This is a genomic window from Vibrio sp. 1078-1, from assembly GCF_033340475.1.
Map to the genome: position 1 here is coordinate 115,343 of NZ_JAWOWM010000009.1, position 57,671 is coordinate 173,013.

The 57,671-nt window shown below is 45.1% G+C and carries 52 protein-coding genes (2 of these 52 running past the window's edge); 31 read left to right on the forward strand and 21 right to left on the reverse strand.

Annotated elements, in window-relative coordinates; all coding sequences use genetic code 11:
- A protein-coding gene (purL, locus tag R7190_RS16935) for a phosphoribosylformylglycinamidine synthase (RefSeq protein ID WP_186584443.1) crosses the window boundary here: on the forward strand, window positions 1-1,965 show its 3' portion. The gene continues 1,929 nt to the left of window position 1, outside the view; only the last 1,965 of its 3,894 coding nucleotides appear in the window; its start codon lies off the left edge, out of view; the stop codon is at window positions 1,963-1,965.
- 295 nt (window positions 1,966-2,260) lie between these two features.
- A complete protein-coding gene (locus R7190_RS16940) occupies window positions 2,261-2,569 on the forward strand; it encodes a DUF3622 domain-containing protein (protein WP_025998700.1) in 309 nt (102 codons plus the stop codon).
- 90 nt (window positions 2,570-2,659) lie between these two features.
- On the opposite strand, the gene R7190_RS16945 is transcribed toward R7190_RS16940, so the two are convergent.
- From R7190_RS16945 to R7190_RS16955, 3 genes are all read right to left on the reverse strand, one after another.
- Window positions 2,660-3,100, reverse strand: coding sequence for a hypothetical protein (locus tag R7190_RS16945; protein ID WP_005381599.1), 441 nt, complete (start codon window positions 3,098-3,100; stop codon window positions 2,660-2,662).
- Window positions 3,101-3,218: 118 nt separating this feature from the next.
- Window positions 3,219-5,405: a TonB-dependent receptor domain-containing protein gene (locus R7190_RS16950; RefSeq protein ID WP_104975924.1), complete on the reverse strand. Its 2,187-nt coding sequence runs from the start codon at window positions 5,403-5,405 to the stop codon at window positions 3,219-3,221.
- Window positions 5,406-5,668: 263 nt separating this feature from the next.
- On the reverse strand, window positions 5,669-6,736 hold the full coding sequence (locus R7190_RS16955; RefSeq protein ID WP_054576939.1) for a succinylglutamate desuccinylase/aspartoacylase family protein: 1,068 nt from the start codon (window positions 6,734-6,736) through the stop codon (window positions 5,669-5,671).
- A 330-nt stretch (window positions 6,737-7,066) separates the two neighbouring features.
- Between R7190_RS16955 and R7190_RS16960 the strand changes: the two genes are divergently transcribed.
- Window positions 7,067-7,606 (forward strand): DUF3332 domain-containing protein, encoded by a 540-nt coding sequence (locus R7190_RS16960; protein WP_005381596.1) that lies wholly within the window; start codon window positions 7,067-7,069, stop codon window positions 7,604-7,606.
- 64 nt (window positions 7,607-7,670) lie between these two features.
- On the opposite strand, the gene R7190_RS16965 is transcribed toward R7190_RS16960, so the two are convergent.
- Window positions 7,671-9,143, reverse strand: coding sequence for an aminoacyl-histidine dipeptidase (locus tag R7190_RS16965; RefSeq protein ID WP_053350265.1), 1,473 nt, complete (start codon window positions 9,141-9,143; stop codon window positions 7,671-7,673).
- Window positions 9,144-10,167: 1,024 nt separating this feature from the next.
- Here R7190_RS16965 and R7190_RS16970 point away from each other — a divergent pair.
- From R7190_RS16970 to pgpA, 14 genes are all read left to right on the forward strand, one after another.
- Window positions 10,168-11,457 carry an NCS2 family permease gene (locus R7190_RS16970; protein ID WP_005381592.1) on the forward strand — a complete coding sequence of 430 codons (1,290 nt, stop codon included), beginning with the start codon at window positions 10,168-10,170 and terminating at the stop codon, window positions 11,455-11,457.
- Window positions 11,458-11,720: 263 nt separating this feature from the next.
- On the forward strand, window positions 11,721-12,185 hold the full coding sequence (tet(34), locus tag R7190_RS16975; RefSeq protein ID WP_005381590.1) for an oxytetracycline resistance phosphoribosyltransferase domain-containing protein Tet(34): 465 nt from the start codon (window positions 11,721-11,723) through the stop codon (window positions 12,183-12,185).
- Between the two features lie 91 nt (window positions 12,186-12,276).
- Window positions 12,277-13,524 (forward strand): esterase FrsA, encoded by a 1,248-nt coding sequence (gene frsA, locus R7190_RS16980; RefSeq protein WP_186584441.1) that lies wholly within the window; start codon window positions 12,277-12,279, stop codon window positions 13,522-13,524.
- 115 nt (window positions 13,525-13,639) lie between these two features.
- A complete protein-coding gene (crl, locus tag R7190_RS16985; protein ID WP_186584440.1) occupies window positions 13,640-14,029 on the forward strand; it encodes a sigma factor-binding protein Crl in 390 nt (129 codons plus the stop codon).
- A 121-nt stretch (window positions 14,030-14,150) separates the two neighbouring features.
- Entirely contained in the window at window positions 14,151-15,290 is a 1,140-nt protein-coding gene (proB, locus tag R7190_RS16990) for a glutamate 5-kinase (RefSeq protein ID WP_017820604.1), read from the forward strand.
- A gap of 17 nt (window positions 15,291-15,307) precedes the next feature.
- Window positions 15,308-16,558: a glutamate-5-semialdehyde dehydrogenase gene (locus R7190_RS16995; protein ID WP_186584439.1), complete on the forward strand. Its 1,251-nt coding sequence runs from the start codon at window positions 15,308-15,310 to the stop codon at window positions 16,556-16,558.
- Between the two features lie 206 nt (window positions 16,559-16,764).
- The gene (gene nrdR, locus R7190_RS17000) at window positions 16,765-17,214 is read left to right on the forward strand and encodes a transcriptional regulator NrdR (RefSeq protein ID WP_005381578.1); all 450 of its coding nucleotides are present in this window, start codon (window positions 16,765-16,767) and stop codon (window positions 17,212-17,214) included.
- 7 nt (window positions 17,215-17,221) lie between these two features.
- Window positions 17,222-18,349 (forward strand): bifunctional diaminohydroxyphosphoribosylaminopyrimidine deaminase/5-amino-6-(5-phosphoribosylamino)uracil reductase RibD, encoded by a 1,128-nt coding sequence (ribD, locus tag R7190_RS17005; protein ID WP_017635684.1) that lies wholly within the window; start codon window positions 17,222-17,224, stop codon window positions 18,347-18,349.
- Window positions 18,350-18,357: 8 nt separating this feature from the next.
- Entirely contained in the window at window positions 18,358-19,011 is a 654-nt protein-coding gene (locus R7190_RS17010) for a riboflavin synthase (RefSeq protein WP_005381574.1), read from the forward strand.
- A gap of 173 nt (window positions 19,012-19,184) precedes the next feature.
- A complete protein-coding gene (gene ribBA, locus R7190_RS17015; RefSeq protein ID WP_005381573.1) occupies window positions 19,185-20,294 on the forward strand; it encodes a bifunctional 3,4-dihydroxy-2-butanone-4-phosphate synthase/GTP cyclohydrolase II in 1,110 nt (369 codons plus the stop codon).
- Window positions 20,295-20,463: 169 nt separating this feature from the next.
- Window positions 20,464-20,934 (forward strand): 6,7-dimethyl-8-ribityllumazine synthase, encoded by a 471-nt coding sequence (gene ribE / locus R7190_RS17020; protein WP_005381572.1) that lies wholly within the window; start codon window positions 20,464-20,466, stop codon window positions 20,932-20,934.
- The gene (gene nusB, locus R7190_RS17025) at window positions 20,934-21,401 is read left to right on the forward strand and encodes a transcription antitermination factor NusB (protein ID WP_005381571.1); all 468 of its coding nucleotides are present in this window, start codon (window positions 20,934-20,936) and stop codon (window positions 21,399-21,401) included. Before ribE ends, nusB begins: the two co-directional genes overlap by 1 nt.
- A gap of 78 nt (window positions 21,402-21,479) precedes the next feature.
- Window positions 21,480-22,445: a thiamine-phosphate kinase gene (gene thiL, locus R7190_RS17030; RefSeq protein ID WP_005381570.1), complete on the forward strand. Its 966-nt coding sequence runs from the start codon at window positions 21,480-21,482 to the stop codon at window positions 22,443-22,445.
- A 91-nt stretch (window positions 22,446-22,536) separates the two neighbouring features.
- On the forward strand, window positions 22,537-23,043 hold the full coding sequence (gene pgpA, locus R7190_RS17035; RefSeq protein WP_186584438.1) for a phosphatidylglycerophosphatase A: 507 nt from the start codon (window positions 22,537-22,539) through the stop codon (window positions 23,041-23,043).
- A gap of 58 nt (window positions 23,044-23,101) precedes the next feature.
- Here pgpA and dxs read toward each other — a convergent pair whose 3' ends face one another.
- The 3 genes from dxs to xseB are packed head-to-tail and all read right to left on the reverse strand — an operon-like array spanning window position 23,102 to window position 26,136.
- Window positions 23,102-24,967, reverse strand: a complete 1,866-nt coding sequence (dxs, locus tag R7190_RS17040; protein WP_005381568.1) for a 1-deoxy-D-xylulose-5-phosphate synthase — start codon at window positions 24,965-24,967, stop codon at window positions 23,102-23,104.
- 20 nt (window positions 24,968-24,987) lie between these two features.
- On the reverse strand, window positions 24,988-25,872 hold the full coding sequence (gene ispA / locus R7190_RS17045) for a (2E,6E)-farnesyl diphosphate synthase (protein ID WP_005383621.1): 885 nt from the start codon (window positions 25,870-25,872) through the stop codon (window positions 24,988-24,990).
- Window positions 25,873-25,893: 21 nt separating this feature from the next.
- The gene (gene xseB, locus R7190_RS17050; protein WP_005381566.1) at window positions 25,894-26,136 is read right to left on the reverse strand and encodes an exodeoxyribonuclease VII small subunit; all 243 of its coding nucleotides are present in this window, start codon (window positions 26,134-26,136) and stop codon (window positions 25,894-25,896) included.
- A gap of 263 nt (window positions 26,137-26,399) precedes the next feature.
- On the opposite strand from xseB, the gene pomA reads away from it, so the two are divergent.
- From pomA to rlmM, 7 genes are all read left to right on the forward strand, one after another.
- A complete protein-coding gene (gene pomA, locus R7190_RS17055) occupies window positions 26,400-27,161 on the forward strand; it encodes a flagellar motor protein PomA (RefSeq protein ID WP_005381564.1) in 762 nt (253 codons plus the stop codon).
- 14 nt (window positions 27,162-27,175) lie between these two features.
- Window positions 27,176-28,123: a flagellar motor protein MotB gene (locus R7190_RS17060; RefSeq protein WP_042521210.1), complete on the forward strand. Its 948-nt coding sequence runs from the start codon at window positions 27,176-27,178 to the stop codon at window positions 28,121-28,123.
- A gap of 211 nt (window positions 28,124-28,334) precedes the next feature.
- Entirely contained in the window at window positions 28,335-29,783 is a 1,449-nt protein-coding gene (gene thiI, locus R7190_RS17065) for a tRNA uracil 4-sulfurtransferase ThiI (RefSeq protein WP_318137585.1), read from the forward strand.
- A 510-nt stretch (window positions 29,784-30,293) separates the two neighbouring features.
- The gene (locus tag R7190_RS17070) at window positions 30,294-31,214 is read left to right on the forward strand and encodes a transcriptional regulator GcvA (protein ID WP_005383616.1); all 921 of its coding nucleotides are present in this window, start codon (window positions 30,294-30,296) and stop codon (window positions 31,212-31,214) included.
- Window positions 31,195-31,818, forward strand: a complete 624-nt coding sequence (locus R7190_RS17075; RefSeq protein ID WP_085569905.1) for an alpha/beta fold hydrolase — start codon at window positions 31,195-31,197, stop codon at window positions 31,816-31,818. Before R7190_RS17070 ends, R7190_RS17075 begins: the two co-directional genes overlap by 20 nt.
- Complete coding sequence (locus R7190_RS17080; RefSeq protein WP_047010151.1) at window positions 31,808-32,206, forward strand: DUF423 domain-containing protein; 399 nt, start codon at window positions 31,808-31,810, stop codon at window positions 32,204-32,206. The genes R7190_RS17075 and R7190_RS17080 overlap by 11 nt, the downstream gene beginning before the upstream one ends.
- On the forward strand, window positions 32,203-33,294 hold the full coding sequence (gene rlmM, locus R7190_RS17085) for a 23S rRNA (cytidine(2498)-2'-O)-methyltransferase RlmM (protein WP_085569904.1): 1,092 nt from the start codon (window positions 32,203-32,205) through the stop codon (window positions 33,292-33,294). The genes R7190_RS17080 and rlmM overlap by 4 nt, the downstream gene beginning before the upstream one ends.
- A gap of 109 nt (window positions 33,295-33,403) precedes the next feature.
- Here rlmM and xni read toward each other — a convergent pair whose 3' ends face one another.
- From xni to queF, 5 genes are all read right to left on the reverse strand, one after another.
- A complete protein-coding gene (gene xni, locus R7190_RS17090) occupies window positions 33,404-34,186 on the reverse strand; it encodes a flap endonuclease Xni (protein WP_132937046.1) in 783 nt (260 codons plus the stop codon).
- 58 nt (window positions 34,187-34,244) lie between these two features.
- Window positions 34,245-35,621 (reverse strand): nucleotide 5'-monophosphate nucleosidase PpnN, encoded by a 1,377-nt coding sequence (ppnN, locus tag R7190_RS17095; protein WP_005383611.1) that lies wholly within the window; start codon window positions 35,619-35,621, stop codon window positions 34,245-34,247.
- A gap of 291 nt (window positions 35,622-35,912) precedes the next feature.
- Entirely contained in the window at window positions 35,913-37,478 is a 1,566-nt protein-coding gene (locus tag R7190_RS17100) for a sensor domain-containing diguanylate cyclase (protein ID WP_005381978.1), read from the reverse strand.
- Between the two features lie 98 nt (window positions 37,479-37,576).
- The gene (locus tag R7190_RS17105) at window positions 37,577-39,859 is read right to left on the reverse strand and encodes a tetratricopeptide repeat protein (RefSeq protein ID WP_186584437.1); all 2,283 of its coding nucleotides are present in this window, start codon (window positions 39,857-39,859) and stop codon (window positions 37,577-37,579) included.
- Window positions 39,860-40,023: 164 nt separating this feature from the next.
- Window positions 40,024-40,869: an NADPH-dependent 7-cyano-7-deazaguanine reductase QueF gene (gene queF, locus R7190_RS17110; RefSeq protein WP_005383608.1), complete on the reverse strand. Its 846-nt coding sequence runs from the start codon at window positions 40,867-40,869 to the stop codon at window positions 40,024-40,026.
- Window positions 40,870-40,977: 108 nt separating this feature from the next.
- Here queF and syd point away from each other — a divergent pair, with 108 nt between their 5' ends.
- The gene (gene syd, locus R7190_RS17115; RefSeq protein ID WP_005381970.1) at window positions 40,978-41,523 is read left to right on the forward strand and encodes a SecY-interacting protein; all 546 of its coding nucleotides are present in this window, start codon (window positions 40,978-40,980) and stop codon (window positions 41,521-41,523) included.
- A 2-nt stretch (window positions 41,524-41,525) separates the two neighbouring features.
- Window positions 41,526-42,302, forward strand: a complete 777-nt coding sequence (locus R7190_RS17120; protein WP_005383605.1) for a Zn-ribbon-containing protein — start codon at window positions 41,526-41,528, stop codon at window positions 42,300-42,302.
- 126 nt (window positions 42,303-42,428) lie between these two features.
- On the opposite strand, the gene R7190_RS17125 is transcribed toward R7190_RS17120, so the two are convergent.
- From R7190_RS17125 to metN, 3 genes are read right to left on the reverse strand one after another with little or no spacing between them, the layout of a single operon-like run.
- On the reverse strand, window positions 42,429-43,238 hold the full coding sequence (locus tag R7190_RS17125) for a MetQ/NlpA family lipoprotein (protein ID WP_005381966.1): 810 nt from the start codon (window positions 43,236-43,238) through the stop codon (window positions 42,429-42,431).
- A 32-nt stretch (window positions 43,239-43,270) separates the two neighbouring features.
- Window positions 43,271-43,948 carry a methionine ABC transporter permease gene (locus tag R7190_RS17130; protein WP_005383604.1) on the reverse strand — a complete coding sequence of 226 codons (678 nt, stop codon included), beginning with the start codon at window positions 43,946-43,948 and terminating at the stop codon, window positions 43,271-43,273.
- Entirely contained in the window at window positions 43,938-44,972 is a 1,035-nt protein-coding gene (gene metN / locus R7190_RS17135) for a methionine ABC transporter ATP-binding protein MetN (RefSeq protein ID WP_005381962.1), read from the reverse strand. The genes R7190_RS17130 and metN overlap by 11 nt, the downstream gene beginning before the upstream one ends.
- 341 nt (window positions 44,973-45,313) lie before the next feature.
- Here metN and gmhB point away from each other — a divergent pair, with 341 nt between their 5' ends.
- The 4 genes from gmhB (at window position 45,314) to treC (ending at window position 50,261) form a co-directional block, all read left to right on the forward strand.
- Window positions 45,314-45,865, forward strand: a complete 552-nt coding sequence (gene gmhB, locus R7190_RS17140) for a D-glycero-beta-D-manno-heptose 1,7-bisphosphate 7-phosphatase (protein ID WP_005381961.1) — start codon at window positions 45,314-45,316, stop codon at window positions 45,863-45,865.
- 74 nt (window positions 45,866-45,939) lie between these two features.
- Window positions 45,940-46,887, forward strand: a complete 948-nt coding sequence (gene treR, locus R7190_RS17145) for a trehalose operon repressor TreR (RefSeq protein WP_085569903.1) — start codon at window positions 45,940-45,942, stop codon at window positions 46,885-46,887.
- Window positions 46,888-47,063: 176 nt separating this feature from the next.
- A complete protein-coding gene (treB, locus tag R7190_RS17150) occupies window positions 47,064-48,488 on the forward strand; it encodes a PTS trehalose transporter subunit IIBC (protein WP_170890797.1) in 1,425 nt (474 codons plus the stop codon).
- 87 nt (window positions 48,489-48,575) lie between these two features.
- On the forward strand, window positions 48,576-50,261 hold the full coding sequence (gene treC, locus R7190_RS17155) for an alpha,alpha-phosphotrehalase (RefSeq protein ID WP_132937044.1): 1,686 nt from the start codon (window positions 48,576-48,578) through the stop codon (window positions 50,259-50,261).
- Between the two features lie 99 nt (window positions 50,262-50,360).
- Here the strand turns inward: treC and R7190_RS17160 are convergent, their stop codons facing one another.
- From R7190_RS17160 to R7190_RS17170, 3 genes are all read right to left on the reverse strand, one after another.
- Window positions 50,361-51,260 carry a hypothetical protein gene (locus R7190_RS17160; RefSeq protein WP_132937043.1) on the reverse strand — a complete coding sequence of 300 codons (900 nt, stop codon included), beginning with the start codon at window positions 51,258-51,260 and terminating at the stop codon, window positions 50,361-50,363.
- Between the two features lie 131 nt (window positions 51,261-51,391).
- Complete coding sequence (locus R7190_RS17165) at window positions 51,392-52,912, reverse strand: winged helix-turn-helix domain-containing protein (protein ID WP_054700862.1); 1,521 nt, start codon at window positions 52,910-52,912, stop codon at window positions 51,392-51,394.
- 90 nt (window positions 52,913-53,002) lie between these two features.
- Window positions 53,003-53,605 carry a YitT family protein gene (locus tag R7190_RS17170; RefSeq protein ID WP_017635671.1) on the reverse strand — a complete coding sequence of 201 codons (603 nt, stop codon included), beginning with the start codon at window positions 53,603-53,605 and terminating at the stop codon, window positions 53,003-53,005.
- A gap of 347 nt (window positions 53,606-53,952) precedes the next feature.
- Between R7190_RS17170 and glyA the strand changes: the two genes are divergently transcribed.
- Window positions 53,953-55,203, forward strand: coding sequence for a serine hydroxymethyltransferase (gene glyA, locus R7190_RS17175; RefSeq protein WP_005381985.1), 1,251 nt, complete (start codon window positions 53,953-53,955; stop codon window positions 55,201-55,203).
- A 446-nt stretch (window positions 55,204-55,649) separates the two neighbouring features.
- Here the strand turns inward: glyA and lipA are convergent, their stop codons facing one another.
- The 3 genes from lipA to ybeD all read right to left on the reverse strand — a co-directional run.
- Window positions 55,650-56,615 carry a lipoyl synthase gene (gene lipA, locus R7190_RS17180; RefSeq protein ID WP_005391329.1) on the reverse strand — a complete coding sequence of 322 codons (966 nt, stop codon included), beginning with the start codon at window positions 56,613-56,615 and terminating at the stop codon, window positions 55,650-55,652.
- Window positions 56,612-57,274: a lipoyl(octanoyl) transferase LipB gene (lipB, locus tag R7190_RS17185; RefSeq protein WP_005384137.1), complete on the reverse strand. Its 663-nt coding sequence runs from the start codon at window positions 57,272-57,274 to the stop codon at window positions 56,612-56,614. Before lipB ends, lipA begins: the two co-directional genes overlap by 4 nt.
- 176 nt (window positions 57,275-57,450) lie before the next feature.
- Window positions 57,451-57,671: the 3' portion of a DUF493 family protein YbeD gene (gene ybeD / locus R7190_RS17190; RefSeq protein ID WP_005384135.1), read on the reverse strand. It continues 58 nt past the right edge of the window; 221 of the gene's 279 nt are visible here — the last part of the coding sequence; its start codon lies beyond the right edge, outside the window; its stop codon occupies window positions 57,451-57,453.

The following is a 57,671-nucleotide window of genomic DNA, read 5'->3' on the forward strand; positions in this document are numbered from 1 at the left end:
CCTGCTGTTGCAGAAAAAACATTCCTAATTACTATCGGTGACCGAACAGTAACGGGTCTGGTTGCTCGTGATCAAATGGTTGGTCCTTGGCAGGTACCAGTAGCAAACTGTGCAGTAACAGCGGCAAGCTACGACACTTACCATGGCGAAGCAATGTCGATGGGTGAGCGCACGCCAGTGGCATTACTAGACTTTGGAGCATCGGCTCGCCTAGCCGTTGGTGAGTCACTAACGAACATTGCGGCAACAGACATCGGTGATATTAAACACATTAAACTGTCTGCGAACTGGATGTCTCCAGCGGGTCACCCAGGTGAAGATGCGGGTCTTTACGAAGCAGTGAAAGCGGTTGGTGAAGAATTGTGTCCTGCGTTAGGTTTGACTATCCCAGTTGGTAAAGACTCCATGTCGATGAAAACCAAGTGGGAAGAAAACGGCGAGAGCAAAGAAGTCACTTCTCCACTGTCGTTAGTTATCACGGCATTTGGTCGTGTGGAAGACGTACGTAAGACCGTGACTCCACAACTACGCACTGACAAAGGAAAGACTTCTCTAGTTCTTGTTGACTTGGGTAACGGCAAAAACCGCTTAGGTGCGACAGCATTGGCACAAGTATACAAACAGCTGGGTGACAAACCTGCTGACGTAGATAATGCAGAGCAGCTAAAAGGCTTCTTTGATGCAATGCAAGCGTTAGTACGTGATGACAAGCTAGTGGCTTACCACGATAAAGGCGACGGCGGTCTTTTTGTTACACTGGCTGAGATGGCGTTCGCGGGTCACTGTGGCGTAAAAGCGAACATCGCAGAGCTGGGTGATGATGCGCTAGCCGTTCTATTTAACGAAGAGCTAGGTGCGGTTGTTCAAGTTAAGAATGATGATCTAGATTCAGTTCTATCTACTCTGGCGGCAAACGGCTTAGAGGCATGCTCACATGTGATTGGTTCTGTTGAAGCTTCAGACGACTTTGTTATCACTTCTGGTGATGCAGTTGTGCTTGAACGTTCACGTACCGAACTACGCGTTATCTGGGCTGAAACAACGCATAAGATGCAAAGTCTACGTGATAACCCAGCGTGTGCAGACCAAGAGCACGAAGCTAAGAAAGACAACTCTGACCCAGGTCTAAACGTTAAGCTCAGCTTCGACGTAAATGAAGACGTTGCAGCACCGTACATTGCGAAAGGTGCTAAACCTAAGATGGCAATTCTACGTGAGCAGGGCGTTAACTCCCACGTCGAAATGGCAGCAGCGTTTGACAGAGCTGGTTTTGAAGCAACCGACATCCATATGAGCGATATCCTAACAGGCCAAGCGGTACTGGATGAATACCATGGCCTAGTAGCTTGTGGTGGCTTCTCTTACGGCGACGTACTAGGTGCGGGTGAAGGTTGGGCTAAGTCTATCCTGTTTAACGCACAAGCTCGTGAACAGTTCCAAGCCTTCTTCAACCGTGAAGAGACGTTCTCTTTAGGTGTATGTAACGGTTGTCAGATGCTATCAAACCTGAAAGAGCTGATCCCAGGTGCAGACTTGTGGCCACGTTTTGTGCGCAACGAATCTGAGCGTTTTGAAGCGCGCTTTAGTCTAGTTGAAGTTCAGAAATCTGATTCTGTATTCTTCGACGGAATGGCTGGTTCGCGCATGCCAATCGCGGTTTCCCACGGTGAAGGGCGTGTAGAAGTACGTGATGCAGAGCACCTAGCAGCGATTGAAGCATCAGGTACGGTTGCGGTTCGTTACGTGGATAACCTCGGTAACCCAACACAACAATACCCGAACAACCCGAACGGTTCGCCAAACGCGATTACTGGCTTAACAACAGCAGATGGTCGCGTTACTATCATGATGCCTCACCCAGAGCGCGTATTCCGCACAGTTGCAAACTCTTGGGCTCCGGAAGGTTGGGGTGAAAATGGTGCTTGGATGCGTATGTTCCAAAATGCACGTAAGAATATCGGTTAATTAACCTCAGGTTAATCTAGCTTAAGTAAAGCGTTGGTTGAGAGACCAGCGCTTTCTTTTTTCTTATCACTCTTTTTTCTTCGTCGCTCTTTCTAGTGACTTGGCGAAACGTTGCTTTGTTCTGCCTCTTCTTTGTCATCTATTATCTAGCGTAAAAAACTTGCAGCGTTTAGATTACTTTTATGCTCTAATACCGCGCTTACCAAGGGATGGTGTTAAACAGCTCAGCTTAGATGGAGTTATCAAGTTGACCGAATCCCTGATTGATCCCTAAATCCCTTAGGAAATGAAAGAAATGTCTAAGAATCCAAAATTTGCTATCCGCGTCACTGAAAAACGTAACGGCTGGAGCGCAGAAATCACTCGCCAAGTGACATCTCGTAAGACTGTAGTATCAAAGCGTGAAACAGGCTTTGACAGCGAAGAGAAAGCACAAGCTTGGGCTGAACAAGAACTGGCTGGATTTATCCAAAACCAAGTGGTTCGTAACGAGCGTAAAGCAGCGCAACGTCAAGAGCGCGAAGCAGAACAACTAGCGGCAAAAGTTCGTAAAGAAGAAGCCCGCAAAGCACGTGAAACCGAAGTAGACACTGACGAAGAATAAGTTTAAATCGGTGAGATGGTGACGTTACCCATCAAACAAATAGTGAAAATGCCCTGAGTTTTGTCTCAGGGCATTTTTTATTTATATCGGCTAAAAACAATCCGACGATACGGACAAGCTAAACGTGCCGTCTTCAGGGGCTGCAAATTGTTTATTGCCAGGAAGAAGGTGAGGGTTATTAGCATAAGTGCGATGTGTCGATTTGACCTTTGCAGAATGTCTTTCCGGTAAATCAAAGTGTTGTAAGCCGTCAGATAGATCGTTTGCTTCACCGTAGTCGAAATGTGTTGCGACGTCTTTGGGCTGCTTGGCGTAACGACAGTGATCCGGCTTACCATCTTCGTGCCAAGTTAAAGAGTTAGTTTTTGCATCTAGATTCAGGTTATTTGCTGTTGGCTGTGCGTAAAAATCTTCTGAAACTTGGTGCTTGCTTTGTTCTTGTAAGTAGTCTGCAATGTTCTCAGAAGCTTGCGCTAGGCTACCTACAGGGAAGAAGCAAATCAGAAGAAGCCGTGTTTTTAGATTGTTCATAATGTGTATGCAAGCAAAAGGAAATGATAATACTGATAAATAAAACGGCGTGCAATTATGGCCATTGGATACGATATAACAGGGCAGTTAATGTCTGCCCTGCATCTTTTAGGTATGGTTAGTATTGATAAGTGAGGTGCAGTTTGACTTCGCGACCAGGCGAAGGCACGCCATTAGATAGGTATGCTTCGTAGTAACGATCGGTTAAGTTTTTCACAACCGCGCCAACGCTCAAGCCTTCGACTTGCTGTATTTCCCAAACCACGTAAGCGTTTTGTAGCGTGTATTGCTCACTTGGCGATTTCACTTTTAAATTATTACCGCTTGCCTTGGTTTTGGTTTGCGCATCATACCAGCGGACTTCCCAGCCCGTACGTAAACCAGGAATCCATTCGTAACCTAAACCCAGATTAATGTTTAATGGCGGTACATCAGGATGATCATCATCTGAACCTGTAGAGTCAGATAGGCTACCTTTGTTTTTGCCGCGAATGTAACTTGCTGAGAAATTACTGTAGAAATCTTCAATCCGGTATTGTGAAATTAGCTCAAAGCCATAGTTTTTAAAGCCATCTAGGTTTGTATTCCAGCTTTGTAACTCAGTAGTATTTTTGTCGAGGTTTTCGCCCGTTCGTATATCAACTGTGTCGCTAACATCGTTATAGAACATAGTTAACTCTGTTGCGAGGTTATCGCGAGAGTTCACCAGCCCTTCCGTTAAGTTGATAACGCTTGCTTGATAAGCATGGATACGAGACACGTCCAGATTCAAAGCAGTAGCCGTAGCGGTAGCTCGCGCATATTGCACTGAGTAGATGTTATCAACGGTTGGTGCTTTTAAAGCGTAGGCGTAGGAGGCGTTTAAACGCGTATTATTGCTCGCATCAAAGTCGATATCCAAACGTGGGCTAAAGCCTTTATGCGTCGTTTCACCATAGTCATGTCCGGCAGCTGGATCATTATAATCCGGCGCTGCGTTCCCTTTTCCTTCACTCTTGATGTATTCGTAACGCAGAGAAGGTGTGATTGTTAGGCGGTCTGTTGCTTGATAGTGATCAGCAATGTAAGCGGCATAAATTGACTGCGTGCCAGATGGTTCGTAGTAAGGGGTGTACCAACCGTAGTTTTTCGCTTCATTACTGTCGTATGATGCGTTGAATACTAACGAGTCTCTATCGGTTTTTTGATATTGAAGCCCAGTGACTAGAGTGTGGTCTCCGAATTGCGCTTGGTTAAACACATCAACGTAATCACGCTCGTAACTCAGCCATGACTCATGACCGTAACTGCCAACAGAAACGAACATTTTCTCGAATGCTACGTCAGGGCGAACCCAATGACGATCGTTTTCGGAACGTGCCATTTTGATATTGAAATCAATATACGGGTTAGTCGGCATGTAGTGGTAAGAGATGGTCGTGGTGTTGTCCGTGTATTTGTTATCGACGGTGTAAGCGTATTGGGCTTTTTCTAATGAGCCGTATTTCTTGATATTGTATTCGGTGATGTTAGGCATTTTTCCGCGGCGGTTAGCCCAAGGTTTACGACCTTCATCTTTGTAGCGAGTGTGGCTAATTTCAAACTCGTGATCGTTGTTTTCATAACCGACCTTTACGAGCATGTTTTCTTGCTCATAACCTGAGTAATCCAGCGTTTCACCACCTCCGACTTTAATGTCATCAGAATCTTTTACCGAGCCATTCGCTAGAAAATAAAAACCAGTATCGTTTTTACCATAGAGTGTTAGTGTGTAGGCGTTCTCATCGCCGTTGGTGTTGTATGCACTTGAGATGCGAGCACCAAAGTTTCTTTCGCCGTACAGGAGATCATCGACACTTTTGGTTTTAATGCGAATGGAGCCACCAAACTTCCCGTTGAGTGCTCGATAGTCGTGCGCGCCCTTGATAATTTCTGCTTCGCCAATTAAGAACGGATCAAAAAAGAAGGTACCGTAGCGGTATTGTTGAAAGCCAATTGGAGCGCCATCGACAAAGACGGCGATATCGCTTGGATCATCAAAACCACGAATGTTAATACGTTCGCCACCAGAACGACCGCCACCATCTATTGATGCACCGGGAACGGCATCGATCATTGAGGCAAAATTAGAGTACTGTTGCTCTTCAATCTCTGACCAATTAATGGTGGTTTGCGCAGGCTCAGCAATGGTAATAGGTTTGGCATAACGAACGCCTATGACTTCAAGCTCTTCATTTGGCGCTGTCTCGGCATATGAATAAAGAGGGAAGAGCAAAGCCAGTGAAATGAGATTTACTTTGAATGGATGACTTTTTAATCGTTTCATATTGATGATTTATAGTGTTTTTATGAAGCTGGGATTATAAGAACATTATTACGATTAATAAATGATAATGAGATTAATTATCAAATGTGTTTTTGCGACGGATTGTAAAGTTTTTTATCCATTCGTGGAAACTACGATAAGTATCGTTAGCGTACATAAAACAAAAAGCCCAGCATCATGGACGCTGAGCTTATTGGCTTTAAACAAGATAGTGCGAGCACTGTTGCTCCTTTTGAGCTAATCAGGCGCCTACTTGGTAGGAATTACTGAGTTTCTAACGGTATCTGTCCGGTGGTCAGCGGCTCGGCATCGAATTCAGTAAGGCCTTCAATATAGCTTTCGACTGCTTGCTCTAAAGCATTATCACCTTGGTTAAAATAGGCAAGGTGGAAAATTGCATCGCCTTCGTTCACCAATGGTAATGTTTGTTGACCGATAACTAAACCACGCTTCGGGGCTTTTAGTTCTATCTCATCATGACCAAGAGGAGAGCTAATATAAGCGAGCGTTTCACCCTGTTCTACTTTGTCTCCCAGATTAACGACAGTACGCAAAATGCCGTTACCTGACGCGCGAACCCAGCTGGTGGACTTCGCTATGATAGGCTCAGGCAGCTTTTTCCTGCTCGCTCGCAACATACCAATGGCTTGCATTACGCGCCGAACCCCGAACACACCAGCGCTGATCGAAAGTGGATCAAAGCGCAATGCTTCGCCAGCCTCGTAGGTGAGCACTGGAATATCACATTTTTCTGCTTCACTGCGTAAAGAGCCATCACGCAATGCTGAATCAACAATCACTGGCGTTGCAAATGCTTGAGCAATACGCAGAGTTTCTGGGTTGCTTAAGTTTGCGCGGATCTGTGGCAAGTTCGTGCGATGAATGGCCCCTGTGTGTAGATCCAAAATGTAGTCACAACGCTTGGCAATGTTGTTAAAGAACCCGTGTGCCATACGAGATGCAAGTGCGCCTTTTTCACTGCCAGGAAAGCAACGGTTGAGATCTCGTCGGTCGGGCAAGTAACGAGATTTATGGATGAAACCAAAAACGTTAACGATAGGTACTGCAATGACAGTGCCTTTCAGTTTTTGTGGATCCAGTTGGTTAATGATCTGACGAACGATTTCTACGCCATTAAGCTCATCACCATGGATAGCAGCATTCACCATTAAAACTGGTCCTTCTTGTTTCCCATGGATTATTTCCACAGGAATAGATAAAGGCGAATGTGTATATAGCTTCGCTGCTTCAAATTCGATCTCTAATCGTTGCCCTGGTTGTATTTGATGTCCTAAGAGCTCAAACACTTTGCTTTTTTTACTTCTGGCCATAAACCATCTCTGTCAAATGCGTCATCAGCAATGTAACAATTGCTGCAAAATCGCACTAATCATTCTCATTAAGGACACGACAAATTACTTTAATCGTCATGCGTGAAATTTTGGTATGTGTGAAGTTTTTGTTTTCAATATGATCTTTTCTATCAGTTTAATACATAACAAGCCATAGAGAAGAGAGCGCAATAATAGCCTTAAAAAATGTGACTGTATTAAAAATAATACTGTTCATGGAGGACAAAAAAACGGACTTTTAACCCTACTTTTTATCCGATAATATCCGCGCCGAATTTGAGGTTTCACACTTTCTAACTAGAGGTTTTGATGAAAAAGGCAATTGCTAAAATTGGTGCATTGACTGCGGTAGCAGTTTCACTTTCAGGTTGCGTAGGTAGTAATGCCGTGACAGGTTATGTCATGGGGTTTAACTTGAAAGCTGTTGACAACCGTTACGCTCGAGGTGGCCTAAATATGCTTTTAGCGCCTGTTTATGGTGTCGCGATCGCAGCGGATTATATCGTGTTTAACTCTCTAGAATTTTGGACGGGTAAGAACCCGTTAAATGGTAAGCCACATATCTTCGATACAAAGGTAGATACTTACATTGATGTCAATCACCAGTTAGATAAGTCGTTAACGACGGCACCAATCGCACCATTAGCGGATAACCGTGTCATTGAGCAGGGGCGAATGCAGCAAATCGATGAGAACACTGTTCAAATGGATATTACTTACAGTAACGGTGAAAAGGCGACACTCATGGGTGTACGCGATGGTGAGTTTGTTACTTACTACATTGATGGTGAAGTTGCTGCACAAACCTCAATGGATGAATTAGCCGCTTACGCGCAAAACCGTGTGTAGTTGGGTTCAACTAAACCAAAAAAAGGGTGCCGTATGGCACCCTTTGTCATTTTTCGTGATTGAATTATGCTTTCTCTGGAATCGCTTCTAAAAGCGCGACCATCTGTTCCCAGTACAACTGAACAGTATCAATCTTCACTTTCTCATCTGGAGAGTGAGGGAATTTTATTGTTGGACCGAAAGAAACCATATCCATGTGTGGGTATGGTTCTTTAAATAGGCCACACTCAAGACCAGCATGGATGACCATGATGTTCGGCTTATGACCGTAAATGCCTTCATACATATCACGGAAAATTGCCATGATCTCGGAATCTGCATCTGGCTTCCAGCCAGGGTAAGCGCCTGAGAACTGAATTTGTGCGCCTGCTAGCTCAGTAATCGAGCGCAGCATGCTTTCCACTTGGCTACGGCCAGAGTCAATGAGAGAACGAATCAAGCAAAGCACGGTGACTTTATTTTCTTCTGTGCTGATCACACCAACGTTTAGAGAAGTTTCAACAACGCCTTCCACCTCATCACTCATACGGATTACGCCGTTTGGACAAGCGTTAAGTGCCGCAATGAATCGTTGCTGATCGGCGATTGAAAATACTTGCGCGTCAGTCGTGATCACTTCATTAAAGGTTACGATACCTGTTTCGATTTTACCCAATTCAGTTTTAAGCAGCTCAGTGTAGTGGTTGAACAGCTCAGCAAGCTTGTCTTGGTTTTCGACAGGAAGCGCGACAGTAACAAACGCTTCGCGAGGGATTGCATTACGTAAGCTACCGCCACGGAATTCGACTAAACGTAAATCAAGCTCTTGAGCATGACCGGCAAGGAAACGACCAAGTAATTTGTTGGCATTACCGCGACCTGTGTGAATGTCACAACCTGAGTGACCACCTTTTAGGCCTTTCAGCGTCAGTTGGCGTGTTACAAAACCTGCAGGCGTTGATTCTCGAGAAATATCGAAAGTCATGGTGCCATCAACGCCACCTGCACAACCCATGTAGACTTCGCCTTCTTGCTCAGAGTCTGTATTTAGAAGAATCTCACCCTCTAACCAACCAGCTTCAAGGCCAAATGCGCCAGTCATGCCTGCTTCTTCATCAATCGTCAGCAGAACTTCGAGTGGACCGTGCTTAATATCTTTAGATGCCAATACAGCAAGGCAAGAAGCCATACCAATACCGTTATCTGCACCAAGCGTCGTGCCTTTCGCAGTTACCCATTCGCCATCGATGTAAGGTTGGATTGGATCTTTGGTGAAGTCGTGTTCAGTGTCTTCGTTTTTCTGCGGCACCATGTCGATGTGTGCTTGAAGTACAACAGCCTTCTTATTTTCCATTCCTGGTGTCGCGGGCTTTTTGATGAACACGTTACCGGTTGGATCACGGCGAACGTCAAAGCCTTGCTCTGTTGCCCAGTTGATAATGTACTGTGCTAATGCTTCTTCATGTTTCGATGGATGAGGGATAGAACAAATCTTATCGAAAAACTGCCAAAGTGGAGCAGGTGATAAGGTACTGATCTCAGAATGGAACTCAGACACGGAGGACTCCTTTTGATGTGCTTTGCCAAATATATACCGTAAAAATGTTGTCAAGGTAGCATTAAATGCTAGACGATTTGGCCTTCAAATTGCCGTTAGCATACCACCAGATAAGGAGTACGAGTAGTCGCGATCACAAGGATTTCTCTCAGAACTGTCACAGTTTGTGAATACAATAACAAGCACTATGTGTTCTCTATCATACATTCTGAAAGTGGCTTTATTTTTTAATTCATAAAATTGTAATTTAATTACATATAAACTTTGATAAAGGTCAATTTATGTATTTTTTGTGATTCCAATCACTAAAATGCTTGTAATTAAATTTCTTGGTGGTATATTTGTAACCAGCTTCTGAGAGAAGAATGAAATGCTCAAAGGATGAGTCCGTTTTATCGCCTCCAAGGAACCGAGAAATCAACGAATGTTTAATTGATTTAAAAGGTGATAGTTATGAAAGGTTTACCAAGTACAATGTTCTGGAATAGCAAGTCTGTTTACACCGGTAACTTTGTATACCCAACAAGCTTTGGCTACTAAGTGAAGTCAACGCATGTGACTCGAACAGTTTGTTCACCCCTATAAATTGGAATTTTTTTTCAGTGATAGTGCTGACATGATTCACCGCCACCCAAATTGGGTGGCGTTTTTTTATCTCTATTTTCTCTTCCTGACTCACTTATTGCGATCAAAGCCTTCTTCTATTCCCCATTCTTCGGTTTTATCGACTTTTCCATCAAATCTGTTAGATACCATGTTAAAAATGGGTCTTTTTCATCTGAAAGTTTAGTACATTGCTCAGTTTTTATTCTCTTTTAGGGAACTGTGTTATCTAGGTTACCTATTGTTTTGTAAGAATATATTCCTTTGCCTACTTTGATAGGTTAGAGAATGTGTTTCATATCCAAAGAAAAAAAACGCATTAGAGTGAAGATTCTATCTAGAATTTGCTATTTGATAACTTTATAATTCCTGCCAATCGATTACGCAACCGTTTACTTTTTTACCTTTACAGGATTCGATCATGCTCGAGAGGCTTTTTAAACTCAGTGAAAATGGCACAAATGTGCGTACTGAGATCATTGCAGGTGTTACGACCTTCCTAACTATGGCTTACATTATTTTTGTAAACCCAGCGATCCTGTCGGATACCGGTATGGACCGTGGTGCCATTTTTGTCGCGACTTGTCTTGCTGCCGCAATCGGCTGTTTTATTATGGGATTTGTTGCGAATTACCCAATCGCACAGGCACCAGGAATGGGCCTGAACGCATTTTTCACTTACTCTGTTGTATTGGGAATGGGTTATACGTGGCAAGTTGCGTTAGCGGCTGTATTTGTTTCTGGCCTTCTGTTCATTCTTTTAAGCGTATTTAAGATCCGTGAGTGGATTATTAACTCGATCCCGCATTCTCTACGAACAGGTATTTCAGCTGGTATTGGTCTTTTCTTAGCGTTTATCGCATTAAAAAATGCAGGTATCGTCGTTGATAACCCAGCGACATTAGTTTCTATGGGAGAGATCACATCATTGCCATCTGTATTGGCCGCGATTGGCTTCTTTCTTACGATTGCACTGGTTCACCGTGGTGTGAAAGGTGCGGTGATGATCGCCATTCTTGGCGTTACAGCGCTCGGTCTTCTATTTGGTGATGTGCAGTGGGGCGGTATTATGTCAACGCCACCAAGCATTGCGCCAACTTTCATGCAACTGGATTTCTCTGGTTTGTTTGAAGTAGGCATGATTTCCGTCGTATTTGCTTTCCTATTTGTCGATTTATTTGACACCGCAGGTACGCTCGTTGGCGTTTCTCAAAAAGCAGGTCTAACTGATGAGAATGGCAACATCCCTCGTTTAAACAAAGCGTTACTTGCAGACTCAACAGCAACGTCAGTAGGTGCATTACTTGGTACCTCTAACACGACATCTTATATTGAAAGCGTTTCTGGTGTGGCTGCGGGTGGGCGTACTGGTCTAACAGCCGTGGTTGTTGGTGTACTCTTCCTACTTGCTCTATTGTTCTCACCACTTGCGGGTATGATCCCTGCTTATGCAACGTCAGGTGCGCTATTCTATGTGGCGATCTTGATGCTGTCTGGGCTAGTAAGCATTGATTGGCGTGACCTAACTGAAGCGTCCCCAGTTGTTGTGACTTGTTTAGTTATGCCGCTAACATTCTCGATTGCAGAAGGTATCACGTTAGGCTTTATCGCATACGCGGCGATCAAATTATTCAGCGGCAAGGGCCGTGAAGTGTCGATGAGTGTATGGGTGATGTCAGCCATCTTCATCGTTAAATACCTCGTCGGTTAATTTCTCGAGCAAAAAGCCAGTGTGGATTTATTCACGCTGGCTTTTTCTTTTTTACGTTGTTCACAGAAGACGGTTTTTCTGCGGAATAGGCAGAGAATTTTGATATCACCGTTGGTATTAGCGGTGTGTTTCGGTAGAATAATCGTTTGCGCAGCTTGACATCCTCGTCTCCAAACATTTTGGAGAAGTTAGTGAGCATTCCGCTTTTGAGTGACTTCGCTAGATTTTGAGGATGCATATTTTCAAATTATTAGGTTATTACAATGAGTAAAAAATTCATTATCACTTGGGATGCAATGCAGACTTACTGCCGTGAACTGGCTGAAAAACAAATGCCAGCTGAGCAATGGAAAGGAATTTGGGCGGTAAGCCGCGGCGGTTTGGTTCCTGGCGCTATTTTGGCTCGTGAACTGGGTATTCGTTACGTTGATACAATCTGTATTTCAAGCTACGACCATGATCATCAGCGCGATATGACGGTACTAAAAGCACCTGAAGGTGATGGCGAAGGTTACCTAATCGTTGAAGACCTAGTAGACAGTGGTGATACAGCGCGCAAACTACGTGAGATGTATCCAAAAGCGAAAATGATCGCTGTGTGTGCGAAACCATCAGGCAAAGAGCTGCTGGATGATTACGTTGTAGATATTGCTCAAGACACTTGGATTGAGCAGCCTTGGGATATGTCAATCCAGTATGCTGAGCCAGTAAACCGCAAGCAAAAATAAGCGCGGTTAAAGAATATTGAGAAATGCCCCTTTATAGGGGCATTTTTTTTATTATGATATTAAATCATGCTAATAGCCTAGGGTTCTTCCTATGTCTGAAGACGTCAGTAAAAATCTTTCCGAAACTTTGTTCGTGAAACATAAGCAAGCAAAAGAAACCTCCGCGCTTACCCAGTACATGCCGACCAGTAAAAAAATACTTGATGAACGAGAAGCGCAGGGTGATCGTGCTTGGTATCGTCATTTGCGTCGCTTGCAATGGGCTTGGCAAGGATTGTCTCCGATCGAAATGGAAGGCGTACTGTCCAAAATTGCTTCATCTTCTCACTCGCGAACCAATGATGATTGGTTAGACACTGTAATGGGTTATCACGGTGGTAACTGGACATTTGAGTGGATCAAGCTTGGTATGGATCATCAGAAGCGAGCAAATGAAATGCAAGGAGAAGAGGCAGCGGATGAACTCTTCACTGCTTCTTTGTGTTTTAGTATTGCAGGCTACCCACATTTAAAAAATGACAACTTGGCATCGCAAGCTCAAGTTCTGGCAAACAAAGCGTATTCTGACGGCGCAGAAAAAACTAAGTACACCATCAAGCAAATTGAAGTGCCTTACCAAAATCGCAAAATCATCGCGAACCTCCATTTACCAAGAACGGATAAACAGTTGCCTGTGGTCATGGTGAGCGCTGGTTTGGATACTCTACAAACCGACATGTGGCGTTTGTTCCGTAATCGTCTTGCACCGCGAGATATTGCGATGTTAACCGTGGACATGCCTTCAGTTGGGCATAGCTCTCATTGGCCCTTGACCGAGAATTCAAGTTGCCTACATCAAGCGGTATTGAATGAGCTTTACTCGCTACCTTGGGTTGATCATCACAAAGTGGGGTTAGTTGGGTTTCGTTTTGGTGGTAATGCCATGATCAGACTCTCTTTTGTCGAGCAAGAAAAGATCAAAGCTTGTGTCGCTCTAGGCGCACCCGTACATGATATTTTTACTTCCCCTCAGAAGTTACAAAAAATGCCGAAGATGTACCTAGATCTTTTGGCTTCCCGTTTGGGGAAAAATGCGGTTGATATTAATAGCATGGCTGGTCAGATGATGGCGTGGTCATTGAAGGTTCAGGGCTTCCTGAGCAGTCGAAAAACCAAAGTGCCTATTTTGGCTTTGAGTCTTGAGGGCGATCCAGTGTCGCCACACAGTGATAATCAACTTGTTGCTCTATTTAGCCAGTATGGTAGAGCGAAAAAAATCAGTTCCAAAACAATTACAAAAGGATATGAGCAATCCCTCGATTTAGCCATAAAGTGGCTAGAAGATGAATTATTAGGGTGACAATTCTCCTAAATTAGTTAAGAGTGATATATCTGAGCAAAAAATAAGCTCATGATAATTAAAAATAATAATCATTCTTGGGTGTTTACTTTTAACTATGAAAACGGAGATTCATATGTCAGAGACGACTCAGGGCCCGACTCACTTTCGCTTGATGTCAAAGTTGAAGGCGATAGGGCCTTACCTGCGCGAACCACAATCGCAAGAAGGGCGCTATTATTTTGATTGTTTATCTGTATGTGTAGACGACAAAAAATCGCCTGAGAAGCGTGAATTTTGGGGCTGGTGGATGGATTTGGAATCCATCAAGGGAGGCTTTACTGCTAAATATCATATTGGCAAGTACAACAAAGAAGGGCAATGGGTATCTGAAGCCCTTCCCAAAAAAGTGGTAGAGGAAGTGTATCTCACGCAGAGCACATTCCATCAAAAGCTGGTTGATACTTTAGAAGAACACTTCAAATTAGAAGTCGAATATCACACGGAGTCTTTCGATTTCGCTTAATTTGGTTGTTTTCATTTAATACCAAACAAAAAGGTGCGAAAACGCACCTTTTCTCTTGTTAATTCCCTATTTGATTGTTAAAACATCCTCTCTTTATTTGTTTTTCACTTCAGAAGACATCATGACAACGAATCAACAAAATGCAGTTGTTTCACAACCACAAACTGTCGTTGTGAAACTGGGTACAAGTGTGCTGACAGGCGGCACTCTGGCACTCGACCGTGCACACATGGTTGAGTTAGCACGCCAGTGTGCTGAGCTTAAAAAACAAGGCCATTCAATCGTAATGGTTTCGTCTGGTGCGATTGCAGCAGGCCGTGAGCATCTTGGTTACCCCGCATTGCCCAACGAGATGGCGAGTAAGCAGTTACTTGCCGCGGTGGGGCAGAGTCGCTTGATTCAAACATGGGAGTCTTTGTTTGGTATTTATGGTATCAAGATCGGCCAAATGCTACTAACCCGTGCCGATTTAGAAGATCGTGAGCGATTCCTTAACGCGCGTGACACTATTAATGCGCTCGTTGCGAACGATATTGTTCCTATCGTAAACGAAAATGATGCCGTTGCGACTAGCGAGATTAAAGTTGGCGATAACGACAACCTTTCCGCTTTGGTAGGCATTTTATGTGGTGCAGATAAGCTCTTGCTTTTAACGGACCAAAAAGGTCTGTTTACTGCTGACCCTCGTAGAGATCCGAACGCAGAGCTTATCAAGGAAGTAAAAACCATCGACGATACGCTGCGTAAAATCGCAGGTGGAAGCGGTACAACATTGGGTACTGGTGGTATGGCAACGAAGCTGCAAGCCGCAGACATCGCTCGCCGCGCAGGTATAGAGGTTATTATTGCTGCTGGTAGTGCGCCGAATGTTATCTTTGACTCTTTAAGTGCTGAACCTCAGGGCACGCGCTTCCTACCTTGCGCTGAAGCCTTAGAGAACCGTAAACGCTGGATTCTAGCGGGACCTGCGGCATCGGGCGACATCATTATTGATGATGGTGCAGTCAATGCTGTGGTCGGCAAGGGCAGTAGCCTACTTGCTAAAGGGGTCATCAAAGTTAGTGGTGACTTCGCACGAGGCGAAGTGGCGCGTGTAACAAACGCTCACGGTAAGTTGGTGGCTCGTGGCATCAGCGCCTACTCAAGTGATGACCTAACTAAAATTACGGGTAAGCACAGTAAAGATATCATCTCTATTTTGGGTCATGATTATGGCTCTGAGGTGATTCACCGCGATGATTTGGTCGTCATTCAGGAATAGAATTAGAGGGAAGCAAAGTGGATTTAACGAATATGGGTAAAGCTGCTAAAGATGCAGCTTTCGAATTAGCGACAGCGTCAACTGCGCAAAAAAACCAAGCATTAGCCATCATTGCTGATGAGCTAGAAGCAAACTCTGCTGCTATTTTGGCGGCAAACGCTAAAGACATCGAACTTGGCCGTGAAGCGGGTTTAACCGATGCGCTGCTCGATCGCCTTTTGCTTAATGAAGAACGATTGACTGCAATTGCGAATGATGTTCGCAACGTCATTAGCTTGAACGATCCTGTAGGCAGCGAAATAGACAGTAAGGTACTGGAAAATGGGATGTCACTGTCTCGTCGTCGCGTGCCGCTTGGTGTCGTGGGCGTAATTTATGAAGCGCGTCCAAACGTAACCATTGATATCGCAGCGTTGTGCTTGAAAACCGGCAACGCAAGCATTTTACGTGGTGGCAAAGAGACCTTTTTCTCGAATATGGAATTAGTGAAGGTTATTCAGTCTGCGCTCGCAAAGGCGAACCTTCCAGCCGCTTCTGTGCAGTACATTGAAAAAACAGATCGTGAGCTTGTTTCTCAATTGCTTAAGTTGGACGATTACGTCGACATGATCATTCCACGCGGTGGTGCTGGCCTACACAAAATGTGTAAAGAAAACAGCACGATTCCGGTGATTATTGGTGGCTTTGGTATCAGCCATATCTTTGTCGACGAATCCGCTGATCTAGAGAAATCCCTGAATGTGGTTGAGAACTCTAAAGTTCAACGTCCATCTGCGTGTAACTCATTAGATACGCTGCTCGTGCATGAAAAAATTGCAGCGCAATTCCTACCAATGATCGTAGAGCGCATGAACGATAAAGTGACCTTCGTGACAGAGCCTAAGGCAAAAGCACTGATGCCTCAAGCAACACAAATTCGCGATGCTGTTGAAGGTGACTTTGATACGGAATGGTTGAGCTACACTCTTGGTGTAAAAGTTGTGTCTGATGTGAAAGATGCCATTGATCATATGCGTGTCCATAACGCGAGCCACTCAGATGCGATCATGACCAATAGCTTGGAAAACTCAGAGCTGTTCATCAATTCTGTCGGTTCGGCGGCGGTTTATGTGAATGCTTCAACGCGCTTTACAGACGGTGCGCAATTTGGCCTTGGCGCAGAAGTCGCAGTATCTACGCAAAAGCTACATGCACGCGGTCCGATGGGCTTAGAAGAGCTAACTAGCTACAAGTGGGTTGGTAAAGCGAACTACTTAGCACGCAGTTAACACATTCGACGAGATCTTGAGTGAAAAAGGGGCCTTTGCGCCCCTTTTTGTTTTGTCTAACATACCAATTCCGCTACACTACATGAGCTTTTATTTCGGTTTGAAAGCGTTATACCCAAATAGCTTTAATAGAGTCCGTATAACCATGAACGCGTGGTTATCCGTGATTGCTCATGAGGTTATTTTGGTATAGATATGGAGGTGATATGCATTGTCCTTTTTGTTCCGAGAACGATACCAAAGTTATTGATTCCCGCTTAGTGGCTGATGGCCATCAAGTTCGACGTCGCCGTCAGTGCTTGGCGTGTAGCGAGCGTTTCACTACGTTTGAAAGCGCAGAGTTAGTGATGCCTAAAGTGATCAAATCGAATGGCAACCGTGAACCATTTGATGAAGATAAAATGGTTGGCGGTATTCAACGCGCTTTAGAGAAACGCCCAGTGAGTGCCGATTCTATAGAGTTAGCGATCAGTATGATCAAATCACAACTGCGTGCGACGGGTGAGCGAGAGGTTCCGAGTGAAATGATTGGTAATTTAGTCATGGACCAGCTCAAAGAGCTCGATAAGGTGGCTTACATTCGTTTCGCTTCCGTTTACCGCAGCTTTGAAGATATTCGCGAGTTTGGCGAAGAGATTGCCCGCCTAGAAGACTGAGTAGCTCATGACTCAACACACTCTTGAAAGAGCGTTTTCTGATTTAGATTTCGCCATGATGTCACGAGCTATTAAGTTAGCGAAACGTGGCATTTATACCACCGCCCCTAATCCAAATGTAGGGTGTGTCATCGTTCGTGATGAAGAAATTGTCGGTGAAGGTTATCACCATCGTGCTGGTGAGCCGCATGCCGAGGTGCACGCGATGCGCATGGCGGGTGAAAAAGCAGTTGGTGCAACCGCTTATGTGACGCTAGAGCCTTGCTCTCATTACGGCCGTACACCGCCATGTGCCGAAGGGCTGATTAAAGCCAAAGTGGCACGTGTGGTTTGCGCCATGGTAGACCCAAACCCGAAAGTTGCAGGTCGCGGCATCCAGATGTTACGTGATGCCGGAATTGAAGTACAAATCGGCTTGTTAGAGCAAGATGCCCTTGCCCTTAACCCTGGTTTTATAAAGTACATGCGTACAGGCATGCCGTTTGTTCAATTAAAAATGGCAGCCAGTTTGGATGGGCAAAGCGCACTCAGTAATGGTCAGAGCCAATGGATCACCTCCCCAGCGGCCCGCCAAGATGTGCAGCGTTATCGAGCGATAAGTGGTGGCATTCTTTCTACTAGCAAAACGGTGATTGATGATAATGCATCACTCAATGTGCGCTGGGATGACTTACCTAATAGTGTTCAAGCGCAGTATTTACAAGAAGAGCTTCGTCAACCAGTACGTGTAATCTTAGACCGTCAGAACCATTTAACTGATGCGCTCAAGCTGTTCCATACCGATGGAGAACGAGTTATTGTTCGCTCTGATGGAGACTGTATCCCTCTATTGGACAGCGCTGACCAAATTGACTTATCAACGACATTAAAGCGTATCTCTGATGAGCACCATATCAATCACTTATGGGTTGAAGCTGGAGCTACGCTAGCGAGTGCGATGATAAAGGCTAATCTTGTAGATGAGCTCATTGTTTACCTTGCGCCAAAACTCATGGGCAGCGATGGTCGGGGGCTTATCGGTGCTTTAGGGTTAAGCGCTATGGCTGACGTCATAGATTTAAACATTACAGACGTTCGTATGGTTGGGGTAGACATTCGCATCACGGCCACCATAAAACGTAATGAAATTAGATAAGAAATAGTATGTTTACAGGAATAGTAGAAGCAGTTGGCAAGTTAGCTGCGATTACGCCGAAGGGCGAAGACATCACCGTCACGGTTGAAACGGGTACGCTTGATATGTCAGACGTTAAGTTAGGCGATAGCATTGCGACCAACGGTGTTTGCTTAACGGTAGTTGACTTCGGAAGCCACTATTACAGTGCTGATCTGTCATTAGAAACCTTGAAGAAAACTGGGTTTGCTGAATACCAAGTAGGCGATAAGGTGAATCTAGAAAAAGCCATGTTGCCAACAACGCGATTGGGTGGACATATCGTTTCTGGCCATGTCGATGGGGTTGGTGAAATTGTCGAACGCAATTCAGTTGGCCGTGCGATAGAGTTTTGGGTTGCAATGCCTGCGGAAATTAGCAAGTACGTTGCAGAGAAAGGCTCGATTACTGTTGATGGTATTAGCCTAACCGTCAACGACTTACGTAAAAATGCTTTTAAGCTGACGATCGTTCCTCATACGAGTGAAGAAACTACGATTGACCAGTTTCAAGTGGGGCGCAAAGTCAACTTAGAAGTTGATGTACTTGCGCGTTATATGGAGCGTTTACTGCAAGGACAACAAGAAGATAAGGCCGAGTCTCGTATCACGATGGACTTTTTACAGCAAAACGGTTTTGCATAAGTCTTGGGAGTGGCTGCGTGAGGCATGCGATAAAGAGCAGACTCACAGAACACCGCGAGATTCATTGACTTGCTTAATGCAAAGCTCAAACTATTGACCTAACTAGCATTCACTGCAACGTAATTTTTCATTGCTGTCGCAATAACAAATTTAGAATAACGGGATAACAGACTATGCCAATCAGTACGCCACAAGAAATTATTGATGATATTCGCGCAGGCAAAATGGTCATCCTAATGGATGATGAAGACCGCGAGAATGAAGGTGACTTGATCATGGCTGCCGAGCATATTACGCCGGAAGCCATCAACTTTATGGCAACCTATGGCCGTGGCCTGATTTGTTTAACCATGACCAAAGATCGTTGCGAAAGTCTAGGTCTGCCACCAATGGTGCAAGACAATAATGCGCAATACACCACCAACTTTACTGTTTCGATTGAGGCAGCAGAAGGGGTAACGACTGGTATTTCAGCCGCAGATCGCGCACGTACCGTTCAAGCAGCAGTCGCGCCAAACGCTAAAGCTGCGGATTTGGTGCAGCCTGGTCACATCTTCCCTCTCGCAGCTCAAGACGGCGGTGTACTGACTCGCGCAGGTCACACTGAAGCTGGCTGTGATTTGGCTCGTCTTGCTGGTTTAGAGCCAGCATCGGTGATTGTTGAGATCTTAAATGACGACGGCACGATGGCTCGTCGCCCAGATCTAGAGATCTTTGCAGAGAAGCACGGTATTAAATTGGGCACTATTGCCGACCTAATTGAGTACCGCAATAACACTGAGACAACGATTGAACGTGTGGCAGAGTGCAAGTTACCGACAGAGTTTGGCGAGTTCACGTTAGTCACGTACAAAGACACCATTGATAACCAAGTGCACTACGCAATGTGCAAGGGCGATTTGAAAGAAAAAGCGCCACTGGTTCGCGTTCATCTTCAAGACGTTTTTACCGACTTACTACGTAGCGATCGTAATGCAGAACGCAGCTGGACACTAGATAAGGCAATGAAACGCATTGGTGAAGAGGGCGGTGTACTGGTTGTTCTTGGCCATGAAGAATCGACCGATCTACTTATTCATCGCGTGAAGATGTTCGAAGCGCAAGACAAAGGTGAAGCACCAACGCTTGCTAAAAAACAAGGCACGTCTCGCCGTGTTGGCGTTGGTTCACAGATTCTTGCGGATCTCGGTGTACATGATATGCGTCTTCTGTCATCGACCAACAAAAAGTACCACGCGTTAGGTGGTTTTGGTCTGAACGTTGTTGAGTACGTCTGCGAGTAACAACCGAACAATAAGTTCCTAGTCTTTGACGTGCTTAACTCGTCAATGGCTAGGAGCCAGTGATTTGCCTCCAATTTCCATTAGATATTGCTCACAAATTTGTGCTAGAATCCGGCGATTCTCACTTGATGAACATATTTCACTTATAAATAGAGTTAAAGGAAAGCTTATGAAAGTGATCGAGGGTGGCTTCCCAGCGCCAAATGCAAAAATTGCTATCGTTATTTCTCGTTTCAACAGTTTTATTAACGAAAGCCTACTTTCTGGTGCGATCGATACACTAAAGCGTCACGGACAAGTAAGCGAAGACAACATCACGGTTGTGCGTTGTCCAGGTGCCGTAGAACTACCTCTAGTAGCTCAGCGTGTTGCTAAAACTGGCAAATTCGACGCTATTGTTTCTCTAGGGTCTGTTATTCGCGGTGGAACGCCTCACTTTGACTATGTTTGTAGTGAAATGAACAAAGGTCTAGCACAAGTGTCTATGGAATTCAGCATTCCAGTAGCATTTGGTGTTTTGACTGTTGATACGATCGATCAAGCGATTGAACGCGCAGGAACCAAGGCTGGTAATAAAGGTGCAGAGGCTGCACTAAGCGCACTTGAAATGATTAATGTACTATCTGAAATTGATTCCTAATGGGGGCCAGTGTGAAACCAGCCGCACGTCGTAACGCACGTCAATTCGCTCTACAGGCGATCTACTCATGGCAAATTACTAAAGAGAATGTTGCCAAGATTGAAGAACAGTTTTTGTCTGGCGACAAATACGATGAAGAAGAACTTCATGCATCTGAGCCAGCGCTTGCTGCTCCAGAGACAGACGTAGCTTACTTCCGTGAACTATTAAGCGGTGTTGTACTTAGCCACGCTGAGCTAGATAGCAAAATTCGTCCATACATCTCTCGTCCTATGCAGGATTTAGATATGATGGAACTTGCTCTTCTTCGCCTTGCTATGTACGAGATGACTCGTCGCGAAGATGTTCCTTACAAAGTTGTTATCAATGAAGCGATTGAACTTGCAAAAGTTTTCGCAGCAGAAGATAGCCACAAGTTTGTGAATGGTGTACTTGATAAAGCAGCACCTCACATTCGTAAGAAATAACGATTTCTTCAATGAAAAGGTCAGCACATGCTGACCTTTTTTGTATCAAAAGCTTTTACATCAAAAAGTAAGTGAATTATGTCTGGTGAATTTAATCTGATAGACAAATACTTCGTCGGTCGTCAGAGCCAACGTAAAGATGTCCATCTAGCCGCTGGTGATGATTGCGCTTTGGTCAAAGCGCCAGCTAATGTTCAGATTGCGATTAGCACGGATACATTGGTAGCTGGAACGCATTTCTTAGCCGACGCGAACCCAGCATGGGTCGCACACAAAGCATTGGCTTCTAACATCAGTGATTTGGCGGCGATGGGCGCAACGCCTGCGTGGGTGAGCTTTGCATTAACGATGCCTGAGCCAGATGAAGAATGGCTTGCACCTTTCTGTGATGCATTTTTCGAACTGGCTGATTACTATGGTATTCAGTTAATAGGCGGTGATACCACCAAAGGCCCATTGTGTCTGACACTGACGGTGCAAGGTTTTGTACCTGAAGACAAAGCGCTCACGCGATCCGGCGCCAAGCCTGGGGATTGGGTATACGTAACGGGAAACCTTGGCGATGCAAAAGCTGGCTTGGATGTGATTCTAGATGACTCTCTGCGCAGTAGAGCCGGCGCGGAAGCACTAGAGCGAGCTCATTACCTTAGTTCTCCGCGTGTGCTTGCTGGACAAGCTCTTGTTGGCTTAGCCTCTTCGGCGATAGATATTTCAGATGGTTTAATCTCTGATATTAAGCATATTTTACAGCGATCTCAGGTTGGGGTGAGCATTGATGTCTCTCAGCTACCGATCTCTTCAGAATTAGTCCAGTTTTTAGATGATAAGATCAGCGCGCAGCAGTATGCTTTAGCAAGTGGTGAAGAATACGAGTTGTGTTTTACCGTGCCGGAGCAAAATCGAGGCTCGTTACAAAGTGCTTTATCTCATACTGGATGTAAGGTCACATGTATTGGTCAAATCCGACCAAATGGAACCTTCGAGCTGCATGATAACAATCAACCACTTGATTGGGACTTAAGTGGCTTCGACCACTTTAAATGATCTGAGCTAAGCTCTAGCCAAGAGCCTGTTACTATTGAGTAACTCGCAGGCATGACGATTGAAACCAAACTAGCAGTATAGGTTTAAGGATATGACCAACCCTCTTTCTCTGATTTCATTAAAGAACCCGTGGCATCTATTGGCGACGGGTTTTGGCAGTGGATTATCCCCGTTTATCCCTGGAACAATGGGCACACTGGCGGCCGTGCCTTTATTTTTGTTGTTGGCACAATTACCATTTACGGCGTATGTCATTGTTGTTCTGATTTCGTGTGTGGTCGGCATTCAAATATGCCAAGTGACGTCTGCAGACATGAAGGTGCATGATCATGGTTCAATCGTATGGGATGAGTTTGCGGGCTTTTGGATTACGATGAGCATTGTACCTGCGCTGAATATTCCACTCACTGAATGGAAGTGGTTGATCACTGGCTTCATCTTGTTTCGTTTTTTCGATATGGTAAAACCTTGGCCAATTGGGTGGCTAGATAAGCGAGTTCACGGTGGGCTGGGTATTATGGTTGATGATATCGTGGCGGGAGTTATGGCCGGTGTTGCCCTGTTTCTAGTCGCAAAATACGCTGGCTGGATGAATTAAACCATGAACTAAACACTGGACGTAAAAAAGGGATGCCATGAGCATCCCTTTTTACATGCTATTTTGCTAAATAATCCAAGATGGATTTTTCGATTCCTTTTGCATCGAGACCAAGCTCTTCATGCAGTTCATCTTGTGTTCCCTGATGAATAAACTCATCGGGTAAACCTAGGTTTAAGACTGGCTTAATGATTTTATCTTTCATCATGAACTCAACGACACCCGCACCTGCACCACCTGCGATAACATTTTCTTCTAACGTCACGAGCACGTCATGATCTGCGGCTAATTGACGAATTAATGCTTCATCGAGCGGCTTCACAAAGCGCATATCAGCAACAGTGGCGTTAAGGTATTCTGCCGCTTCTAGCGCGTTACCCAAGAAAGTACCAAAGCTCAGAATAGCAACTTTTTCACCTTGGCGAACCATGCGCCCTTTACCGATTTCTAACGCCGTAAACTCAGTTTCGATTTCTACGCCCATGCCGCTACCACGAGGGTATCGAACCGCACTCGGGCCAGAATGCTTATGGCCAGTGTAAAGCATTTGTCGGCACTCGTTTTCGTCGCTTGGCGCCATGATCACCATGTTCGGAATACAGCGCATAAAGCTCAAATCGAACGCACCTTGGTGAGTTTGACCATCTGCGCCAACGAGACCTGCGCGGTCGATCGCAAACATCACTGGTAAATCCATGATCGCGATGTCGTGGATCAGTTGGTCATAACCACGTTGCAAGAAAGTCGAATAGATAGCTACGATTGGATGATCGCCCGCAATTGCCATACCTGTTGCAAGTGTCACTGCGTGCTGCTCAGCAATCGCCACATCAAAGTATTGGTCTGGGTACTCTTTTGAGAAACGCACCATACCTGATCCTTCGCGCATTGCTGGCGTAATTGCCATTAGCTTAGGATCTTGGGCCGCCATGTCACATAAAAAGTCACCGAAGATCTTTGAGTAAGTTGGCTTACCGCCACTGCTCTTCGGCAGACAATTATGCGTTGGATCGAATTTAGGAACACCATGGTAGCCGATAGGATCTTTCTCGGCCGGCTCATAACCTTTGCCTTTCTTGGTCATGATGTGTAGGAACTGAGGGCCTTTGAGCTCACGCATATTTTTCAGCGTTTTGACGAGTTCATTGACGTCGTGCCCATCAATCGGGCCAATGTAATTAAAGCCGAACTCTTCGAACAGAGTACCAGGCACTACCATGCCTTTTAGGTGCTCTTCCGTACGGCGAACCAACTCTTTAATAGGTGGAACACCAGACAGCACTTTCTTGCCGCCTTCACGGATAGAAGTGTATAAGCTACCAGAAAGTACCTTTGCAAGGTGGTTATTCAGGGCGCCGACGTTTTCTGAAATCGACATTTCGTTGTCGTTCAAAATCACCAACATATCAGGATGAACGTCGCCAGCGTGGTTCATGGCTTCGAATGCCATGCCTGCTGTAATTGCGCCATCGCCAATCACACTGACAATTTTACGGCCTTTGCCTTCTTTTTGTGCGCTGATGGCCATGCCAAGGCCTGCACTGATAGATGTCGAAGAGTGACCGACAGACAAAGTGTCATATTCACTTTCTTCACGCCAAGGGAAAGGGTGTAGACCATCCTTTTGGCGAATTGTTGGCATTTTATCGCGACGTCCGGTGAGGATTTTGTGCGGGTAAGCCTGATGACCAACATCCCAGATCAATTTGTCGATAGGGGTGTTGTAAACATAATGCAGAGCGACAGTTAGCTCTACGGTGCCTAAGCCAGACGCTAAGTGTCCGCTAGATTGGCTCACTGAATTTAGCAGATACGTTCGCAGTTCATCACACAGATTTGGTAATGTTTCTTTCGGAAGAAGACGTAATTCTTCCGGTGTATTTGCTAACGCCAGTGTTGGGTACTTTGAAATATCAAGAGTCATATAAATGCGCGCTTATAGTGTTAATTTTTGCGCTCGATGACATATCGGGCGAACTCTTCGAGTAACTGAGTATTGTATGGGATAGCTTCCAATGCTTGAAGTGCTTCCTGTAACAGAGTGTGAGCTTTCTCTATGGCTCCCTCTAAACCCAGCAGGGAAGGATAAGTGCTCTTATTCAGACCTTGGTCGGAACCTTGAGGCTTACCCAGTGTTTCTGTGTCACTGATGATATCAAGAATATCGTCTTGAACCTGAAACGCCAAACCAATTGCTTTTGAGTAGCGCTCCAAGTGAGGTAGAACCTCGATACCTTTCTCACCAGCAGCTAATGCACCTAATTTTACCGCACAATCAATCAGAGCTCCGGTTTTTTTACGGTGTATCTCTTCCATTTCTTCAAGAGAAACTTGGCGATTTTCCGCGCCTAAATCTAAAGCTTGCCCTACACACATGCCGCTGGCACCAGAAGAATGCGCTAATGCTTTGATCATGTTGATGCGTTGAGCTTCTGCCGCCGGGCTTAATTGACCATCAGCAATAATAGTGAAGGCAAGGGTTTGTAGTGCATCACCTGTCAGTATTGCGGTTGCTTCATCAAACTTAATATGACAAGTTGGTTGACCTCGACGCAGTTCATCATCGTCCATGGCTGGCAGATCATCATGAATGAGTGAGTAGGCATGTATACATTCGATAGCAGCGGCTGGGGTGTCTAAGTCTTCAGGTTTACAGCCGAGCATTTGACCTGTGATGTAAACAAGAAAAGGGCGAACGCGTTTTCCACCTAGCAAAAGGCCGTATTTCATTGCTTGAATCAATGGCTGCTCTTGATATGGAAGCTGATCGAGCCACAAATTCAATTGCTGATTGTTTCTTTGTTGAAAAGACGTCAATGTCTGTTGCATCACATTGCTCACTACTGATTGTTATTCTGAATCTGGTTTGAAGTCACTCAGTGGTGCTTCATCATCTTCACTAAGAAGAATGCTCACGCGCTGTTCGGCGTCGCTTAATTTAGTTTGGCCTGCACGAGCTAAGGCAATGCCTCGTTCAAACTTACGCAGGGCATCATCTAGAGCAAGATCGCCATTTTCTAATTGATCAACCAAGCTATCAAGCTCTTCAATGGTTGCTTCAAAGGTCATGTTTTCTGGTTTCTTGACCGCCATCTTTTTTCTGCCTTAATCAAGCCTCGGGTAAGATGCACGAAAGTTACCTTAGCCTAGTAACTTGGTCAAATTTAACCTTATATAATTGTCACAAAATTAGCGTTCAACGAGTCTAAGCGGTGAAACCCCATATTTTGGTTGAGGTTGTTAGGTGTAATTTGTGATCCATTAGCTAAGATTTTTCTAAAAATTCTGCGCGAGTTGTCGATACAGGTAATAATCCGCCCAATGGCAGTATTTGAGTATAGCGTGAGGAGTGCTTTGTGGATTTAGCAACCCTATTAGGTTTGATTGGTGGTTTTGCATTCGTCATTATGGCGATGGTGCTTGGTGGCAGCATCGGCATGTTTGTCGATGTCACGTCGATCCTTATTGTCGTTGGTGGCTCAATATTCGTCGTGTTGATGAAGTTCACAATGGGACAGTTTTTTGGTGCGACAAAGATTGCTGGCAAAGCCTTCATGTTTAAAGCGGATGAACCCGAAGACCTGATCGCAAAAATTGTGGAAATGGCCGATGCGGCGCGTAAAGGTGGTTTTCTTGCTCTTGAAGAGATGGAAATAAACAACACATTCATGCAGAAAGGCATTGATCTACTGGTTGATGGCCATGATGCCGACGTTGTGAGAGCGGCACTCAAAAAAGACATCGCGCTTACAGATGAACGACATACGCAAGGTACTGGTGTATTTCGCGCCTTTGGCGACGTTGCTCCTGCGATGGGAATGATTGGTACCTTGGTTGGTCTTGTTGCGATGCTTTCAAACATGGATGACCCTAAAGCGATTGGACCAGCAATGGCCGTTGCACTCTTGACCACATTGTATGGCGCGATCCTGTCCAATATGGTGTTTTTCCCTATTGCGGATAAGCTTTCTCTTCGCCGTGACCAAGAAACGCTAAATCGCCGTTTGATCATGGATGGCGTATTAGCGATTCAAGATGGCCAAAACCCGCGAGTGATCGATAGTTACTTGAAGAACTACCTCAATGAAGGTAAACGTGCCCTTGAGATTGACGAGTAACTTGGAGAGTCGTGATGGATGATGAAGATAACAAATGCGATTGTCCGCCACCTGGCCTCCCGTTATGGATGGGGACATTCGCAGATTTGATGTCGCTACTGATGTGTTTCTTTGTTCTTCTGCTCTCGTTTTCTGAGATGGATGTACTGAAGTTCAAACAAATTGCAGGGTCAATGAAATTTGCCTTCGGTGTGCAAAATCAGCTTGAAGTGAAAGACATTCCCAAAGGCACTAGCATTATTGCCCAAGAGTTTCGACCGGGTCGGCCGGAACCAACTCCGATTGATGTCATCATGCAGCAAACCATGGACATCACTCAGCAGACGCTCGAATTTCATGAAGGGGAGTCTGATCGAGCTGGTGGCACAAAACGTGATGAAGGCAAGTTAACGGGTGGGCAATCGCCAGAAACGTCAACTCAAAACAATGAGTCTGCCGAAGCGGACATGCAACAACAGCAATCTAAAGAGATGTCGCAAGAGATGGAAACCTTGATGGAAAGCATCAAGAAAGCCTTAGAGCGAGAGATTGAGCAAGGCGCCATTGAAGTTGAAAACCTCGGTCAGCAGATTGTTATACGTATGCGTGAAAAAGGTGCATTCCCAGAAGGTTCGGCTTTCTTGCAGCCTAAGTTTCGTCCTTTAGTTCGTCAGATTGCAGAGCTAGTAAAAGACGTGCCAGGCATTGTGCGAGTATCTGGCCATACAGACAATCGACCGCTAGACTCGGAACTTTATCGTTCTAACTGGGATCTCTCTTCTCAGCGTGCAGTATCAGTCGCGCAAGAGATGGAGAAAGTGAGAGGCTTCTCTCATCAACGTTTAAGAGTACGAGGCATGGCGGATACGGAACCCTTGTTACCGAATGATTCTGATGAAAATCGCGCGCTTAACCGACGGGTTGAAATCAGCATTATGCAAGGCGAGCCTCTCTACAGTGAAGAAGTGCCGGTAATTCAATAACTAGGCTTTAGTTTTAAGTCAGTAAAGAGATAAGAAAGCGAGCAGATTGCTCGCTTTTTTTGTTTTTCCAATCCGCTTGGGTGTATAATCTTGCGCCTTAAAAGTGAGCTCAGACTACTTTTTGTGACTGAAACGCGGTTTTACTGCGTATGAAGTATTGAAGTTGAGTGTCACTCTTTGTTGATTGCGAAACTAACCTGCGAATTAGACTATGAAATTTATTGTAAAGCCCCATCCAGAAATTTTTGTAAAAAGTGAATCTGTGCGTAAGCGCTTCACAAAGATTTTAGAGTGCAACATTCGTAACATCATTAAGAGCCGCACGGAGTCTGTCGCGGTATTTAACCGTCGTGATCACATTGAAGTGACCTCTGAGAGTAACGAATTCCACGCTGAAGTTCTTGAGGTTTTGACTCATACACCAGGCATTCACCACGTACTGGAAGTGAAGCAAACTGAATTTAAAGACTTGCACGATATCTTCGAGCAAGTGCTAGAACTCAACCGTGCTGCACTCGAAAATAAAACCTTTGTTGTACGTGCGAAGCGTCGTGGCAAGCATGACTTTACCTCCATTGAACTAGAGCGTTATGTAGGCGGTGGTTTAAATCAAGCGATTGAAAGCGCTAGTGTTAAGCTACGAAACCCAGACGTGACGATCAAGGTAGAAGTCTCGAACGACAAGCTAAACCAAGTATTGTCTCGTCATAAAGGCCTAGGTGGTTTCCCTCTGGGTACGCAAGAAGACGTGTTAAGCCTGATCTCGGGTGGTTTCGATTCTGGTGTTTCAAGCTATCTTCATATCAAGCGTGGTTCAAAAGTACATTACTGCTTCTTTAACTTAGGTGGTCCAGCACACGAAATCGGCGTTAAGCAGGTTTCTCACTACCTATGGAACAAATACGGTTCTTCAGCAAAAGTACGTTTTATCTCAGTTGATTTCGAGCCTGTGGTTGCGGAAATCCTAGAGAAAGTCGATGACGGCCAAATGGGCGTGATCTTGAAGCGTATGTTTATGCGTGCAGCAGGCATGATCGCTCAGAAGATGAAGATCGAAGCATTGGTAACAGGTGAAGCACTAGGTCAAGTATCGAGCCAAACGCTAACCAATCTACGCCACATCGATAACGTAACTGACACGCTGATTCTGCGTCCACTTATCAACTGGGATAAAGAAGACATCATCAATCTAGCACGTGAAATCGGCACAGAAGATTTCGCAAAGACAATGCCAGAATACTGTGGTGTTATCTCTAAGAGGCCAACCGTGAAAGCGGTGAAAGGCAAGCTAGAAGCTGAAGAAGAGAAATTCGACTTCAGTATCCTTGAGCAAGTGGTTCAAGAAGCTCGCATGATGGACATTCGTGATATCGCGAAAGAGTCTGAGCAAGCCGCACCAGAAGTAGAGCAAGTTCAAGCGGTAGAAGAGCACGCGGTTGTGCTAGATATTCGTAGTCCTGAAGAGGAAGACGATAACCCACTTGAAATCGAAGGTGTGGATGTGAAACATATCCCTTTCTACAAGCTGGGTACACAGTTTGGTGACTTAGACCAGTCTAAGACATACCTACTTTACTGTGACCGCGGTGTGATGAGCCGTCTGCAAGCGCTTTACTTGCAAGAGCAAGGCTTCAGCAACGTAAAAGTTTACCGTCCATAGCTGACTGTTAAAATACGTTAAAAGGCGCAAATTGAGACATCAATTTGCGCCTTTTTTGTTTTTGATCGCGTTACAGACAACCATTACTTAGCATAATGTTGAGGCTCATCGCAAAGCCATACACTTTGTGTTGATATAACGATAATTAATCCGAAAGAAGAGTAATAAAGTGATATTGCTGCCAGATATGCGGATGAGATTTTTGATAGATAAAAAAACACCGCCTAATTTAGGCGGTGTAACAAATTTGACAGACAGGTCAAAAATAAATACAGGAAGTATATGTTTTGTCACAGGGAGTGTGGACAAAACATTATGGTAGAAATCTACCTAACTCGAAATACGAGTTTGCAAACACAACATCGCAACAACGAAGCCAATTGATTTCCAAAGAAATCAAGCCGTTCAGGCCCGTGTTGCGGGGTGAAATATAGAATTTATCTGGCTGTTCGACAACGGACATTTTATAATGTTTCAGATTAAAAAAACTAATCCTATTAGAGGTCCCATATGTCTCGCAGATTGCCTCCATTAAATTCGCTTCGAGTCTTCGAAGCGGCTGCTCGTCATCTCAGTTTTACACGAGCAGCAGAAGAGTTATTTGTTACTCAAGCCGCGGTCAGTCACCAGATTAAAGCGCTTGAAGAGTTCTTATCATTGAAGCTCTTCCGTCGACGTAATCGTTCTTTGTTGTTAACAGAAGAAGGCCAAAGTTACTTTCTCGATATCAAAGATATTTTCACCTCGATTGCGGAAGCGACAGATAAGGTGTTGGAACGTAGCGAAAAAGGGGCATTGACGATTAGCCTACCGCCGAGTTTTGCTATCCAATGGCTTGTACCTCGTTTGGCCGATTTTAATGCTCAAGAGCCCGATATCGATGTACGTATTAAAGCCGTAGATATGGATGAAGGCTCACTGACTGATGATGTTGATGTGGCGATCTACTATGGCCGTGGGAACTGGCCAGGTTTGCGAGCAGATAAATTGTACCAAGAGTTTTTGATCCCACTTTGTTCACCTTCATTACTTTTGGGTAACAAACCATTAGAATCTTTAAGTGACCTCAAATTACATACTTTGTTACACGATACTTCGCGTAAAGACTGGAAGCAGTTTGCTCGTCATTACAACATTGAAGGCATCAACGTAAACCACGGTCCTATTTTTAGTCACTCAACGATGGTGCTACAGGCTGCTGCGCACGGTCAGGGGGTCGCGCTCGGTAACAACGTACTCGCCAAACCTGAAATGGAAGCCGGACGACTCATTGCACCATTCGACGAGGTGTTGATATCTAAGAATGCATTCTATGTGGTGTGTCATGAACAGCAGGCAGATATGGGCCGAATCGCAACGTTTAGAGACTGGATGTTAGCAACCGCGAGAAAAGAACAAGAGGAAGTATTGGATGAATCACTGGATAGCTGAGGGGCCTGAAAACGGACCGCTGTTTATTTTTGCTCACGGCGCAGGTGCGGGGATGGAGCATGACTTCATGACAGCTGTCGCCAAAGGATTAGTGGAGCAAGGTATTCGTGTAGTGCGTTTTAATTTCCCTTACATGGTGAAACGTTCGGAAGATGGCAAAAAGCGTCCGCCCGATCGCGCGCCAAAGTTGCTCGAAGCATACAGCGAAGTGATCGCTCACTTTACTTCTTCTCCCGTGGTTATTGGTGGTAAGTCAATGGGCGGTCGTATGTCGAGCTTGTTGGCTGAAAATGAGCTGGTGGCGGGCATTGCCTGTTTAGGGTTTCCATTTCACCCACCAGGAAAGCCAGAGAAATACAAAGGCGAGCACTTAGCAACCATTGAGAAACCTACGCTGATTCTGCAAGGGGAACGAGACACCTTTGGTAAGCGTGAGGAATTCGATGATTTCGTCCTTTCGTCACAAGTAACGGTGAGCTTTTTACCTGATGGTGACCACAGCTTCAAACCGCGCAAGATCTCAGGTCATACTGAAGTGGGTAACATTGCACTCGCGATAGAGCAGTTAGCGGCGTTTATACAAGAGGTGTACAGTGAAAAGTAAGTGGTTACTCTCATTCTCTGGTTTGTCTGGGCTGCTTTCGGTCGCTCTTGGAGCATTTGCTGCTCATGGGCTAAAAGCGACACTGGCCCCTTATTTGCTCGGTGTATTTGAGACCGGAGTTCTGTATCAATTTATTCACACGTTGGCGATTGTGTTTTGTGCCATTCTGCTTCTGCTCAATTTGGGACAAAAAGCACAAAAGTATTTTTTCATTGCGGCGATTTGCTTTATTATCGGCATCTTTTGTTTTAGCGGCAGTCTTTACGCGCTGGCGCTGACGGGCATTAAGTGGTTTGGGCCAATTACTCCTGTAGGAGGGTTGCTGTTCATGATTGGTTGGTGTCTGTTCTTTTTTGCTGCGTTCAATATCAAAGAGGTCTCCAAGTGAAACAACTAATGCTCTATTGCCGTTCTGGCTTTGAGAAAGAGTGTGCTGGTGAAATTCAGGACAAAGCGACACAGTTGGAAGTGTATGGCTTCCCTCGTGTGAAGAGAAACTCAGGTTATGTTGTCTTCGAATGTTACCAAGATGGAGATGCCGACAAACTTGCGAGAGGTTTAGACTTTAAGTCTTTAATTTTTGCTCGACAAATGTTTGCGGTAGCAGCTGAGTTTCAATCGTTGCCAAGTGATGACCGAATTAGTCCAATTTTGAATGAACTAGCAGACATCGAAGCATTCCCTCGTTGTGGTGATTTGAGAGTTGAAACGCCAGATACAAATGAAGCGAAAGAGCTACTGAAATTCTGCCGTAAGTTTACCGTCCCAATGCGTCAAGCGTTGCGCGGCAAAGGCTTAATGCTGAACAAAGATAACGCGAAAAAACCAGTACTGCACATTTGCTTTGTTGAGCCTGGCCACTGTTACGTTGGTTACTCTTACACTGACAACAACTCACAGTTCTTCATGGGTATCCCTCGCCTTAAATTCCCAGCAGACGCCCCAAGTCGTTCAACACTTAAACTGGAAGAAGCATTTCATGTCTTTATTCCACGTGAAGAGTGGGATGAGCGTTTGGCACCAGGTATGTGGGGTGTGGATTTAGGTGCATGTCCAGGCGGTTGGACGTACCAATTAGTGAAGCGCTCAATGTTCGTTCACTGCGTTGATAACGGCATGATGGCAGACAGTTTGATGGAAACTGGCCAGATCAAGCACCATATGGTGGATGGTTTTAAGTTCGAACCAGACCGCAAGAACGTAACATGGATTGTTTGTGACATGGTGGAAAAGCCAGCTCGTGTTGCTCACCTGATGGGACAGTGGCTGTTAAAAGGTTGGGCAAAAGAGGCTATCTTTAACCTTAAGCTGCCAATGAAAGGGCGTTATGACGAAGTGCTGCAAGACCTTGAAAATCTGAAGCAGTTCCTCATTGATAATAAGGTAAAGTTCAAGCTACAAGCTAAACATTTGTATCATGATCGTGAAGAGATCACGATTCATATCCAATGTCTGTCGAATATTTCACCTTACTAACTTTATTCCCCGAGTCTTTTGGGAATAGTGATTAGAATAGAAAAAGCGCCTTCAAATGGCGCTTTTTTAATATCTGCCGGATTTCATGGTGTGAAACTACCATCGGACACTACTCCGCTTTGTTTGGCCCTAAAAAGCGAATATCTTGCAAGTTAAAGCCTAGTTCTATATCGCACTTTAAAGCGGCGACGCGTTTACATAAACGAGCAGACTCAATGTGCTCATCCAATTTTTTACGGTATTTCGGTACGAGATCTTCACTAGCGTAGGCAGCTTCAATACTCTCAAACTGAGTGAGAATCTCTTTCGCTGCTTTCGGGCCAATTCCAGGTACGCCCGGAACCTGGCTAGAGCTTATCCCTGTCAATCCCCAGTAATCCGCTAGTTGACTTGGTTTTACGCCGAACTCTTTTTCGATAAATGGTTCATCTAACCAACGATGTTGGAAATAATCACGGATTTGTAGGGTAGGGGAAAGTAGCTGGCAGTAACCTTTGTCAGTCGAAACGATGGTGACTTTTTCACCATGGCTGGCCACTTTCGTTGCGAGTGTAGCAACCAAATCATCTGCTTCATCGCCTTCAGACAGCAATGAATCAATACCTTGCTCCCACCACGCTTGTTGAATCGCATCTAACCCTTGCAGTAGTGGCAGAGGCATTGGTTTTCGGTTTTGCTTATAGTCAGGGAGAGTTTCAGCGCGCCAACCTCTGTCTTGTTCGTGGTGATCAAAAACTGCGATGATGTGTGTCGGGTTGGCCTCTGACAGAATGCGAGTGAGGGTTCTTTGCGTTGTGGTTATGGTTCTTGCTATGTCGGTTGGATCTGGTTGTGCTGAGTGCACTCGGCGGATCAGGTTTAGGGCATCAATGATAACAAGATGAATAGACATAATGACTTAGCAATAAAAAAGGGGCGTAATGCCCCTAGTGTAACGAATGCTAGCCTGACTATCGACCACCAATTTCCGGGTGAGCGATTCGATAACACGGTTCGTAGTCTGAACCGCCAGGTAATTTCATTCGGTGCTGTTCGACAAAGTCTTTTAGCAACTTATCGAGTTTTTTCATGAGGACTGCGTCGCCATGAATGGTGAAAGGCCCTCTACGTTCTATTTCTCGAATACCTTCAGCCTTTACGTTACCTGCAACTATGCCAGAGAAGGCTTGACGCAAGTTGGCCGCTAAAACTTGCGGTTCTTGATCTAGGCTTAAATCCAATTGTTCCATCGACTCATGAGTAGGTTCAAATGGCAGTTGGAAGTTTGGCTCAATTTTCAATGACCAGTTAAAGCTGTACGCATCGCCTTTCTCTTTTCGGTGAAGGCGTACCGAGTCCATGGAGCGTTTCATAATACGAGCGACTTCTGCCGGGTCGTCAATGATGATCTCGTAGTGCTTTTGCCCTTCCTCACCAAGTGTGTCGCGAATGAACTCATCAATAGAGCGGAAGTACTCTTCACTCTCTTTTGGTCCTGTTAATACGATAGGCATTGGCTGATCGGCGTTATCCGGGTGCATCATGATGCCAAGAATGTACAGTAGCTCTTCCGCTGTGCCCGGGCCACCTGGGAAAATAACGATACCATGAGCCATACGGACGAAAGCTTCCAAGCGCTTTTCGATGTCGGGCATGATGACCAGCTCATTTACTATTGGGTTTGGTGGCTCGGCCGCAATAATCGAGGGCTCGGTTAAACCAAGATAACGTTGCTGAGTGTAACGTTGCTTTGCGTGCCCAATCGCTGCACCTTTCATCGGCCCTTCCATTGCGCCAGGGCCGCAACCTGTACAGATGTTAAGTTCACGCAGGCCCAGTTCGTTACCCACTTCACGTGTGTACTGATACTCCACTCCATTGATAGAGTGACCACCCCAACATACGACAAGATTCGGTGCGATACCTGGAGTTAATGCTCTGGCATTACGAAGAATGCCGAACACGAGGTTCGTAATGTGAATTGGGTTAGTAAGGTTGAGCCGCTGGGCGTCTGCCAAATGCATGTTTACGTAAACGATATCACGCAATACGGAGAACAGATGCTCTTGGATACCTTTAATTATTTCGCCGTCAACAAAAGCGTGCTCTGGCGGATTAGTCAGCTCAAGCTTAATACCACGCTCACGACGCACGACGTTGACATCAAACGATTGGTATTTATCGAGCAGTTCTTTCGAGTTATCGGTATGGCTACCGGAGTTCAACACCGCTAATGTGCAATTACGGTACAGCTGATAAAGTTCACTCGAGGCTGTGTTCTTTAAGCGCTCTACTTCTAGTTGAGATAGCAAGTCCATGCTACCAGCGGGGCTTATATGGGTAATCATAACGCCTCCTTGTGTTGCATTAATTTGAGGGAAAGTACCAACTTACCTTTTGGGTGTTATACGTATGGTTTGATGAAAGGTAGTTGGCCGATTTGGTTTTATGGTTATCAACTCCCAAGCAACCTCAAGATGATACATTTGCCTTTTATAAATACATCATCTTGAAGTGACTTGGGTTTTTACAGCTTAGCAGACTAAAAGGGAAGAAATGTGATAACTCGTTGAAAATGGGTGGTTATAAAGCGTAGATTGCACCAAATTTGGTTTGTTTGCTCGCTTTTTGTACGAATCTTAGCTCCAGTTAAGCTGGTTTGTTCCACGTTTTTTAGCGTCCGCAAGCATCTTGCCAAGACGATCGAGTACATACTCTGGCGTATCGGACTCTTTGAAAGACGTCGATACAGCAGCTAAGGTAATCATGATATTTTGCTCACGGAACTTAAAGGGTAATTGGCTAATATCACGCTGGATATGCTTAATCAGATCCAGTGTGTATTCTTCAGATTGTTCCGGGACGAGTAGAATAAACTCCTCGCCACCAAAGCGAGCTACTGTTTCCGTTTCTGATACGCGCTTGTTAATAGTACGAGCGATGATCTTCAGCGCTTTATCGCCAGCCGTATAACCATAGCTATCATTCACCGCTTTGAAGTTGTCTACATCAAATAGCACAACACGAAGGTTTTGCTGAGAGCGAATCCAACGGCGATACTCTAGCTCTAGTCGATCGTTAAATGCAGTGCGGTTATAAACTTTAGTCAGCGGGTCGAGCAACATACGCTGAGCTTGGTCATCTAAGCGTCGACGATAATCTTGCGTAGTTTCAAATACCGCTTCGAGTTGGTTCTTACTGTAACTTAACCGCTCTTGCAGCGCTTGCTCTCGCTCTTCCGTCATTTTCAGTCGCTCTGTCAGCGACGCCATTTTTTCGAGAAGAGGCGTGATTTCTTTTTTCACAACCGCGATATCTTGAGCTTGATTAAGTGACTTTTGGCTTAATTCAACCAAGCTGTTCATTTCTGTGTTGAGCTCTTGGCGGTGTTCAAAGTAGGTATGATGCTGGTCGACGTTCTGATGAACGGTTTTTAGGTTACTTGCGAGAGAAGTGTTCAGCTGATCAAGGAATTGGCTAGACGCCTCGCGCTCGAACTTTGTTGCTTCGACAACCAATTTCAGCGTTGAGAGCGTAAGCTCAATGAGAGACTCGGCACTCACGCCAAGGAGCAACTTAGCGCGAATATCCAGCAATCTATCGCCTGATTCTCCCTCGAAATCCAGCTCTGTAATAGTATGTTGGAGGTCGCTGGCTAAGCATTCAAGTTGAGATCTGTCAGGATTGTTTTCAAATTCACTAAGATGTAGACGTGAATTAGACGTGATGATTTTCAGAGCGCGTTCGTAAATACTCAGTAGCTTAGTGGCTTGATCAGCTTTATTGCTGGCGTGAACTTCAGAGAAACTCATCAGGTTCCGTAGTTCACGTTTTAACTGCGCAGGTAAGCCAGTGACACGTTGCAGTGTTTCACCACTGTGCTTGATTTGTTCGTCAAGGTAACCGTTCTGTTTATCCATCGTCTTCGACTGCTGTTTGAGCATCCTCTCTAATACCGCTAAACGCGGGATAAGAGTGCTGATATCTTTTTGATGTTGCAGCTCTTGTTGGATTTCAAATAGGTAGTTGGATACCTGAGTGTTCGAACCCTGGCAAGCTGAAGACAATGATGCCACAACGCGTTTAAGAACTTGTTGTTCACGTTTGAATTTGAGTGAAGTATCACGATGAGTCAGTCTGAGTTGGTCAAGTTGACAACTCAGCTGATGCAGCTGCGACTGAATATCGGATTCCAAGATTCCCATGAAGTGACTACGGTTAAGTCCATGTACTACTGACAATTATCTGATAATAACAAAAAACTTTATAGCGTCATTAGTTATTACGTTCAACAGGCGTTTAATTATCCATTTTTTAATATTTTCTTGATGTCGTCCTCATTCTTGTAGGACGAATGGATCTTGATCAGGCCTTGGCTAATGGCATGTTGACAGGCAGTTCTTATGTTACCTGTTGCAAAGCTAGCAGCAGGCGCATTATCGATGGCTTTTAAGAACACCCAGTGGCTTTGCTTATCCTTCAAGCTGACTTCTCGTGCGATGTGAGTCGCAAGCAACAACAGATCGAGTAATTCCTCATCGTTAATTGCAGTGTAGGCTCGGGGTAAGAACGGATAATCACTGATGCCCATACGAATAATACGATTGACGTTGTGCTGCTGAGCGAACTCATCCACCCAAGTCTGGAATTTTTCGAACATGACTTCGGCAGAAGCATCACGGTCAGCGTTCGGTTCTATATAGAGTAAGTTCGCATCTGAGAAATGGTAAAGACGCGACGGTTTTTCTATTTTTTCCGCAAGGAAGTCGCCAAATGCCCGTTCTAGTTCTAGACCTGCCTTATAGCCGTTATGGACGTACATGCTTCGTAAGAATGGCAAATCGATCATAACAAAGCGTAGGCGATCATTAAGTGGTTCGTGGATCAATTCACCCATTTGCCATTGCTCGAAAGTTTCGCTCGACTTTTTCAATGAGCGAGAAAGCTTAACATTCAGCATACGCAAGTTACGTAAACGAGAGCGAGAGTGGGTGAAGAGGTCGTTACGCAGTTTTTCGATTTCACTTGCTTGGCGCTGCATAATGACACCACGGCGCATAATGAACAAAAACATGACCAAGACAGTAATAAACAATGCAAATGAGATTTTCTGGAATTTACGATGCTCTCTTTCCACTTGCTCTAAGCGTTCTGATTGACCGATGTAATGGATGGTTTGTTCGGCAAATTCTTTTTGCTGACGGAACGCATCCTCACTGATTTGGTTAAGCTGCTTTTGTTCTAGACGAACGAGGTTGGTGTATTTTTTATAAGCTTGCAGAGAAAGTTTGTATTCGCCTGCCTGCTCGTAACCCAACCCAAGTAAACGGTATGACTGCTGCTTAATGAAGTTGTTATTTTCAGGTGACTTTTCAGCAAGCGCTAACGCCAGCTTAGCATTAGTAATGACGTCTTTACTGTCATTTTGATGATAAGCCAGACCTGACTGAAGCAGGGCAGCCTTTGCTTCAAGCTTAGGAATATTGGTGTATTCTAAAAGCTCTTTAGAGCGGTCTAAGTACTGCTCTGCTAGCGCGTAGTTATAGAGTTGTAGGTAGGTAGCCGCCAAGCTTAAGCGAATTTTAATGATTCTATTGATGTTCTTACTGGTACTTTCATGGTCAAGCACGTTGAAGTAATGCACTAACGCAAGGTTAAACTTACCCTGATAAAAGTAGATGTCGCCCATCTGCTCTAGGACGTCCGCTAGGATCGGAGAGCTAGGGTAAGAGTCATAAAAATCTGCGGCTTGAGATAAGTATTCGATCGCTTTGTCGTACACTCGTCGCTCCTGGAAGAGCCTAGCCAAAAGGCGATTCACTTTTGCTAATCTTGCACCACTGTTACTTTCAATAGATTGCCAATAACCGTATAGCAGTTCTGACAAAGCCAAATTGTATTTCTTGCTATTGAGGTAAAACTCGCCGACGGCAGTGTAGTAGTCGATCAAGGCTAACTCAGAGCGGCTATCGTCAAGCATGGTCTTTGCTTCAGAGTACAAGTTTTCCGCTTTAATGATATCGCCACTATATGAAGCGAGGAGTGCTCTTTGCATCACTAGTCGGTAGCGAACGCTGTCGGTGCGTTGTAATACGGCATCGGCTTCATCGAGCTGTTGTTCAATTTGGTTAAGCGTGTCTTCCGCTTTTGAGTAGTTTTCGTCGTACATCCAAATCATTTGGTTGCGCATCAGCTGGAGATCTAAGTCCATGTACGGCAATTGATATTCTTGCGCTAAGCGTTCCGCTTTATTTAGGTGCTCGATAGCCGAACGAACATTACCCATGGCGTAATCTGCCTGAGCGATAATCTTGTGCGCTTCGATGGTGCTGCTTGGTGTGCGAACGCTACGATCTGTTTCGTCGCGAGACATGGCTGAAGGGCTGTCACTTTCTTTGCGTTCTGTTAGCTCACGCTGTGACAAATAGTTGGTTGCCGCTTGTTTTGCTTGTGATGGCTCTATTTCCGCCAATTGTTGTGCTTCGTTGAGTAACGCGGACGATAAAATGGTTGCATGAAGTGGCTGTACAAACAGCAAGCAAAGAAAGCCAATCAATTTGAATAGACGCGAACTGTCCCAAAACATCCTTTCGTTCCCTCGAACTGTTTTTAGATATGGCGATAACGGCGAAAAGCCTCAATTAGCCGTTTAAATGCGGGTTGAAGCCATTTGATATAGTAACATGCTTGGACAATAAAAACGTCCGGCAACCCTTTAGATTGCCGAACTTATTTCTGTTGCCTATGCGCTTACTGACGAGCCATACGGTGATTGTGAGCTGGCTTATCTTGTTCCGTTGAGCGGTAAGGGTTGATATCCAAGCCTCCACGGCGCGTATAGCGGGCAAATACGGTCAGTTTGCTTGGTTGGCAGTATTTCATTAGATCCGTAAAAATACGCTCTACACACTGTTCGTGGAACTCATTGTGCTCGCGGAAAGACACTAAGTAACGTAACAGCTTCTCACGATCTATTTTTGCGCCTTGGTAGCGAATTTCTACACTGCCCCAGTCGGGTTGGTTAGTGATCAAACAGTTTGATTTCAATAGGTGGCTATGTAGCACCTCTTCAACTTGTACTTCACCTGCTGCACCTTCAAGCAAATCGGCATCGAAATCGTAACTGGTGATGTTAATGTCTTGGTCATCAATACATTCACCGTCCATTGTTACGATAGGTTGATTGGTATAGTGGGTCACTGGATTCACCTCAACCAGCACCTTTTCACCTGCGCATTCAGAAAGGTCTTGTGTTAAACGCTCAGTCACTTCTTCCCAGCTTGCAAAGCGGGTTTGGTTATAGCTGTTTAAGTACAGTTTGAAAGACTTCGATTCAATCAAGTTTGCGCTGGTGGCTGGAATGTATACTTCGCCAACGGCCACTTGTGGTAAACCTTTACTATTTAACCAAGACAGTTCGTACAGCGTCCAAATGTCGTGCCCCATGAAAGGCAGAGTATCGCCTAACTGGAGGTCATCTCGGTTCAGGCTGCGAGGGACTGGTTGCAGCAAGCTTGGGTCATACTGGTTCGCATACTCGGTCGTTTTACCTAGTGTTAAGCCAGCAAGCTCTTTAGCGTCAGAATATTTGCTCATACTTTGTGGTCGTTTTCGATTAGAATGGCGAGAATTTTACTGAATCCGCTGGTCAATTGCCATCCGGCAAGTACGGCTATCTGATAAATAAGGAATGAGGAGACCTTCATGACCCAAAACGTTACTCAGGCGCTACAAGAGTTCAGCCTGCGCTACCAACAAGCTTGGCAAGCTAAGCACAATGAGTTGCCAAGCAGTGAAGAGCTTGCAGAGCTTGTTTCTCCTTGTGTCGAAGAGAAGCGTGATGGAAAGGTGCTTTGGAAAGCGGTCGCACGTGATGAAATGGCCGATTTCACCAATGTGGAAAATGCGATTGAGTTGTCACTGCAAGATGATGTTAAAGCCTTTTATGGTTCTCAATACTGCGCTGATATGGAGGCAACTTGGCAAGGTAATTCGTTGACGCTGCTGCAAGTGTGGAGCGATGACGATTTCGTGCGTCTACAAGAAAATATTCTTGGTCATTTGGTGACGCAGCGCCGCTTGAAACTTAAACCAACAGTATTTATCGCAGCGACAGATGAGGAAATGGATGTGATTTCTATTTGTAACCTCACTGGCAATGTGATTCTAGAGCGTTTGGGCACCTCTAAACGTGATGTATTGGCAGATTCATTGGTTGAGTTCTTGAATAAGTTAGAGGCTGCCGTCTAAGTATGTATGTTGTTGAGTTGCAGTTTGAGTGTTTTGATAACACCACCGTCAGCGCGGTAGACAAAGCCATTAATGGCTTGATGGATGCTCTGCGTTACAACGGCCAAGTATTAGGTCGTGAATTCCCGATAGTGATGGGAGAAGGTGAATTTTTCGTTCGTGTTGTTTGCCCAGAACAAGACAGCTTGCATCCACGTTATCACTCAGATTTCGTCAAAGTGTGCATGAACCGTTTGTCGGATGCGTCTTTGCTTGCTCCGAAAATGCGTATGCTGGGGCGTGATTTGAATTCAGAACAAGCAGCCGAAGAAGAGACACCTAGCTGGCAAGTGTTGTACACGACTTATGTTCATACGTGTTCGCCTTTGCGAAGTGGTGAAACCCTGTTGCCAATTCCTTTGTATCGTAATGAGCCAACACTTAATGGAGACCATAAAGCCGTCATTAAGTGGCAGACTGAGTGGCAAGCGTGTGATGAAATCCAAATGGCAGGGGGTTGCCGAGCGGAACATGCGGCGCTGCACGAAATTTGCGATGTGGATAGTGTGCTGTTTCGCCGAGGTTGGGACTTACGTGGCCGTATCGAATACATCACGAAGATCCCTACGTACTATTACCAGTATCGTGTCGGTGGTCAGTCGCTGGAGAGCGAGAAAGCGCGCAAGTGTCCAAAATGCGATGGCGAGTGGCTACTCGATGAGCCACTACATGACATATTTCATTTTAAGTGTGATGACTGCCGAATCGTGTCGAATATCTCTTGGGACCATCTTAAGTAGCGAATTGAAGCTACTTAAATGGGTAGATAGACAAATAGAAAGGGCTGATGTTTTCACATCAGCCCTTTTGTGTTTAGAACGTTTATGTTTAGAACGTTGTTTTCAGTCATGTTTTGAAAAGTGGGATTACCAACCTTTCACAACACCGCCTTTGAACAGCTCTTTTGCCGCTTCGTAAACTTCTTCCGTTTGGTAAGCTTTTACGAAGTTTTGTACGTTTTGCGCATTAACATTTTCTTCGCGAGCGACAATTAGGTTTACGTATGGTGAGTCTTTATCTTCAACGAACACGCCGTCACGCTCTGGCGATAGGTCGATAGAGCTTGCGTAAGTGGTGTTGATGATTGATAGCGTTACGTCATCCAATGAACGCGGAAGCTGTGGGGCTTCTAGTTCAATGATTTCGATATTTTTAGGGTTGCCCACGATGTCACGTACTGTAGCGAGTAGACCAACGCCATCACGTAGCGTAATCAAACCTTGTTGCTCAAGAAGCAGTAGTGAGCGACCTAGGTTAGTTGGGTCGTTTGGTACTGCGATGCGTGCGCCATCTTGAATTTCATCAATTGATTTTACTTGCTTTGAGTAACCAGCAATAGGGTAAACGAATGAGTTACCCGCGATAGCCAGTTTGTAGCCGCGGTCTTTCACTTGTTGGTCTAGGTATGGTTTGTGCTGGAACGCATTCGCGTCTACTGAACCATCATCCAGAGCGGCGTTTGGTGTTACGTAATCGGTAAATGTTACTAGCTCAACATCTAGGTTGTATTTCTCTTTTGCTACTTTAGCGGCAACTTCGGCTACTTGTGCTTCAGCACCAGCAATAACGCCAACTTTTACTTTGTTTACGTCTACTTCTTTGTCGCCGCAACCCGCTAGAGCAAGAGCAGAGGCGGCCGTTGCTACAGTCAAAAGACCTTTAAGGCTAAATTTCATCTTTATCTCCTTATAATTTGTATTTTTGATGCTTATCTGTGGTCTACACGGCGCACCACTGCGTCGCCGATAGACTGAATAATCTGTACTAGAACAATCAACATCACGACAGTCACGGCCATGATAGTTACATCGTAGCGGTGGAAACCGTAACGAATGGCTACGTCGCCTAGGCCGCCGCCGCCTACCGTACCCGCCATAGCTGAGTAGCTAACGAGAGTGACCAAGGTAATCGTTACTGAGTTAACAATAGTCGGCATTGCTTCAGGTAGTAGAACTTTTGTGATGATCTGTGTTGGTGTCGCCCCCATTGACTGCGCTGCTTCCACCAAGCCTGTCGGTACTTCTAATAAAGCACCTTCAATAAGACGAGCGACAAAAGGAATGGCGCCAATAGTCAGTGGGACGATTGCTGCGGTTGTGCCGATAAAGGTTCCAACTAGCATTTTTGTCACTGGAATAATCGCAACCATCAGTACGAGGAATGGCACTGAGCGACCAATGTTAACGATAGCGCCTAAGCCGCTATTTAGTTTGGTGTTTTCAAGTAGGCCGCCTTTCTTAGTAATATGGAGGATTACGCCTAATGGAATACCCACAGCAAAGCCGACTAATCCGGCAACCGCAACCATGTAAAGCGTTTCCCACGTTGCACCTAAAAGTAGTTTGCTGTTTAAACTCAGCCATTCAGAAATCGTATTAAAGGACATAACCAAGTACCTCTACTTTTACGTTGTGCTTACGCAGGTATTCAAGAGCTGCGTTGTCATCTTCTTCGTTACCAAATAGCTCTGCGACCATCATGCCGAATTTCACGCCACCAGCGTAATCAAGGTCGGAACTCAAAATACTCACATCAATATTGTATTTACGAGAAATTTGCGACATTAACGGTGCATCGACGGTTGCGCCAGTAAACTCTAAGCGAACCAACGGATAGCTGCCATCAACACGCTCTGCTTGCAGACGAGCTTGGTAATCTTCAGGAATGGAAAGATCCAGCGTTGAGCGAATGAATTGGTGCGCTAGCTCTGTCTTAGGGTGCGCAAAAATATCGCCAACGGTGCCTTTTTCCACCAGCTCACCACCACCGATGATTGCTACTTCGTGACAGATGCTTTTTACGACTTCCATTTCGTGAGTGATAAGTAAAATCGTGATGTTGAGTTTGCGGTTGATCTCTTTCAATAACTCAAGGATAGATTGAGTTGTTGCTGGGTCTAGTGCGCTAGTGGCCTCATCACAAAGCAGCACGCTAGGATCGGATGCCAATGCACGAGCAATTGCCACACGCTGTTTTTGGCCGCCACTTAAGTTAGATGGGTAGCTCTCGTGTTTGTCGGCTAAGCCTACAAGCTTTAGCAACTCAGTTACTTTTGTTGTGATTTGCGATTTGTCTTTACCTGCCAGTTCTAGTGGCAGTGCTACATTATCAAACACAGTACGAGACGAAAGCAGGTTAAAGTGCTGGAAGATCATGCCAATGTTACGGCGTGTTTCGACTAGTTGTTTTTTGCTGAGTTTGGTTAGATCCACACCATCAACGATGATGGAACCAGAGGTCGGCGCTTCTAACATGTTTACGCAGCGAATCAGCGTACTTTTACCAGCACCTGATGAACCGATAACACCAAAGATGGTGCCTTTGTCGATGTGTAGGTTAATGTCTTTCAGGGCAAGGATTTCCTTACTGCCTTGGTAGAACACTTTATTGACGTTTTTTATTTCTATCATGTTTCAACCTGCCCAAAGATACGGGGAACTTCGCTGTCAAAAACGGCCTTTGACAGAACTTAATGTTGAGCTTTATCTCAATTTTCAGTTGATGCTATGGGTTAAGCAGAATGAAGTCAATAGATATTTTTACGTCTAGACGTCTAAATGTATGGATGTTCTGTTTCGAAACGGAGATGTATAGATAGAAAGGAGGAGGTAGACGGCAGGGCACCCTCAGATTTACCGATTCTTGCCCAACAAATCAACCGTTTTGTCGAGGCCTAGAATGAATTAGATAGTGTTGAAGTTTATAAGGTATGTAATAATCTGATTAAACCGAGTTAATAGAGAAATACGTTTTGGCAAAACCTGCTGTTTTTATCGATCGTGATGGCGTGATAAACGTTGACCACGGCTACGTTCATGACGAACATGATTTTGAGTACATTGATGGTGTATTTGAAGCGACGAAAGCGCTAAAAGATAAAGGCTACCTTCTAGTGTTAGTGACGAATCAATCGGGCATCGCACGCGGTAAATTCAGTGAAGACCGTTTCTTGTCTCTGACTCAATGGATGGATTGGAACTTTGCTGATAATGGTGTTGAGTTCGATGGTATCTATTACTGTCCACATCATCCAGAACATGGCATTGGCGAGTACAAGCAAGATTGTGAGTGCCGTAAGCCAAAACCAGGTATGTTCATTTCTGCGCGTGACTTCTTGAAGATCGACATGGAGAAATCTGTGATGATCGGCGATAAAGCTGAAGACATGATGGCAGCAGAAGCGGCAGGCGTTGGCACTAAGATTTTGGTTCGCACTGGTAAGCCAGTAACGGAACAGGGCGAAGCCATTGCAACGGTAGTATTGGATAGCATTGCAGATGTGCCTGCGTACTTAAACAAGTAATATTCATTACTGACTGAGATAAGGGAAGCCACTGCTTCCCTTTTGTTTGATTCCTTCTTTTAATCTGAACACTTATGAGCAAAAAACTCACCATTCTTGATATCGCAAAATTGGCAGGCGTGGGCAAATCGACAGTAAGCCGTGTGCTTACTAACGATCCAAAAGTGAAACCCCAAACGCGAGAGAAGGTAGAGCAAATCATTCGTGAATCAGGCTACGTCCCATCAAAGTCGGCGCAGTCGATGCGTGGTGGCAGCCAAAAAGTCATTGGGGTTATCATCTCCCGTTTAGACTCACCATCAGAAAATCGCGCCGTTGGTACCATGCTCAATGCTTTGTATTCCGCTGGTTATGATGCGGTGATCATGGAGAGCCAATTCGATCGCGATAAAACCAATGAGCATTTGGATGTGCTTAGACGTCGCAACGTCGATGGGGTGATCGTGTTTGGTTTTACTGGATGTGATGAGCGAGCATTGGCGGAGTGGGGTAATCGTATCGTCGTGATCGCGATGGACACGCAAATGGTTTCTTCGATCAACTACGACAACCAAGGTGTGATAGACATGGCTTTGTCTCATCTTGAGCAGCAATCTTTATCTCGCATTGCTTATATTGGTGTTGACCCTGAAGACAAAACCACTGGCTTAGCTCGTCTAAATGCTTATAAAGCTTGGTGTCAACGCAAACAAATTACACCTTGTTTCCAGACGGGTAAGTTGAGCCATGAAAGTGCTTATCAGTTGGTAGACAAAGTCCTTCAATCTGACACTCAGGCCATCGTGTGCGCCAGTGACACCATCGCGTTGGGCGTGATTAAGCGTCTTCAAGAGTTAGGCCGTGAAGATGTGGTTGTGACAGGTGTTGGTGGTAATGAATTGCTCTCTTTCCTTTTCCCTAAAGTATTTAGTGTCGACCCCGGTTATACCCTTGCAGGTGAGAAGTCCGCTAACATGCTGATCAATCAATTAAATGGCGATGAGGAAGTGGTTCACTTTACTCAACAGCCTATCGTTTATTGACCCACACTAAAACGATCTGCTCTAAAATTATACTGTGATCACTCTCAATTAATGGGACTGTTCCCATTTTGTTTTTTGCCTTCGGATGGCAATATTAAAATTAAGAAATGGGAATGTTCCCATTTATAAAAACAAAATGATGAATCGAATGTATCCAATACAGGGTGGACAAAGTTATGAGTAAGATTGCGCGTAAAGACGTGGAGCGTCTTATTGAGCTGGTCGGGGGGCCGGACAACATTGCCAGTGTAAGTCACTGTTTAACTCGCTTGCGTTTTGTTCTAAATGATACGGACAAAGCAGATACGAAACAGTTAGAAGCATTACCGATGGTGAAGGGCTGTTTTACCAACGCAGGCCAGTTCCAAGTGGTTATCGGTACTGAAGTGGATGAAGTTTACAAGGTACTGATCGGACTGACGGGTAAAAGTGAAGCCAGCAAAGACGAAGCGAAGAACGCTGCTCGTCAAAACATGAATATCGTTGAGCGTGGTATTTCCCACCTTGCAGAAATCTTTGTACCACTGCTACCAGCGATCATCACCGGTGGTCTGATCCTTGGTTTCCGTAACGTGATTGGCGACATCAAGATGTTTGATGGTCAAACGCTAACGGAAATCAGCCAGTTTTGGGCAACGGTACACTCTTTCTTATGGCTGATTGGTGAGGCGATCTTCTTCTTCCTACCGGTTGGCGTGTGTTGGTCGACAGTGAAAAAGCTCGGCGGTACTCCGATTCTGGGTATCACGCTTGGTGTAACATTGGTTTCGCCACAGTTGATGAACGCCTACCTGATTGGTAAGCAAGTACCCGAAGTGTGGGACTTTGGCTTATTTGCCATCGAGAAAGTGGGCTATCAGGCGCAAGTGATTCCAGCAATGCTTGCTGGTATGGCTCTGGCGTTTATTGAAACCAACTTAAAACGCATCATTCCGTCTTACCTTTACCTAGTGGTCGTGCCGTTTGTCTCAATCATTGTGTCTGTGATTCTTGCGCACTCTATCATTGGTCCATTCGGTCGTATGTTGGGTGACGGCGTGGCATTCGCAGCAAAAGCAGCCATGACGGGTGACTTCGCAATGATTGGCTCAACCATCTTCGGCTTCCTATACGCGCCATTGGTCATTACTGGTATTCACCACACCACCAACGCGGTTGACCTTCAATTAATGCAAGAGCTAGGCGGCACGCCAATTTGGCCTCTGATTGCGCTTTCAAATATTGCTCAAGCGTCTGCGGTCGTCGGCATCATTATCATCAGTAAAAAACACGGCGAGCGTGATATCTCAGTGCCTGCGGCTATCTCTGCTTACCTTGGCGTGACTGAACCGGCGATGTACGGCATCAACTTGAAATACAAGTTCCCAATGTTGAGCGCGATGATCGGTAGTGCGTGTGCTGCTGCTATTTGTGGTAGTGCGGGCGTAATGGCGAACGGTATCGGTGTGGGCGGTTTGCCGGGCATCTTGTCTATCCAACCGCAGTTCTGGGGCATTTTTGCTTTGGCTATGTTAGTCGCAATGCTGGTACCTGTTGCATTAACGTTAATTCTTTATAAGCGTGCACAAGCCAAAGGTGAGCTTGAGCCTGCAAACGCGTAATTCTATTTGAGGCAGTGACTTGGCTGCCTCCTCCTATTTTTCTTTTCAAATTTTAAGTTTCCGATTACTGGTAAGTGAGTGTTAGAAATGGCTATGACCAAGCATGATGAGAGCTGGTGGAAAACCGCAACCATCTATCAAATTTACCCAAAAAGCTTTTGTGACAGTGGCAGTAAAGGCACGGGCGACATCAAAGGGATCATTTCTAAGCTGGATTATCTTAAGCATCTTGGTGTGGATGCGATTTGGCTGACGCCGGTTTACCAATCGCCAATGATCGACAACGGTTATGACATCTCCGATTACTACTCGATCAACCCTGAGTTCGGCACGATGCAAGACTTTGATACTTTGCTAGCAGAAGCGCATCAGTTGGGTATTCGTATCATCATGGACATTGTAGTGAACCACACGTCGACAGAACACAAGTGGTTCCAATCCGCACTGGGTGATAAAAACAGCCCATACCGTGATTACTACATCTGGAAAGATCCGGTAGATGGTGCTGAACCAAACAACTGGCAATCAAAGTTTGGTGGCAACGCTTGGGCGCTGGATGAAAAAACAGGCCAGTACTATTTGCACCTTTTTGCTAAAGAGCAAGCGGACTTAAACTGGGAAAACCCAGTAGTGCGTGAAGAAGTGAAAGAAGTCATCAGCTTCTGGGCAGAAAAAGGAGTGGATGGTTTCCGTCTCGACGTTATCAACCTGATTTCCAAGCAGCAAGATTTTCCAAGTGACGATATTGGTGATGGTCGTCGTTTCTACACGGATGGTCCACGTGTGCACGAATACCTTCAAGAGATTAGCGAATCTGTGTTTCAAAAATACGGCAGCGTGACGGTGGGTGAAATGTCTTCCACTACGCTAGAGCACTGCCAGCAATATTCTTCGCTAGACGGCAAAGAGCTATCCATGGTGTTCAACTTCCATCATCTGAAAGTCGATTATCCAAATGGTGAAAAATGGACCAAAGCGCCGTTTGATTTCATTCAGTTAAAACAGATCTTCAATCATTGGCAAACGGGCTTAAATGGCAAAGGGTGGGGGGCGCTGTTCTGGTGTAACCACGACCAGCCACGCGTTGTGAGCCGATTAGGTAACGACGAGCAATACCGTGTTGAATCTGCCAAGGTGCTTGCGGCATCAGCGCACATGATGCAAGGCACACCTTATGTTTACCAGGGGGAAGAGATCGGCATGACCAACCCGGGTTATACCGAAATCAGCCAATATCGTGATGTTGAAAGTACTAACATGTACGACATCATGGTCAACCGTGATGGTGTATCTCATGACGATATGATGGCGATCTTGGCACAGAAGTCGCGTGATAATTCACGTACACCAATGCAATGGAACAGTGCAAAACACGCGGGCTTTACTGAGGGAACGCCGTGGCTTGAAGTGGCGCAGAATTACTCTGAAATCAATGCTGAAGCTGCGGTTGCCGATTTGAACTCGGTGTTCTACTTTTACAAGCGTCTGATTGAACTGCGTAAACAGGTTCCAGTCATCACCGATGGCCGTTATGAAGATTTACTGCCAGAGCACAAACGTATTTTCGCTTACGCTCGTCAGAACGATAAGCAAACGCTGCTGTGTATCAATAACTACTATGCTGAAGAGGTGGAATGCGTTCTGCCAGAACGTTTTGATATGAGTAAAGCGAAAAACTTGCTATCTAACTATCAAAACTCAGCGAGCGCAGTCGCGTCAAACCATCAAGTGTTACGACCTTACGAAACTCGTATTTTATTGATAGAAGAATAAACTCGGGTGTCATCACCCCTAAGATTGATGTTCGAGATGAAGGCTTTGGTGTGCTCCCCAAAGCCTTCTTTTATTGAGATATCTATAAAAAATGCAAGCTTATTTTGTTTCAATCGCTGTTAGCTGCACTTTCTCTTCGTTGATTTGTACTTGTTGTACTTTCAGCAGTTCAATTTGTTCTATCAGACCTAAGCTCGGATTAAACCAACGTTCTGCCGAAGTGGCGAACTCCATTGAGTCCATATCATCACAGTTTAGGTTGTAGATGTTCTCTTCCATCAGGTATGCCGCTTCAATTTTCTTGCCTGAGATCGAGAACGCTTTACGCACGCCAGTTTCTCGGATTTGCTGTTGCCAAACCACTTGGCAAGATGCTGTCATAGGAAGGTTTTGTACCCACTCATGCTCTTCAAAACGGTCTAGTAGGTTGTGAACTGAGTAGCCTGTAAGAGTGGTTTGCAGAGACATAGTTTCTTCACCGATGTCAATATTCGGGCTTTTCTCTTTTACGTCGTCACCGTTTAGGCGGAAAATCGGACCGCTGTGCATAAGCATGGCAATAAACTGATGACCAATGAAATAAGCGTCAGTGATTTCATGGAGTGCACCATCTGATCCTGCAAAGTAAAGCGTATTGCTCTCTTCGTCGTCGTTGTACTGCTCGTCTGAATAGTAGAACTGTTCGGCGCCGTAGTTCATCAAGTCATTAACCAACTGGACCATTGCCTCGCTGTTTGGGATTTGTGCCAATGCTGCCAATATTTGCTCGCTATCCATCGCTTGGAAGCTCAGTTTCATGTCGCCCTCTGGTTGGCCATCCAAGCTAAACGAATAGCTCAATTGTGTGTTTGGTACAGGAGCGAAAATGGAGTTGTGAATCGAGACGTCGAAACTTTCTTGAGGCACTTTGTTTGGATTCGCACTGCCAGAAGACGAACCTCCGCCACAGCCGTAAAGAGCCAGAGTTGCTGCTGCGATAAGCGTCATTTTGTTTAGCATGGTTTACATTCCTGATTGATAAGGCCGCTTCATGTTGGGCCGTTGCTTGAATGCGAGCATGCTAAGTTCAGCGAGAGAAAAAGGGCAAAAAACAAAAGATAACAGGGGTTAATGAAAGCTTAATTTTATATTTAGGTCTTTGTTTTATTTGGGTTTATTTCGTTGGCTACATTAGTGCAATACTCGTTAATGAGCGCTTTCCATCGGCTTATGATTTCTTGATCGGTCACACTAACATGCAACGTTTTCCACGGTTGGAGGCAAGTCTCTTTGGATTCAGATTGAGAAAGACGCTCAAACAAGGTTTCGGAAGGTAAAACGCGCAGCAGCGCCACCAGTGATTCCATGTAGTTGAGACGGAACTGTTCAAGTTTGTTCTGCTTGTAAGCAATGTGAGACACAAAGGTATAAATCAGTGCGTTTTGGATGCGTGAGTCGCCATCTGGTGTCGTTAACAGAGCTTTTGCCCTGTCTAAGTTACCTAATTTGAAATGCAATAGACCTAACCAGAGGCTCAGCTCATCTGGCAAAACATCAAACGACGATTGTACTTGAGTTAAATACGCTTCCAGCTTTTGATGTTCGTGCTCGTATAAGGCGAGATGTCTTGCCGTTGTTATAGCCGCAAACTCATCAGATTGTCGGAGAGGTTGGCTAGAAAAGGCATTCTCGAATAACATTTTTTTGTGAATATCCGAAAGCTGCCACGTACTTGCCGAAGGTGCAGGCAGATTGAAGTATTGCGCGACATCCGAGTGCATTTGGAAAATATCCGATTGTAAGTCAGATAAACGCAGTGTGTACTCATTGCGAAACGCTAGCTTGCCCGTCGCAGGATAAATAAGGTTCATCTGCGCTTTCAAGATGCCCTGTTTTGTGCCGTCTTTTAACTCGATATTGAGCTCGTAGTCGCTGGTCTGCATGTTTCGTGCGCCAGGGAAATATGGCGCATGACCGATAGGATCAAGAAAGTAACTGGGAGCATCTTGGTTGGCGATGTCGGTGTATGGATATTCGACCTGTTGTTGCAGCAAGATGGCTTTGACCAGTATGCGGTATTTTCGCGCCTGAGAGCCGATTGAATCGACACGGTTGAGTAGTAGCTCGACTTTGGGAATCAGTAGTTGATGACGTGTTTGTTGTGTTGAGATTTCTTGGCGTTGCCATAACAAGCTTGCGAGCGTCACGCTACAAACTGCAAGTATGGCACACAAGCTATAAGCAAAAATCAGCTTGAAGTTCTTATTCCTCGCAACCTGAGTTGGGATAACGCGTCGATGGCTTTTCGCTGGTGGCACCAAACGAATATTGGCAGGGTTAAGAAAGTAGCCTTTGCGGGGGTAAGTGACTAAAAGCTTAGCGGCATCGTATTCGGGTAAGTACTGCTGTAGCAGGGCACGTAAGGTGCTAATGCGGTTCGTGAGCACATTCTTAGAGATGAACTTGCTCTGCCAAATGGTTTCAATAATGGTGTCAGCAGAGAGTGGGTGGCCAACGCTTGTTAACAGCAGTTCTAATAATTCAATGGTGCGAGGTTCAAGATCAATCGCGATAACATCTTGATGAAGGGTCTGTGTCTTCGGGTTATAGATCAGCTCTCCAATCGCAATACAACTGTGAGTCTGTTTAGCTTGTTGCAGAAAGTCGCGCATACCGTACCGATCTATTTGGAAATCGCGAAGTATTATATAGCGATTGGAGCGCGAAATCTTATAAATCGCGCTTCAATCATTATCAAAAATTTATGAACCGTAGGTCACGGAATAGCGGTGCGGTTTGTGGTTCATCGCTAACACGAGATTGAGTGCAAACGCCCCCAAAATTGAAAGGCCAATCACTTCTGGTGTGACAAAGAAGAATGAAGCAAACAGGATACATGCATCGATTGCCATTTGGCTTTTGCCAACTGAAATGCCAAATTTGTCTTGGATAAACAAACACAGCACGTTAAAGCCACCCAAGCTGGAGCGATGTCGGAATAGGATCAGCATACCGAGCCCCATTAAAAGCCCGCCTGCGACGGCGCAATAAACTTCATTTACCGATTCGAGCGAGATTAGCAAATAAAGATGATCGGCAAAGATAGAAACCAACGCGCCAGAAATGGCACTATTAATGGCGAAATGACGGCCGAAGCGTTTCCATGCTAGTAAGTAAAAAGGACTGTTTGCTAAAAAGTACAGCACACCAAAGGTAAAAGGTGTAAATTGGCTAATAAGCAGAGCCAATCCAGTCGTGCCTCCCGTTAGAAGGTTCGCGGATTGGAGAAAGAAAACGCCTTGAGCTACTAAAAAGGTACCCGTGAGAATCGCTATCCAGTCTTCTTTTAATGAGTGTTTTTCCATCAATATTGCAGTCATTAGTGATAAATAAGGCGTGCATAGTAGTAAAAAGATGATCTTTTCGGTAGCTAGAGGGTAAAATTTACGGTAAACCTATGTAATTGCTGTTTTACAGGGTGTAAAGCACAAATTTGACAGGCAATAGATTGTCGTTATGCGATTGCAATGCTGGCATGGTAAACATTGCTTGTCATCATGAAAAAACTGCATGAGAAAAATTGTAAATTTCTCTTTATGACCTAAATCAAATTATGTAGAATGCGCGCCATTAGGGTGACGAAAACGTTTGCGTCGGGTCATTCAACAGTTTTTTTGCAACTTTCAGTACTAATCTGAGTCAGGAGATACAGATGCTTAAGCGTGATATGAACATCGCAGATTACGATGCGGAACTGTTCGCAGCTATCCAGGAAGAAACTCTTCGCCAGGAAGAACACATTGAACTTATCGCTTCTGAAAACTACACAAGCCCACGTGTAATGGAAGCGCAAGGTTCTCAGCTAACGAACAAATACGCTGAAGGCTACCCAGGTAAGCGTTACTACGGCGGTTGTGAGTACGTAGATAAAGCTGAAGCACTAGCAATTGAGCGTGCATGCCAACTATTTGGTTGTGAGTACGCTAACGTACAGCCTCACTCAGGTTCTCAAGCAAACAGCGCAGTTTACATGGCGCTTCTTAACCCTGGCGATACAGTTTTAGGCATGAGCCTAGCGCACGGTGGTCACCTAACTCACGGTTCACCAGTAAACTTCTCGGGTAAGCACTACAACGTTATCCCTTACGGTATCGATGAAGCTGGTCAAATCAACTACGACGAGATGGAACAGCTAGCACTTGAACACAAACCTAAGATGATCATCGGTGGTTTCTCTGCTTACTCGCAAATCGTTGATTGGAAACGCATGCGTGAAATTGCTGACAAAGCAGGTGCTTACTTATTTGTTGATATGGCGCACGTAGCTGGTCTTATCGCTGCCGGTGAATACCCAACACCAGTACCGCATGCTCACGTGGTAACAACAACGACGCACAAAACACTAGCAGGTCCTCGCGGTGGTCTTATCTTGTCAAATGCTGGCGAAGATATGTACAAGAAATTGAACTCAGCAGTGTTCCCTGGTGGTCAAGGTGGCCCTCTAATGCACGTTATCGCTGGTAAAGCAGTAGCGTTCAAAGAAGCGATGGAGCCAGAGTTCAAAGCTTATCAAGCTCGCGTAGTGAAAAACGCAAAAGCAATGGTTGGTCAGTTCCAAGAGCGTGGCTACAAAATCGTATCTAACGGTACAGAAAACCACTTGTTCCTTGTTGACCTAATCGACAAAGATATCACTGGTAAAGACGCAGACGCGGCACTAGGTGCTGCAAACATCACTGTAAACAAGAACTCAGTACCAAATGACCCACGCAGCCCATTCGTAACGTCTGGTATCCGTGTAGGTACGCCAGCGATCACTCGCCGTGGCTTCACTGAAGAAGATGCAAAAGAGCTAGCAAACTGGATGTGTGACGTTCTAGATAACATCGGCAACGAAGAAGTTATCGAAGCGACTAAACAGAAAGTGCTAGAAATTTGTAAGCGTCTACCGGTTTACGCCTAACTGTTCTTCATAGAATGAGTCGATTTCGGTGTCGAACATACTCATTTGCTCGCGTAAACTCCGTGTGTTCTCCTAGAACTCGACTCATCTATTTTGAACATTGATATACTAAAGGCCCTCATTGGAGGGCCTTTTTGTTTGTCTGGCGTTTGGAATGAGATATAGCGAGAGGGTGTGATAAGGGGATGGCTACCAACACTGTCCCTTTTCAATATATCCAAACCACGTCATTCCGACGAGCCGAGACGAGATCAGGAATCTTGTTGAGGCACACTCTTTTACTCAGAGTTTCCCTAAAAATCATCAGTATTCTGAAAACAGATTCTGAATCACGCTCGTTCCTCGCTGTTCAGAATGACGGTGGTAGAATGGCTTTTTATCATCATTTGCCAGATACAAAAAAGGTTGGCACTGAGCCAACCTTTCTTTTCAAAACAAGCGAGAGCTTATTTAATCTCGATACCTTGAGCTTGCATATCGGCATGGTAAGAAGAGCGAACAAATGGACCACACGCTGCATGCGTGAAGCCAAGTTCTAGTGCAACTTCTTTTAGCTCGTCAAACTCTGATGGTGGAACGTAACGTTCTACTGGCAAGTGGTGACGGCTTGGCGCTAGGTACTGGCCTAGAGTCAGCATCGTTACGCCGTGTGCGCGTAGATCTTTCAGTACTTCGATGATTTCTTCTTTGGTTTCACCAAGACCCATCATCAAACCAGACTTGGTCGGTACATCGGGATGCTGCTCTTTGAACTTCTTAAGAAGCTCAAGTGACCATTTATAGTTCGCACCTGGGCGAGCTTTACGGTAAAGACGTGGCGCTGTTTCTAAGTTGTGGTTGAAGACATCTGGCGGATTGTCTTTCATTAGATCAAGCGCTACATCCATGCGACCACGGAAGTCAGGAACCAGTGTTTCAATCTTAATATGCGGGTTTAACGCACGGATCTCGCGGTTACAATCGGCAAAGTGTTGTGCACCGCCGTCACGCAGATCGTCACGGTCAACAGAAGTGATTACTACGTATTTCAGCTTCATATCGGCAATGGTTTTCGCCAGTTTTTGAGGCTCTTCTGCTTCCGGTGGTAATGGGCGGCCATGAGCAACGTCACAGAAAGGACAACGACGAGTACAAATAGCACCTAAGATCATGAAGGTAGCTGTACCGTGGTTAAAACATTCCGCTAGGTTCGGGCAAGATGCTTCTTCACATACGGAGTGAAGTTTATTCTTACGCATCGCCGCTTTGATGTCTTGAATTCGTTGGCTGTCGGCTGGTAGCTTGATCTTCATCCAATCAGGCTTACGTAGCACTTCTTTCTGCTCTGTAGGCATGTTCTTTACGGGAATCAATGCCATTTTATCGGCGTCACGATATTTAACGCCTTTTTCCATCTGGATTGGTTTGCTCATGCTTTATTACCTTGAGAAGGTGCTTCTGTGCTGAATTCTACTTGCTCATAATCGAGCAAAGTAACGAGTTCTTCTATTAATTGTTTTTCTACGGCTTCTACATTGTCTGGGCCGCCAAATTGGCTGACCTGAACCATTTCCATACCTTCATAACCACAAGGGTTAATACGCAGAAACGGTGTTAAATCCATATTTACGTTCAAGGCTAAACCATGAAACGAGCATCCTTTACGAATGCGTAAACCGAGAGAGCATATTTTCTTACCGGCAACGTAGACACCTGGTGCGTCAGGTCGCGCGGCTGAGTCAATATTGTATGCTTTTAGCGTGTTGATCACGAGGTTCTCGATTGTGGTAACGAGATCTCGTACACCTAATTTTTTGCGGCGTAGGTTGATCAAGAAGTAGGCGACCAACTGACCAGGGCCATGATACGTAACCTGGCCTCCGCGATCACTTTGTACAACAGGAATATCGCCAGTGTTAATCAAGTGCTCAGCTTTACCTGCCTGTCCTTGCGTAAATACTGGGTTATGTTCTACCAACCAGACTTCATCACGGGTTTCTTCTGTGCGTTGGTCGGTGAACTCATGCATCGCCTTCCATACAGGCTCATAGTCTTGGCGGCCAAGTCGTTTTACAACAAGTTGGTGTTGCATGGGAATTCCTGTTGCTAATATATAAAGTTTTTGGATTATAAACCGGATAACCTTGATGCTCTACCGCTGAGTAACAGATTTTTAACTGAAAGCGATGTAAAGTTTTGTTATCTGGTTGATAAATAAAAAGAAAGCAGCCGAAGCTGCTTTCAAAAAAAATTTAATCTATCAAAAAATTATAGAACCATGCGCACGATGTCAATTTCACCTAACTCTTTGTATAGCGTCTCAACTTGCTCGATAGACGTTGCAGTGATGTTGATTGATACCGAGTGGTAGTTGCCCTTAGCACTTGGTTTAACGGTCGGGCTGTAGTCACCTGGAGCATGGCGCTGAATAACTTCAAGAACAAGCTCTGGAAGTTCAGGCTTTGCATGACCCATTACCTTGTAAGTAA

Coding starts and splice junctions, on each gene's coding strand:
- R7190_RS16940 (WP_025998700.1), top strand. CDS start 2,261: ATGTCTAAGAATCCAAAATTTGCTATCCGCGTCACTGAAAAACGTAAC.
- R7190_RS16945 (WP_005381599.1), bottom strand. CDS start 3,100: ATGAACAATCTAAAAACACGGCTTCTTCTGATTTGCTTCTTCCCTGTA.
- R7190_RS16950 (WP_104975924.1), bottom strand. CDS start 5,405: ATGAAACGATTAAAAAGTCATCCATTCAAAGTAAATCTCATTTCACTG.
- R7190_RS16955 (WP_054576939.1), bottom strand. CDS start 6,736: ATGGCCAGAAGTAAAAAAAGCAAAGTGTTTGAGCTCTTAGGACATCAA.
- R7190_RS16960 (WP_005381596.1), top strand. CDS start 7,067: ATGAAAAAGGCAATTGCTAAAATTGGTGCATTGACTGCGGTAGCAGTT.
- R7190_RS16970 (WP_005381592.1), top strand. CDS start 10,168: ATGCTCGAGAGGCTTTTTAAACTCAGTGAAAATGGCACAAATGTGCGT.
- frsA (WP_186584441.1), top strand. CDS start 12,277: ATGTCTGAAGACGTCAGTAAAAATCTTTCCGAAACTTTGTTCGTGAAA.
- crl (WP_186584440.1), top strand. CDS start 13,640: ATGTCAGAGACGACTCAGGGCCCGACTCACTTTCGCTTGATGTCAAAG.
- proB (WP_017820604.1), top strand. CDS start 14,151: ATGACAACGAATCAACAAAATGCAGTTGTTTCACAACCACAAACTGTC.
- nrdR (WP_005381578.1), top strand. CDS start 16,765: ATGCATTGTCCTTTTTGTTCCGAGAACGATACCAAAGTTATTGATTCC.
- ribD (WP_017635684.1), top strand. CDS start 17,222: ATGACTCAACACACTCTTGAAAGAGCGTTTTCTGATTTAGATTTCGCC.
- R7190_RS17010 (WP_005381574.1), top strand. CDS start 18,358: ATGTTTACAGGAATAGTAGAAGCAGTTGGCAAGTTAGCTGCGATTACG.
- ribBA (WP_005381573.1), top strand. CDS start 19,185: ATGCCAATCAGTACGCCACAAGAAATTATTGATGATATTCGCGCAGGC.
- ribE (WP_005381572.1), top strand. CDS start 20,464: ATGAAAGTGATCGAGGGTGGCTTCCCAGCGCCAAATGCAAAAATTGCT.
- nusB (WP_005381571.1), top strand. CDS start 20,934: ATGGGGGCCAGTGTGAAACCAGCCGCACGTCGTAACGCACGTCAATTC.
- thiL (WP_005381570.1), top strand. CDS start 21,480: ATGTCTGGTGAATTTAATCTGATAGACAAATACTTCGTCGGTCGTCAG.
- pgpA (WP_186584438.1), top strand. CDS start 22,537: ATGACCAACCCTCTTTCTCTGATTTCATTAAAGAACCCGTGGCATCTA.
- dxs (WP_005381568.1), bottom strand. CDS start 24,967: ATGACTCTTGATATTTCAAAGTACCCAACACTGGCGTTAGCAAATACA.
- ispA (WP_005383621.1), bottom strand. CDS start 25,872: ATGCAACAGACATTGACGTCTTTTCAACAAAGAAACAATCAGCAATTG.
- xseB (WP_005381566.1), bottom strand. CDS start 26,136: ATGGCGGTCAAGAAACCAGAAAACATGACCTTTGAAGCAACCATTGAA.
- R7190_RS17060 (WP_042521210.1), top strand. CDS start 27,176: ATGGATGATGAAGATAACAAATGCGATTGTCCGCCACCTGGCCTCCCG.
- thiI (WP_318137585.1), top strand. CDS start 28,335: ATGAAATTTATTGTAAAGCCCCATCCAGAAATTTTTGTAAAAAGTGAA.
- R7190_RS17070 (WP_005383616.1), top strand. CDS start 30,294: ATGTCTCGCAGATTGCCTCCATTAAATTCGCTTCGAGTCTTCGAAGCG.
- R7190_RS17075 (WP_085569905.1), top strand. CDS start 31,195: ATGAATCACTGGATAGCTGAGGGGCCTGAAAACGGACCGCTGTTTATT.
- xni (WP_132937046.1), bottom strand. CDS start 34,186: ATGTCTATTCATCTTGTTATCATTGATGCCCTAAACCTGATCCGCCGA.
- ppnN (WP_005383611.1), bottom strand. CDS start 35,621: ATGATTACCCATATAAGCCCCGCTGGTAGCATGGACTTGCTATCTCAA.
- R7190_RS17100 (WP_005381978.1), bottom strand. CDS start 37,478: ATGGGAATCTTGGAATCCGATATTCAGTCGCAGCTGCATCAGCTGAGT.
- R7190_RS17105 (WP_186584437.1), bottom strand. CDS start 39,859: ATGTTTTGGGACAGTTCGCGTCTATTCAAATTGATTGGCTTTCTTTGC.
- queF (WP_005383608.1), bottom strand. CDS start 40,869: ATGAGCAAATATTCTGACGCTAAAGAGCTTGCTGGCTTAACACTAGGT.
- syd (WP_005381970.1), top strand. CDS start 40,978: ATGACCCAAAACGTTACTCAGGCGCTACAAGAGTTCAGCCTGCGCTAC.
- R7190_RS17120 (WP_005383605.1), top strand. CDS start 41,526: ATGTATGTTGTTGAGTTGCAGTTTGAGTGTTTTGATAACACCACCGTC.
- R7190_RS17125 (WP_005381966.1), bottom strand. CDS start 43,238: ATGAAATTTAGCCTTAAAGGTCTTTTGACTGTAGCAACGGCCGCCTCT.
- R7190_RS17130 (WP_005383604.1), bottom strand. CDS start 43,948: ATGTCCTTTAATACGATTTCTGAATGGCTGAGTTTAAACAGCAAACTA.
- metN (WP_005381962.1), bottom strand. CDS start 44,972: ATGATAGAAATAAAAAACGTCAATAAAGTGTTCTACCAAGGCAGTAAG.
- treR (WP_085569903.1), top strand. CDS start 45,940: ATGAGCAAAAAACTCACCATTCTTGATATCGCAAAATTGGCAGGCGTG.
- treB (WP_170890797.1), top strand. CDS start 47,064: ATGAGTAAGATTGCGCGTAAAGACGTGGAGCGTCTTATTGAGCTGGTC.
- treC (WP_132937044.1), top strand. CDS start 48,576: ATGGCTATGACCAAGCATGATGAGAGCTGGTGGAAAACCGCAACCATC.
- R7190_RS17160 (WP_132937043.1), bottom strand. CDS start 51,260: ATGCTAAACAAAATGACGCTTATCGCAGCAGCAACTCTGGCTCTTTAC.
- R7190_RS17165 (WP_054700862.1), bottom strand. CDS start 52,912: ATGCGCGACTTTCTGCAACAAGCTAAACAGACTCACAGTTGTATTGCG.
- R7190_RS17170 (WP_017635671.1), bottom strand. CDS start 53,605: ATGGAAAAACACTCATTAAAAGAAGACTGGATAGCGATTCTCACGGGT.
- glyA (WP_005381985.1), top strand. CDS start 53,953: ATGCTTAAGCGTGATATGAACATCGCAGATTACGATGCGGAACTGTTC.
- lipA (WP_005391329.1), bottom strand. CDS start 56,615: ATGAGCAAACCAATCCAGATGGAAAAAGGCGTTAAATATCGTGACGCC.
- lipB (WP_005384137.1), bottom strand. CDS start 57,274: ATGCAACACCAACTTGTTGTAAAACGACTTGGCCGCCAAGACTATGAG.